We start from the raw sequence: 50,014 nt of genomic DNA, 5'->3' as shown, positions 1-50,014 counted from the left end.
TCAATATGCTCCGGAATTTACCCGAGGGGTCAACATGCTCCGGAATATTTAGTGCCTTATACTGCTATCAGAGGGGTCAGCATCCGCCGGAATGTCAGAGGTTGCTTTCGTCAGCAACAGCTAATCCGGCCTTAATGTACTACCGGAAGGTGGGGTCAACATGGTCCGGATTATCCACGAGGTGAGGAATTACGGAAATGATTGTGAGGACAAGCAAAATCCGTAAAATAGTTACGGAGAGCGTTGTGAGGAGTGTTTTTTACAGAAATATTGAGAAATCTACGGAAACTATAAGTTGAGGATTTTACGGAATAGTACGGAGTAATAATTTACGGAGGGTTGATTTGAGATTGATTTAAAGTTGCTAATCGTTGCGGAGGAAGATGAGGACGAGGTTGCTTTAAGGTTGCCGGGAGGTGAGGTAATAACTGACTCCCTTAACAGTATAAGTTCTACCAGCAGCACACGGTGTGCTGCCTGGACAGAACCTAAATCAACTTCATCATGCGTATCAACTTTAGAACAATCGCTTTCCTTAGAACCGCCTTTACCAACGACTTAAAAGAATTCGGTCAAAGCCTGGACAACTTTGCAGGCCGTAACGAATCGTACCTGCAGTGGAAGCTCAGCTACATGGATGATCTGAGCCTGTGCCAGACGCTCCTGGATCTGGAAGAAGAAATGCAGGAGTATGAGGAGCAACATCAGTGCAAGCTGAACATGCCGATCGAATACCGCCTGATGCGGAAAGAATATAAAAGAAGAACAGACCGTAACTGGGATGAGGACAGCTACGACATCTCTTGCGAGTACGACTGGCTGCTGGAGCGCTGTCTAACTATACAGAAGGGTACCGGCCACCTTACATGTGTGTTTGCGCTTATACGGCCAAAGAAGACTGGGCGTGGGAAAATGCGAACCTAGAGGCGTAAATAAATAGCCGGATTCATGTTAGGAACCGGCTATTTATTTATACTTCGTACTCCTTGTAAGCAACTAGAAGCATATGCGCTAACCGTTGGGGCTCCTCTGAGATGGAAATGCTATTAGCCCATTCTGTAGGTTGCAGCTGACCAACTAATATTGTGTTCCAGGTTAGTAGGTGATCTCCTTCAGCCTGGACATTCTGGAACTGTACGCGACCGTTAGTTAGATCACAGGCCCAGTGGTTGAGCTCTTGCAGAGCATTTGCTGGGTACGGGGTAATCCGTTGTGGTTCGTCCATGTAGGTTAGGTTTAGTTACCTAAAGTTACCACCTACAGAACAAAGTTTTTTACATTTCTCGAGCACCGGCAGTGCCCCTGAAAAGCGATTAGTAATCATAAGGCCAGTATCGGTTGAATAGGAGCTGTTCCCATTTCTTCTCTGCTCGAACAGAAGCTAAGTTAGGATTTAGAGCACCTATGCCTATAAGCCCTTGCTGCTGCTACTTACACACATCATAAATGTCCCACCATTCGATTATCTCATCCCGGTGGCAAGTCAGGTTATATTCTTCACTGGATGGCGCATAATCAAACACATATTGTTCGATCGTTTTAAGATCAGGTTCTTGAGCTATAAAATCATCCAAGCTCAGGTATCGATCTTCCAAGTTAAATTCAAAAACCATTTTATAGATGCTTACTAATTCTGCTTCTCCTTATTGCTTCCAAATTACACTTTTCTCAGAAATTTGCTCTATTTATCTTAACATTAGTAACCGGCTTTTAATGTCTTGTACTTATACAGGCTGCTCAAAATTCCACTGGTTATTACTTACAGTTTTCGCACCAGTAAATGATCCTCTTGCACTTACTATAGCTGTAATACTATAATCAAACTGACTTTGGAAATGAAAACCCATTTTTAGGTTGGCATTGTTATCCTTTGACTTCTTATTTAGTCAAAGTTGAATTAATAGTTTCACTTTTAATTAAGATTTCGTTTTTCATCATACCACCTGTTTAAAATATGATATGAAATCCAACCCACTTTTTCAGCTACATCGTCTTTATGGTCTGTGTGATAATACCCAACTATGTGCATATACTCATGACAAATGTGATATGCATATATATATGAGAATGGGAGTTTCTTATCATCTTTTCTTAGTTTCTTATAGCATGATTGAATATAATTCTTACCCTCCTCTGAATGCCCATATTCGGTTATACAATTCTTCATTAAAAGGTCTAATTCAAAAGTCGAATTTCTATAAATGCTGTCAAGAATAACACTCCCCTTTATTCTGTCACTTGAACAAGCCTCACCATAATTTTCACATTTAAAGTCGTATTTCCCAATTGAATCTCTAAACTCTTGTGAGTTCAATACTAGGTTAGCTAGTTTAATGGCATTTAATGCCATGAGAGAATCTACATTATTATTTTTTGACTTGAAGGTTCTTAATTTAAGTTCAACACTTTTTTGTTGAGCCAAAGCAAAATGACAACTAATTATTAATAGTAAGGTAAATATGTTCTTCATAAACCAATTAAAAGTTTACTATTTTAATTTTTTGTTTTTTAATAAATCAACCACCTCAACACCAATACCAACAACATAGAAAGGCTCCCTATTGTATGTTTCGTTATTTGTCAAATTTGCATACCAATTATACCCAATATGTATATAATCGCTAATATCTAAAATGGGTCCATGAGAAAATGAATTAAATGAATATGAATTAGCTGGATCATCTGCTTTAGTAATTGTATAATCAAGTGAGTATGAGAGACCAATATAAAAATCATTATATAAATTGATTTTAGTGCCTAGCGCCACGCCTATAGGAATTGTATTAAAGATGATACCTTGAGGTGTTTTTTGGAAGTTTGTACCGAATTGACCTACAGGAAACCAAAATCCAACTGGAGATTTTTTAATAATGTTTCCATAGGAAGAGAAGCGGCTTAAATACCTAAAATAAAAATTCTTTGGACTGGTAACTCCATTATATAATATGCTCACATTGTTTATAGAGTATGCTTGAGGAAAGCCTGTAACATTTGACAATTCAATCCTTAAATAATTTCCATTCAGATTGGATAAAGATTGAGTGTAGATTACTTCATTGCTTTCGGTTTTTATTTCAACAGAGTTAAGATTCCCATTAGAAATAGGAACAATTTGATTTGTTGAAATATCCCTGAATACTATCACCAAAAAGTCATTATTTAAACCTGTTATGTTGTACTTGGCTTTATTAGACATTTCAACTTTAATTTTATCAGGGTAGTCAACTAACTTGGAGCATGCAGCACTATCTTCCTTTGTCAATATTTGATTATTTACAAACTTTGTCATACTTAAGGTCTCATCCTTAGTGAACAAGTAAACTTCAGGTTGTAAGTTTTGACTGAAAAGTTCGAAAGGGATTAAAAAGATGATAAATAATAATATTGTTTTCATTTTATTAATTGTTTATATCGTTCTAATAAATCACTTTTATTATTTTTTATGAATTTGTTGTTGAAAATTTAATCGTTTACTAATTAATTTAAGCAATTCTTTATATGAATATGAGAAGTTGGCGCTTTCTCTAAGATTAATAGATCAATAAAAGTATCAAATACATTACCTGTAGCCATAAACTCCTTTACCCCATGTGCTCTTTTATACCCTGCCTTTTCTAATGGACCAGTAAAATCTACTAACTTAGAATATGTACCAACACTATCAAGGCGAGGAAAGACTTCTTTGCAATACTCCTCTGAATTAACCCCTAGAGTTGTCGCTCCTGCAATACTTGATGGTAAAATTGACTTGCCAGTTGCTGCATCTTTCCTATTATGACCAAAAATTATTCTATCATAGTTATTGCTTTGAAGAATATTCCCTGTCCTTTTTGTAAATTCATTAAAGTGAGAGGAGGGCATTGCAGGAGCTATAAAGGCTACTCTAATAGATTTATGTATTGGAGTAGTATATTCATGCTCTACAGAAAGATCTTTATAAGAATTTCCCCAGATAGTTAAATCATTTCCACTTAGTGCAGACTCCGAGTTCCACAGTGCAATGCAAGATAATGGTGCTCCAGTACTATGAGCAATGATACGTATTGGTAAATCTTTATTATTAATGTTAGATATTATATTCCTTAAGGTTAAGCCAACAGGGTACATAGAATGTTGTGCATATCCCCAAATACCTAGTGCAGATGTACTAGTACCACCATCCCATCTTACTTCAAGGAACTGAACTGCTTTTCCTTTAAATTGATTATTTAATAAGTATTGTTCAAGTTGCTCATACCATTTCGCTTTATCAACATCATTATTATAACCATGTACTAAAATAATTAAAGCTTCAGGCTTATTAGTCTCGATTTGATGATTTAGTTTATTAATATAACTGCTTCGGATTTTGGATTGTAAGGCTATCCAATTTTTGTAGTTTTCTGAAGCAAGTGTAGATGAAGGATTTGGCGAAACGTCATATTTCTTTTGAATACTTTTATATTCTTCTTGTTGTATCGTCTCCCATTTCTTTTTTGTATGATACTGGTAATAAGTTCTAAGAAAACCTTTATGATATAGAAGTCTTTCATTATCCACTGGAGATTGAGTAGATGCTTCAGGGTATAGACTACCTTCTCTATCAATGTAGATTTTCATTTTATTATCTATTGCCCTTCCTGAATCGTTGCTGGCAGAAACTCCATATAAAACAGGTCTACCACAACCAGATAGTAATATAACTGATAATAAGAATGGAAGTACTAGTTTCATATATATTACGTTTAGATAGTTAAATATAAATATTCATAAATAATAATAATAAAATATAAATTATATGAATTTATACTATTCTTATTAATATTTTGTTATAAATAAGTTGAAGGATCAGCAGTCAACATTTGGATATAAGCCCTAAACAGGAATAATACCTGAATTTCACTTGACACGCCATGGAAATGGTAGGCATTGTGCATTAGAGGTTATACTAGATCGTTATTGGTCAAGAGCTGGCAAACATCACAATAACTAGTACAAGGAGCAGCTGATCTAAGAGATTGTTTACTGGCTGCGCCGAAAATGCTGCCTGCTATAATAGCTTTGCTTGGAAGGTATGACCAGGCACAGACGGGAAGTACTGGAGCAGAATGGCTTTGACTTTATCTCCTTTTCCGACCAGAACTTAAGCTTAAAAGCAACACCCACTATTTCTGCTATGACTATGGCTACCTGTCGCGAAAAGATGAGAAGGTATTAATCGTAAATTAGCAGCCATACATGGAGCGGTCATAGGCTATAAGAACAGCAATTCGAGACGATGGTGCTAGAGTCTAAATAATCTAGAAAGTGCTAATTGGGAAAGAGCTAAAACAAGAGCAGAAAAGGGGAGTAGCGACCTGTAAAAACAATTTTGTTACTTTTCTGTTACTCTGGAAACAAAAAACCCACTTATTTGATGAAATAAGCGGGTTTTTAAGCTTTACTGTGTAGTCCGTAGGGGAATCGAACCCCTGTTGCCAGAATGAAAATCTGGAGTCCTAACCCCTAGACGAACGGACCATCTTGTCGTTTGGTGGTGCAAATATAAGGCAAAGTGCTTACAAGGCAAATGTTTTTTTGATTTTTTAGCCTGATTTCACGTAAAACATTAAGAGACAGGCAGGAAAAAATATGTTGGTTTTCCTTGTCTGTAATCGTAACTTCGCACCATCAAATTTAAAAACAAATCAATCCCAAATACCATGTCTAAAATTAAAGTTGCAATTAACGGTTTTGGCCGTATCGGCAGACTTACTTTTAAGGCCCTTCTGGAGAAGGACAACGTAGAGGTAGTGGCTATCAACGACCTGACCAACACCAAAACACTGGCACACTTGCTAAAGTATGACTCAGTGCACGGCCGTTTCAACGGTACAGTAGAGGCCTCTGACAACGGTATTATCGTGAATGGCAGAGAAATCCAGATCACTGCTGAGCGCGAGCCGAAGAACTTGCCTTGGGGCAAACTGGGCGTAGACGTAGTATTGGAATCTACCGGCCGTTTCGTGGACCAGCAGGGCGCTGGTGGTCACCTGGAGGCAGGTGCCCGCAAAGTAGTTATCTCAGCTCCAGCCAAAGGCGATATCCCGACAGTAGTACTGGGTGTTAACGAAGATGTGCTGACAGGCGAAGAAACTATCGTATCGAATGCTTCGTGCACTACAAACTGCCTTGCACCAATGGCGAAAGTACTGGACGATACTTTCGGTATCGAAAAAGGATATATTACAACTGTTCACGCATACACAGCAGACCAGAGCCTGCAGGATTCACCGCACAGCGACCTGAGAAGAGCGCGTGCAGCAGCTTATTCTATCATCCCAACCTCTACAGGTGCTGCTAAGGCTGTTGGCCTGGTAATGCCGCATCTGAAAGGCAAACTGGATGGCGTGGCGATGCGCGTTCCTATTCCGGATGGTTCTTTGACTGACCTTACTTGTGTACTGAAGAGACCAGCTACAAAAGAAGAGATCAATGCTGCGATGAAGAAAGCTGCTGAAGGCGAAATGAAAGGCATTCTGGAGTATACCGAAGATCCGATCGTTTCAATTGACATCATTGGCAACACGCATTCCTGCATCTTCGACGCAGAGATGACATCAGCTAACGAAACACTGGTGAAAGTAGTAGGCTGGTACGACAACGAGGCTGGCTACTCTAACAGAGCTGCTGACCTGATCGCCAAGCTTGGCTAATCACTAGGTTTATACCTTAACATATGCAAAAGCCCGCCTTTCCGGTGGGCTTTTGTGTTTTATAGCGTATATAAAAGAAAATTACTATATTTCATCAGGAATGACAATTGTCATAGCACAGGCATCTACAATCCTGTATTTTTACAACTGAAATCAAACAGAAAGACTAAACCGCACAAAATTATGAGAAGAATTCTTGTACCTACCGACTTTTCTGACCAGGCCCGTAATGCCTTTGAAGTGGCTGTAGTCATTGCACGACAGACCGGGGCTGCCATCAAGCTACTGCATGTGGTAGAGATGCCATATTCCTACTCTTTCAGTGTAACCGGCGACCTGGTGGGCGGAAACGGTATGGAGCAGGTATACATGATGAAACTTCTCGAAAATACTAAGTACCGCATGGCCGAGCTGGAACGCACTGTGGAGCATGCTGGAGTGGAAGTGGTGCAGGAGGTAGACGCCGACAACGTGATCCGCAAGATCCGCCGTGTGATCAGCGATGACAAGGTAGACCTGGTGGTGATGGGCTCGAAAGGTGCCAGCGGCATGGATGAATTCCTGATCGGTTCGAACACCGAGAAGGTGGTACGCACAGCCGAATGCCCGGTTCTGACTGTAAAAGGCCCTATCTCCAATTTCAAGATTCGTAATATCGTGCTGCCTTCTGATTTCAAACGGGAGATTGGTACAGCCGTGGAGAAATTTAAGTACTTCCAGCAGATGTTCGGTGCGAAGCTACACTTGGTATACATCAACACTCCGGGCGCATTTGAGTCGAGTACCATCCTGCGCACGCGCATGCAGGAAGCAGCAGAGCGTTACGGACTGCAGAACTATACCAGCAATGTATACAATGATGTTATTGAAGAAAACGGCATCCTGAACTTTGCAGAGGAAGTTGGAGCTGACCTTGTGATGATGGCCACGCACGGTCGTACTGGTCTGGCACACCTGCTTAGTGGCAGTATTGCCGAAGACCTGGTTAATCATTCCAATATACCTGTGCTGACTTTTCATCTGAAATAAGAAACCTATACCTACAAAACAGAAGCCCGGCTAAAACCGGGCTTTTTTTATTCTCCGGCGGAATGGGTTAATTTGCGGAGAATTAATCCTGTTAGCAGCGCCTTTGGCCGATTCTAGCTTATATGAGCAAACGTCCCCATTACCGGTTTATCATCAACCCAAAGTCCGGACCCAGTAGCAAGGTCGATGTGGCTGCCCGCATCAAGTTGCACCTGGACCACAAGCAGTTTGACCACGACATCGTATATACTGCCTATGCCGGTCATGCGCCGGAGCTGGCCAGGCAGGCTGCGGCAGAGGGCTGCAGTGTAGTGGTAGCCGTCGGGGGCGACGGCACCGTAAACGAAGTATCACAGGGGCTGCTGCATACCGAAACTGCGCTGGGCATTATACCAAGGGGCTCCGGCAACGGACTGGCCCGCCACCTGCAGGTACCCCTGACAGTTGACGGGGCCATCCGCTTCCTGAACGACGGACACCGGTCCAAAATAGACAGCGGAACTATCAACGGGCGCCCTTTCTTTACGACGGCAGGTATAGGTTTTGATGCCTACATCAGTTCGGTGTTTGCAGGGAGTAAAAAGCGCGGTTTGCAAACCTATGTGGAGCTGATCCTGAAAGAAGTACGCAACTACCGCCATCTTCCGGTGAAGGCCGTTATCAATGGCAAGACCATCGAAACGGAGTTGTTTGTAATGGCCTTTGCCAATGCTGCACAGTATGGTAACAATGCCTATATCGCCCCGATGGCCGACATCAGGGATGGCATGCTGGACGTGTGTCTGGTGCGTAAGCTAGACATGTTTAAAGCGTTGCAGCTGAGCTACGCGATGCTGGCTAACAAACCGGCTGGTGCAGACAGTGCCGAGTATTTTAAGACCGAAGGTGTAACAGTGCAGACCGACCACGAAATGATGCACCACGCTGATGGGGAGTATCTGGGCAAGGCAACGGAGTTTGAAGTGCGCATGGTGCCACAATCGTTGCATGTGGTAGCACGCTAAAAATTGAAAAGTCAAGACTATGAGTGATAAGAATAAAAAAGGAAGACAGGGAGTGGTATACTCCACCAATTCTGATTTCAATTACGATTATGAGCACGAACACGAAGCTGAGACACTGCCACCGCAGCAGCAGAACCTCAAAGTCATGCTCGACAAGAAAGCCCGTGGCGGCAAGCAGGTAACACTGGTAACAGGTTTTGTGGGTACGGAAGACGATCTGAAAGAGCTGGGCAAACTGCTGAAAAACAAATGTGGCGTAGGTGGTTCTGTTAAAGACGGCGAGATCCTGATTCAGGGCGATTTCCGCGACAAGGTGCTGCAGGTACTGCTAGCGGCCGGGTATAAGGCCAAAAAGGCGGGAGGATGATTCTAGTTTAGGAGTTTATGAGTTAGAAAGTTAAAAAGCTTGAATTTACGGGATGAATAGAATTGTGAATAGCTAAACGTTTTGGGCCCAATACAGACAACTCGCCTCTCAATGCCAAGTCACTCTCAAAATTCTTATTTCCTAACTCTCAAACGTCTAATCGCCCAAACTCTTCAACTTACTCACTGGCCCTTGCAGGTGGTAGAAGTTAGCTGACTTTTGCACGAAAAGACGGCCGGCCAGGGCAGGGGCTTTGGGTGGTCGGGGCTTGTATACCTGCACAGCCCCTTTGTCCTTGCCGGGTATACGTTCATAGCCAATCTCGTCCAGCTTCTGATCCAGCGCCTTTGGAGAGATACTTTTCACTGGAATTCTGATTTCTGTTCTCCTATACCATAGCAAGAGCGCAATCGTAAACAGCAGCGAGAAGATAGCTGCATTCACCAGTATCTCGCTAATTGCTCCTCTAGTCGAGTCCTCTCCAAACCGTCCAGTAAAACCGTACCAAGCCGCAGTCAGCAGCCCATACATTCCAAAGAAGTACAGGTTCAGTTTCACGAATCGCTGTAGGGTGTAATGCTTCAAGATATAGTTGATTGCTTGGGTGTTAAATTATTGATTGCTAGAAGATATGAGTAAAATTAACAGGTTGGATAACCGTTAGCCCGAGATTTGTGCGCTGGGCTTGTACCTGACAACTCTTCAAGCTCCTTAACTTCCAAGTTCTCTTACTTTCTCCAGGTCTTCCGGGGTATCGATGCCGAAGGTTTCAAACTCGGTGATAGCTGTGGTGATGCGGTATCCATTTTCTAGCCAGCGCAGTTGTTCCAGCGACTCGGCCAGTTCCAGGCTGGAAGGTGGCAGCTGCGTGATCTGCTCCAGTATGTCGGTGCGGTAGCCGTAAATGCCGATGTGTTTGTAATAGGTATGCTGTTTGTGCCAGATATCGTTCGGCACGTTGCGGCAATAAGGGATGGGCTGGCGGCTGAAATACAGCGCCTCCCCATGGTGACTCACTACTACCTTAGGCGCGTTCACATTGAAAAGCTCCTCCGGTGTGATGATCTTTTTGATCAAAGTTGCCAGTTGCGTCTGCGGATTATTGAAACAGGTGGCCAACAGCTCGATCTGCTCAGGTTTGATGAAGGGCTCATCTCCCTGAATGTTGATCACGTACTCAAAAGGCTTGTCGTGCAGCTGGTAGGCTTCGAAGCAGCGGTCGGTGCCGCTTTGGTGGTGTGCCGCTGTCATGACTGCCTTCCCGCCAAACGCATGCACGTGGTCCAGAATGCGCTGATCATCAGTAGCTACGATCACTTCTGTTAAACCTGATGATGAAGCTTGTTCGTATACCCGCCGGATCATGCTTTTGCCATTGATGTCGGCAAGTGGCTTTCCGGGGAAACGGGTGGAGGCGTAGCGGGCAGGTATAATACCGAGTATTAGCATAGGACAGACGGTTTTCAGTGGCCAGCCGTGCAATGGCAGGCACCCGCAAGTTACGCAAGAGATGGGAGTAATGCAGCAGGCAGGTATAAAAAGCCCTGCAGCAGGTTAGGTCCGTTTCTTCACAGATATCACCCGGATGGCGTCCATGGCTCTGCTTTGGGTTGAGAGTCCGCACCGGATGTCGAGCTGGCGACCTAATTTTTCGTAGGTGATCATCACAGGAGTTTCGCCTTCCATCTTGAATGCCTCGTCTATCTCGTTTTCGTTATCCGGCTTAAAGCGCTTTCCATTTATCTCTACTTCAAATCCGCAGCCGTCCACCATGTACTCTCCTGACCAGAACAGAATGGCATCATCGGTTTCAGCGTTCCCTTCAGTATTGTTCTGGCAAGCAGTAAAGGCCAATGTCGTCATCAGGACTAGAATCGCCGATAAGAGTAAGTTTTTCATCAGGTATAGTTTACAGGTTGCTGTACAGTTATAAGACTACGCTTTTTTGATGGAAAGCAGCCGTATAGTGCTTTTTTTATGCACCCCCCAGCCGCAGTTATACTCCCGGGGTTTGGCTGGCAAGGTATACTTAATACGAACAGTATGCGAATCCTGCTGCTTGAATAAATTGTCTATTTCCTGTTCATTCTCAGGCTTATAATGCTGATCACCTAAATGAATAATGAAACCACATCCGTCTACTGCATAGTCACCTGACCAAACCAGGGTAGCGGTTGCTTCCATCACCTGCAGGTCGTCATCTTTGTCACAGGAAATGGCGGTCAGCATCAGGGCCAGCGGAGCCACCAGGTATAGCTTGAATTTTTTCATTTGAGGTTTTAGCGGAAGTATACTCTCAAGACCCTGATCACCCCGCCCGGGTTGCACCAAAGCAAATACTTATTCCAATTCCCTAAATTCCCAGATTCCTAAACTTTCTTCACCCGCAGTGCAAAGGTACTTTGGTCGATCACCTGCACCACATCGCCCTTGTCGATGAAGCCGTCTCGGGCCTGCGCGTCGTACACGTTGTCCTCTATCATCACCCGTCCGCTAGGTGCCATGCGGGTATAGGCTATACCTGTTTTGCCGATCAGGTGCTCAACCGAATTGCTGGAGCGGTAGCCCTCTTTGCTGTCGAAGGTGTTGACGAGTGTAATGCGGCGCATGGCGCGGCTACCTAGCACACGATTCCAGGTCAGCACTACAATGATCACGGCACTGATCATACCCAGCAGCACAGAAACCAGGCTTTCCATCAGGCGCTCAGACGAAACGAATGTAAAGTCAAAGGCCTGGTTATTGATCATGATCAGCAGCAGCGACAAAAACACCAGCGAGATGCCACTTATACCTGTCACCCCAAATCCTGGCACCACAAACACTTCCAGCGCAATGAGCACCAGCCCGACAATGAACAGCAGGATCTCCCAATGCTCGGCCAGGCCATTGAGGTAGAAAGGAGTCAGGTATAGCACGCCTGCGATGATAGCTGCCATGAGCGGAAAACCTACGCCCGGAGTCTGCAGTTCGAACCAGAGTCCGCCAATGATGATCAGGATCAGAATACCGCTGATAACGGGATTCAGAAAGAATGAAATGACTTTGTTGGTTGAGCTGAGTTCGTAGCGGATGATCTCGGCGTCCTGCAAGTTGAGCTTTTGCAACACTTCGTCGATGCTGTTGGCCTGTCCTTCGCTGAAGCCGTGCTGGATGGCTTCTGAAGTGGTGAGGGTCAGTACCTGATCTGCCGACAAGGTGCTGTCCACAGCAGCGTCTACCATGGCTTCGGCTAGTCTGGGGTTACGGCCGTTGGCTTCGGCAGTGGAGCGCATAATGGAGCGCATGTAGCTCTGGTACTTGCCCGGCGCGGCCTGCCCGTCGGCACCGACCACTGTGGCCGCCCCGATGTTGGCCCCCGGCGCCATGTAAATGCTGTCGCAGGCAATGGAAATGAGTGCTCCGGCTGATGCTGCGTTTTTGTCGATAAACACATAAACCGGCTTCGGGTACTCAAGCAGGCGCAGGCGGATAGCATCAGCATCGTTCACGGCACCGCCGTAAGTATTCAGCTTGAGCAAAATGTGGTCGGCCTCTACGCGGGTCGCCTCGTCCAGTGCCAGCTGGGTGTAGCGGTTGGTGCGCGGATCGATTTCAGACCCGATCTCCATGATGAACACCTTCTGGCGCTCCTGCGCCCAGGCGGACGTGAAAGAAAAAAGAAGAGCCAGCAGGAGGAGTGACGGCCATTGCCATATTTTTGCGTTAGATTTCATACATTTGAGCTTAATCGGAAATAAGATACTAAAAAAATCCCGCTTATTCTTTCCCTACTTTTTAAATACGAATTTGAAGCGCCCGTGTGGCGTATCCGTCTGGATGTACCTGGAGGCTGGATGGCGCTGGAGGTGCGTGATGCTGACCTGCTGCAGACCCGTTTCTATACCTTGCACCTGACTGGTTCGCCACTGCTGGAACTGAAATTGCCTGATCTTAACACCTGGTGGCTGGGCCTGGAGGATGTGCACAAGCAGGTGCTATACCTGCACGGTTACGGCGACCGCAAACTGGGGCAGCACAAAGGTATACGGGCTTTTGCAACTGACTCAGGTATAGCGCTGTGGCAGCAGTCGGAGCTGGCTTTCTACGGAATAGAGGAGCGTGGGCTGCTGGCCTACGAAGTTACCCAAACGGGTAAGGAACTGCTTTTGCTGGAAAGCGGTTACGGTAAAACCATACGAAGCGATATCAGTCAAAAAGAGGCGGCCGATGGGGTGCAGCGCTGCCATAAGCTCCGTTTTGAGGCTGTGCGATACCCGCACCTGTACCGGGAAGGCGAAATATACTACGAACAGGTACGCGATTTTTTGGTGCAGGAACTTGACTGTGAGCCAGTAACCGCCCTGGAGTACGCCGAAACAGATACCTGCCTGGTGGTAAGCTACTACTGCAGGACCAATGAAAATAAGTTAGATAATTTTCTGGCTGTTTTTGATTTAAATGGTTTTTCGCACTTAAATGAGTTACTTGCAGGTGCAATTGATGGCGTAGGTTCAGATACTTTTTTTATCTTTATGCGCAGTTTGTATTTCGTGCAAAACAAGACCTCCTTGAAGGCATATTCTCTTTAAATTTTATAGTTCGACTTTTAGCTATGATCCGAATTTTACTTATCGCCCTTGTAGCATTGCCGTTGCTTCCTTTTTCGGCTTCAGCCTTCGGCATGGTTGCCCCGCGCGACTCTGTAGGTGTGGAGCGTAAGAACGGTAAGGTATACGTGCAGCACCGCGTAGAGCCTAAGGAAACTCTTTACGCCCTCTCCAGAAAGTATGGTGTTTCCGTCTCCCAGATCGTGGATTCCAACCCAACGGTACAAACCACCATCAACGTGGGCCAGGTTGTGCTGATCCCGCGTAAGTATGCCGCAGCGCCAGCCGCTGTTAAGCAGTCGCCTGTAGCGGGCACGGCCAGCAACCGCACCTTTACGGTAAACAGCCGTGGTGAGAAACTGCACCAGGTAGAGCCGCAGCAGACGCTTTACTCGATCTCGCGCATGCACGCTGTGAAAGTGGATGATATCAAGCGCTGGAATAACCTGCCTGATAACACGATCAGTGTAGGAGCTTTGCTGATCGTAGGCAAAGGTCAGCCGGTAGCGTCCAAGAATCCGATCTACGTGAGCGAGACGGATGACGAAATCGCAAAAGATAGTGTAACAGAAACAGCAGTGGCTTCCACCGAGACTGCAGCTGCCACCACGACCCCGGCCAACACACACGTTGTCCTGACGCCACAGCCTGCTACGCCAGTGCCTGCAACTGCCGTTGAGGACGATGATGATGAAGAGATGGTAGATTCTGTGTCCGGTGCCAAGAAGATCCTTGAAACAGGTATGGCCGAAATGATCGACCCGAAAGCAGATACAAATAAATACCTGGCACTGCACAAATCAGCTCCGGTAGGCACCATTATGCAGGTGAAAAACGCCATGAACGACCAGGTGGTATACGTGCGTGTGATCGGCAAACTGCCTAGCACAGGCGAGAACAACAACGTAGTAGTACGTCTGTCCAAGAAAGCCTGCCAGAAGCTGGGTGCCATCGACCAGAAGTTCAGAGTAGAATTGTCTTACATGCCCTAGGCAGGTATAGCGATAAAGAAAAAGCCCGGGCAGACTTGTCCGGGCTTTTTTGTTGCCGTTTTTGTACCTGCTACGGCAGCAGGAAGCTGCCTGCCTGCTACAGATTACTTAACTTGCGTAGCGCCATTTCTCGTACCAAGCACATGAAACAGGATATCGCCCAGATCAAAGCCCTGCTCGACGACCGGGTAGCCCGCTACAACCAACCCAACTTTATTCCGAACGACCCGGTCTCCATTCCGCACCGTTTCACCAAAAAACAGGACATCGAGATCAGTGGATTTTTTGCGTCCATCCTGGCCTGGGGGCAGCGCAAAACGATCATTAACAACTGTCTCAAGCTGATGGACCTGATGGACAATGCCCCGCATGAGTTCATCCTGCAGCACCAGGAACAGGACCTGCCGCGGTTTCTGGGTTTCAGGCACCGGACCTTCAACGATACCGACCTGCTATACCTGATCCACTGGTTCCGGTGGTACTACCAGCAGCACGAGAGTCTGGAGACGGCTTTTACAGGAGAGCGGAACGAGATCAGGACACAGAAGGAGCGGCTGGAGCATTTTCATAACCTGGTGTTTAGTCTGGAGGATGCCCCGCACCGTACCCGCAAGCATATTTCCACCCCCGCCCGTAAGTCGGCCTGCAAACGCCTGAACATGTACCTGCGCTGGATGGTGCGACCCGCTGACGGTGGCGTGGACTTCGGTATCTGGCACACAATGCAGCCTGCAGATCTGGTTTGTCCCTGCGATGTGCATGTGGAGCGGGTGGCCCGCCGCCTAGGCCTGATCACCCGCAAAGGCATGGACTGGCAAACGGCGGAGGAACTGACGGACCATCTGCGTACTTTCGATCCGCAAGATCCGGTAAAATACGACTACGCCCTGTTCGGACTCGGGGTGGAAGAGAAATTTTAAGGTATCCCTAATCAAATTCCTATGCTACAGTACTTAAAAAAAGCTTTAGACGAACACCTGAGCAGTTGTTATACCTCCGATGGACCAGGCGCAGCCTTGCTAGTGTCAGTGGCCGGAGAGGAACTGTATGCTGGCGGGATAGGTATAGCTGATCTTTCTACCGGCGAACCAATTACGCCGGACATCACTTTCCGGTTAGCTTCGGTGAGCAAGCAGTTCACGGCCATGTGCGTCCAATTGTTGGAGCAGGAGGGGCAATTGACTTATGATGATACGTTGCAGCAGTTTTTTCCTGACTTCCAGCCAGGTATAGGAGTGCAGGTAACGCTACGGCATTTGCTCTGCCACACCTCCGGTTTGCTGGATTATGAGGAATTTGTTAAGGAGCGGCCTGATTGGCAGATCAGTGATACGGAAGTACTGGACATAGCTGCTGCACAAACTACGACCTACTTTGCACCCGCTACCCAATACAGGTATAGCAACACCGGCTACGTGCTGCTGGCGCTGGTGGTGGAGCAGGTGGCAGATATAGCCTACGCCGATTTTCTGCAACAGCGGATTTTTGAGCCACTCGGTATGGACCACACCATGCTTTTCGAAAAGGGCGAGGCTATACCTAACCGCGCGATGGGTTATGCCCGAAACGAGGCGGGCGATATCGTGCTGGCTGACCAGGGCACCTGCACCGCTACCCAAGGCGATGGCTGCATCTATACCTCCGTGCGCGACTACGAGCGTTGGCACCGGGCGCTTAATCAGCAGCCAGGTATGGCACCTGCGCTGGAACAGGTATATGCGCCTATACCTGACTATACGAATGGCTTTTATGGTATGGGCTGGTTCTTTAGCCGACGCAAATCAGGAGGACTGGAAATGTACCACACCGGCAACACCAGCGGCTTCAGTAATCTCGTCATCCGTATACCTGAAAACGATGTGCTAATCGCCTACTTCACAAATATAGCCGACAATCCGCATCTGTTGACTGGCTTTCTGGACGTACTAGACCAATTTTCTATACTTTATACAGCGTCGGATCTGATTAGAGACTTGCTGAAACTGACCCGTTAACGACTATACCTTCTTCTGACATCGTCTTCGGTGAAGATTGCGCCAAAGCCGATGTTGATCGAAAAGTAAAACTTATACCTGGTACCTGGCGCAGCACTCAGGTGCAGGTCGTCGTTGATGGTCCAGCGTGATTTTTCGAGTGGAACGAGATAGCCTACCCGGGCATTGATCAGATAAAAAGACTGCCTGGCAAAGCCGAAACCCAAGTCCAGGTGTGCTCTCGAGTTGTGGATTTCCCTATACTGCAGGTCTGTTTCCAGGTAATCCTCTAGATCAATTGTCTCCTCTGATTTCTCGCGGTACAGGTAGTTAAGTCCATTGCCTTTGAATCCCAGGTATGGGTATAGCGCATACCGATGGCCTTTGGTCAGATCGTAGCCGAAGTTGAAGGAGAAAGATCGGTATTCCATTTCCGTCAGATAGGTATCTTTCTCTTTTTTGCGGGTACCCGTGGCAAAAGAAATCGTGCTGATGCCGCGGTTCGCATAAAATTGGAACCCAATACCTAAGGTAGCAGTCGGGTACCTGGCCTCCGGTAATCCGGCTACAGCCACCGCATTCTCAAACCCTTTGCTGTCGATGATCGGGAATTCGATCGGAATGAAAATATAACTCCCAAACGCGCGGTTTTTGAGAGAATCAGGCTGTGATTGTGCGCTAGCTGCGGTAGCCAGACAGAGCAAAGTTAGCAAAGAGGCTAGCTTTTTCATGCCTCCACAGGGCCTTCCGGCTTCACGGCAATCTTCAGCACCACCTTGCGCACATTCTTTTCCGTGATCATGGCGGCGTGGGCATCGTTAGGGTAGAAGATGGTGAAGGAACCTGCCGGCACATCAAACCAGAAAGCAGGCTTGTCCGAAAAGAAAGCAGCATCACGCTCGTCGGTATACGGGTCGTTGGGCTCGCTGCACAGCGCCAGGTCTCTCCAGCCCATGTGGTCGGTGCCTTCAATCACATACTGGATGTCGATGTAGCGGCGGTGCACCTCTATTTTGGCGTCTGACTCAGGTATACCGCTGCCTTCGGAGATGATCGCAAAGAGGTTTTTGCCCACAATCGCTTTTTGCCCAAGCGGGAGCGTCATTAGGTCAGCTTCCTGCAAAAACTGAAAAGCCTGCGCAAAAAGCGGGTGCATGCAGGTATAGCGGTCGGCGTTGGTGAGTTTGTCGAGAACCATATGAGTTTGGGAGTTAAAAAGTTGAAGAGTTAAAAAGTTTGATTGTAGCGACGTTACATCGTAAAATCTTGGTGCTACGAAGTAGCATTGTTTCATCGTAGGGACAGGTCGTGGCCTGTCCGCATCGTGCACTAAGTATTGTCTGAATTGTGTTTCGGTAAACCTGCCCGAATCGTGCGCTGGCAATCGTCCACAAAATTATGCCCGAAACCTATACCCTAACAATCAACAACCCACAATCCAAACAATGAATAATTTATAAAAACCTGGCGAACGAAAGCAGCACCTTTACTTGTTATATTGTGTTAAATTTGCCCTAAATCTAAGAGATAACAATTGATCTATCCAGATAACTTTGAAATAAAAATTGGCTTTGCGCAGGTACGCGAAATGCTTTCGGAACTTTGCCTGAGTCCACTTGGCCGACAGTTCGTCAGCCGCATGACTTTCCTCAACCGCCATGACCTGGTGCAGCGCCTGTTGGAGCAAACGAACGAGTTTAAACAACTGCTCGAGTCCGACGCCGAGATTCCGCTCCAGCACTATTTTGACGTAACTGCCTACCTCGATCGGGCCGCTATACCTGGTACTTTCCTGGAAGTACAGGCTTTCTTCGAGATCAAAATGTCTTTGCGCACTATCCGCGATTCGCAGCGCTTTATTTCCAGCACCGAAGAGGGTAAGTTTGAAGCTCTGAAAGCCTTGGGTGCCCATGTAATGGTCGAGCGCTCCCTGATCGCTGCCCTCGACAAAGTGGTAGATGATGCCGGTGCCGTGCGCGACGATGCCTCGCCCGAGCTGCAGCGCTACAAGCGCGACCTGATCGCGCAGCAAGGGCAATTGCGTAAAACGATCAGCTCGATCATGCGCCACGCCAAAAACGAAGGCTGGACACCCGGCGATGCTGAGCCAACCATTCGTGGTGGCCGTTTGGTTATACCTGTGATTGCCGAGCACAAGCGCCGCATTAAAGGCCTGATCCACGATGAATCGAACACAGGGCAGACGGTATACATTGAGCCGGAGTCTATTTTCGAGCTCAACAACGACATCAAAGACCTGGAAAATGCCTATCACCGCGAGTTGATCCGCATTCTGGTGGGGCTGACCAATACGCTGCGCAATTTTATACCTGAGCTGCGCAAAGCTTACCAGTACCTGGGCCTGTTGGACTTTATACGGGCCAAGGCGGCTTTTGCCAGACGCATAGAGGCAACGATGCCGAAGCTGCACAAGTACCCGCACATCGCCTGGAAAGAAGCCATTCACCCGCTGCTATACCTGTCGCATAAGCAAATGGGCAAGCCAACGGTGCCGATGGATCTGGAACTGACACGTGAGCAGCGTATCCTGCTGATTTCTGGTCCGAACGCTGGTGGTAAGTCAGTGAGTTTAAAAACGGTGGGCCTGGTACAGTATATGCTGCAGACGGGTATGCTTATACCTGTGACTGATAATTCGGAAGCGGGTATCTTCCACGACATCTTCATCGACATCGGAGACGAACAGTCCATCGAAAACGATCTGAGTACCTATAGTTCGCACCTCACCAACATGAAAAAGTTTGTGACGGTGGCCGATCACAAGAGTTTGGTGCTGATAGACGAATTTGGTACGGGCACAGAACCCGTGTTGGGTGGTGCCATTGCCGAGGCGGTGTTGCAGAATCTGAACGACAGCAAGGTGTTTGGCGTGATCACGACGCACTATACCAACCTGAAGAACTTTGCCGAGCGCACGCCAGGCATTGTGAACGGGGCCATGCGCTACGACCACAAAAACCTGCAGCCGCTTTACCAACTGGAAATAGGCAAACCGGGTTCTTCATTTGCAATTGAGATTGCCCGAAAGATTGGCTTGCCAAGACACATTGTAGACAAGGCTAGCAGTCTGGTGGGCAAGGACAAGATTCGCTATGATCGCCTGTTGGAAGAACTGGAGACGGAGAAGCAGGAACTGGAGAAGAAGCTGAAAGAAGCCACTGCGCTGGAGCTGAAACTGAAGCGCAATGTGAAGGAGTATACTGATCTGAAGAACTTCCTGGAGGAGAGCAAACAGGATGTGATGCGCGAAGCCAAAGGCAAGGCCAAACTCCTGCTGAAAGATGCCAACCAGAAGATCGAAGCTACCATCCAGCAGATCAAGCAGAGTCAGGCTGAGAAGGAGCAAACCAAACTGGCCCGCCGCGAACTCGAAGAATTTGCCACCGAAAAGGTACGCAAAGAAGAGCCCCGCCCTGCCCACAAACGGATTGCCAGCAACGGCGGACCGCTCAAAGCCGGTGATACAGTGGCGCTGATCGGACAGGACTCGGTTGGAGAGATCGTAGGTATAAAAGGCAAAACTGCGGAGGTATTGTTCGGTGGTTTGAAAACGATTGTGAAGGTGGATAACCTGGAGCGAGCCGAGGCGCAGACCAAAAAACAAAAGAAAGCCGAAACAGCAGAAGGTTATACCCGCGGCATGAACATCACGCAACGTATGGCCGATTTTGGGTCTTCGATTGATATCCGGGGCGAGTATGCCGAAGACGCTTTAAACAAAGTAATGAACTTCACCGACGAAGCAATTATGCTGGGTATACCTGAAATTAAGATCGTGCACGGACGTGGCAATGGCGTGCTGCGGCAAGTCGTGCGCGACTATCTGTACTCGGTACCAGAAGTGGTCAGTCTGGCCAGCGAGGCCGAGGAAAGGGGAGGCGATGGGGCCACCCTGGCTGTACTGAAATAAAAAAAGGCTCCTGCAAGGGAGCCTTTTTTGTTTATCGGGTAAATCGAACCTCCAGTGTTAAAGGCCCTTCCTCAGTCTCTACCGTCTGATCCATCCGGAGTTCTTTATCTGTGAGCAACAGTACGGTGGCGGTGTATTCATCTTCGGTTCCTTTATCGAATATGATGGATTTGTCGTCATTCGCAAATTCCCATGTGCCGCTTATTGAAGTCCTTTCATAGGAATCCACGTACGTACCCGCTTTGTCAAACTTGACCGTGTTCTTTTTGATGTCATAGTTAAGTTGCTCTAAAAAAAGATCTGAAATATCATTGCCAAATGCCCAGAAGGAATGCCCGGTCCATTTTTCGGCTGTCAGTAAGTCTCTGTTTGATGGCTCTTTGTCTTTATCTTTATCGCACGAGGTCATGCTGGTTACAAGGAGCAGGGCAAACAGGAAAGTGAGTAATTTTTGGAATTTCATGTAATGATGTTTGAGTGAATGTATAAATTACCTGGATCCTGACCTGCGTTGGATAAGGGGCCTTTGAGAGGCACGTAGGGCAATAGCCGGTTCTAACTTACTGAATTTAGTCTTTTTTCACAAACTGGACTTTCGCATCGAAGCTTGTGTTGTTGCGGTTCACGGTGGTGATCAGGTCCATGTTGGTGGTGGTGAGATTTTCTATCTGCAGGTCGCCGAGCAGGTCAAAGTAAATGATGGTTTCATTTTCCTTGAATTCCCAAGTACCAGTGGTAGTTTGTGAGGTACCAGCCTGGTCGTATACTGCGGTATAAGTGCCGTCGCGGCGAAGTGTCAGGCGAGTGCTTTTAATGTCGAGCAGCATGTCCTTGATCTCGGGTCTGTCCGACACGTCGAAGTCATTAACCAGCACGCGTTCTCCTTGCCATTCGTGCGCTACAACGAGGTCAGTTTTGGTAGGTTCAGGATCGTCTTTGTCACAGGATGCCAGCACAAGGGGAAGCGCCAGAAATAATAGTAGGTAGCGGTATAAGTAAATTTTCATAGGGTAATAAGCGATTAAAGTATACCCTATATATCGCAGCCTATTTAAATAAGTTAGGGAAGTTTAGTTAAAAATTTTATTACTTCCAGGAGAAAATAGAGATCATATGATATTGACCTCTGGCTGCAGCGCAATGCCGAATTTTTCCTCCACTGACTGAATAATATCGTGTGCCAGTTGCAGCAGGTTTTTGCCCTTCGCGCCGCCGTAATTCACCAGCACCAGCGCCTGGTTTTTGTGCACGCCGTAGTTGTCAATCACTTTGCCTTTCCAGCCACATTGCTCAATCAGCCAGCCAGCAGGTACCTTTACGCTGGTCTCAGATACAGGGTAGGCCGGCATACCAGGGTGTTTTTCCTTGAGCACATCAAAGAGGAGCAGCGGAATTTCGGGGTTTTTGAAAAAGCTTCCTGCGTTTCCAATCTGGGCCGGGTCGGGTAGTTTACTGCGGCGGATGTGGCAAACGGCGGCGCTTACATCGTGTATGGTAGGTTGCAGCACCTGCATCTCCTGCAATGTGGTCTGGATGGCACCATAAGTGGTATTCAGTTCCGGATTACTACGAAGGCGCAAAGTCACGGCTGTGACCACATACTGCCCCTTCAGGCTGTGTTTGAAGACACTTTCACGATACCCAAACTGGCAGGCCTCTTTGTCGAAGGTATGGACCTGGCCGGTCTCGAGCTGCACGGCTTCCAGTTCCACAAATACATCCTTTAGCTCTACACCATAGGCCCCGATATTCTGCAGGGGAGCAGCCCCTACCGTGCCAGGTATAAGCGACATATTCTCAATACCGCCCAGGTCATGCCCGAGGCAGAAGAGCACCAGGTCGTGCCACTTCTCACCGCCACCGGCCCGCACGTAGGTATAGCCGCCGTCTTCGCGCAGCACTTCCATACCTTTTATACCATTGAGCAGTACAATGCCCTCAAAATCTTTGGTGAACAGTAGGTTGCTGCCTCCGCCTAATATGAGCTTCGGCTCTTCCTTTACCTCCGCCCGCTGCAGCAGCTCCTGCAATTCCTGCACACTGTCGAAGCGCGCAAAATGCCTGGCCCTGGCATCGATGCCAAACGTATTGTAAGGTTTAAGGGAAAAGTCTTTCTCGAATTTCATAAGCGGGTATTTGAGGGCAAAAATAGTTTTTATTTAGATAAGAGTTAAAAGTTATGCGCTAAGAGTTAAGTGGAGGCAATGCAGGTGTAGGTATAGGGTTTTATGATGGCTAGCTCAAGGTAAAAGCTAAATCTGAGCTGCTGACCACGATGCCAGCAGGTATAGCAACTTTTTGTTTACACTTTGCTTCCTATAGAAACCACCACAAGGGACCTCAAACTCTTAAATTGACTATAACTCCTTACTCTTAACTAAATTACCATTATTTTTGCGGTTTAAACAGGTATAGCAAATGGCGAAGCAAAAGCAGAGCGATAATTTCAATATAGTTGCCACAACGCTCAGTGGACTGGAGGAAGTGCTGGCAGAAGAGCTGCGGGCGCTTGAAGTAGAGTATATCAAAGTAGGCAACCGGGCAGTTTCTTTTTCGGGTAACCTGCGCCAACTTTACGAAGCCAACCTCTGGTGCCGCACCGCCATCCGCATTCTCAGGCCTCTCCGTAATTTCAAAGCCCGCAATGAGCGCGACCTGTACGAACAGGTACAGAAAACCAACTGGGCCGAGGTATTTGACCTGAACCAGACCTTTGCGATCGATGCCGTTGTAAGCCATTCTACGTTTGAACACTCGCTGTTCGTGGCTCAGCTGACCAAAGACGCCATCGTCGACCAGTTCCGAAAAGCCACCGGCGAGCGGCCTTCTGTGGACCGCATCCGACCGGATGTGCGCCTGAACCTGCACATGCACGAGAACATGGTCACGCTTTCACTCGACTCTTCCGGCGACTCGCTGCACCGTCGTGGGTACCGTCTGCAGACCAACGTGGCGCCGCTGAACGAGGTGCTGGCCGCCGGCATCATTTCCCTGTCAGGCTGGGACAAGAAATCCACCTTTATTGATCCAATGGCCGGTTCCGGTACTTTCCTGATCGAAGCAGCCCTGATGGCGCAGAATATCGCACCGGGCATCTTCCGCCGCGACCCTTACGGCTTTGAAAGCTGGAAAGACCATAACGCCGAGCTTTTTGAGATGGTATGGAAAACGGCCGAAGCCAAAGAAAAGCGTGAGCCACAAGCCCGGATCATCGGCTACGACATTGACCCGGACTATGTAATGGCTGCCCGCAAGAACATCGAGAATGCCGGTCTGGAGCATGTGATCAAAATCGAAATGGCCGACTTTTTTGAGACAAAAGCTACATCCGAAGAGGGTGTTTTGATCATGAATCCGCCTTATAACGAACGTATCCAATCAGATGACATTCACCAACTCTACAAGCAGATCGGGGACACGCTCAAGAACAACTACCAAGGCTTCGATGCCTTCGTTTTCACCGGCAACCTGGATGCCGCCAAGAGTATTGGCTTACGTGCTTCACGTCGTACACCTCTTTACAATGGCGCCATTGATTGTCGTTTACTTAAGTATGAGCTATACCAGGGAAGCAGGAGAGGGGAGGGCAAGGAAGAAGCACAGCAAGACTAAAATTACAGATACAAGCTACCCTTAGTCACTAATACAAGAAGAGCATCCTCAGCAGGTGCTCTTCTTGTTTTTTAGGTATTGCAAGCGCCAAATGATCAGGACGGGTCACAAGAATTCGCCCATCATGGCCACCTGTTTAGCTACATTCTCCTAATCTGCGCACCCAAGGCATTCAGACGGCCGTCAATGTTCTGGTAGCCGCGGTCGATCTGCTCCACGTTGTCAATGATGCTGGTACCTTCGGCAGAGAGGGCAGCGATGAGCAGGGCCACACCGGCACGAATGTCAGGGGAGGTCATACGGATGCCACGAAGCGGGATCTGCTTATTCTGACCAATCACAGTAGCACGATGTGGGTCGCACAGAATGATCTGAGCACCCATGTCGATGAGCTTGTCTACGAAGAACAGGCGGCTCTCAAACATTTTCTGGTGCACCAGTACCGTTCCCTTCGCTTGCGTAGCCACTACAAGGGCCACACTCAGTAGGTCAGGGGTGAGGCCAGGCCAGGTATGGTCCGCAATGTTCAGGATGCTGCCGTCGATGTAGGTGTCTACTTCGTAGCGGTCCTGCTCAGGTATAAAGATGTCATCGCCACGGAACTCCATCTTGATACCCAGTCGCTGGAAAGTGTCAGGTATAAGTCCTAACTCCGGTATCTGGCAATCTTTGATGGTGATCTCTGATCCGGTCATGGCAGCAAGTCCGATGAAAGAACCGATTTCAATCATGTCAGGAAGCATGCGGTGCTCGGTTCCTCCCAACTGTTCCACGCCTTCTATTACAAGCAGGTTAGAACCAATGCCACTTATTTTCGCACCCATGCGGTTGAGCATACGGCAAAGCTGCTGCACATAAGGCTCACAGGCCGCATTGTAGATCGTGGTTATACCTTTGGCCAGCACAGCAGCCATCAGGATGTTGGCTGTACCTGTCACAGATGCTTCATCGAGCAGCATGTAGGCGCCTTTCAAAGCTGGCGAAGTGACGGTATAAAAATTATCTTCGGCGCTGTACTCAAAGGAAGCGCCCAGTTTCTCGAATCCTGTAAAGTGCGTGTCTAGTCTGCGACGACCAATCTTATCGCCACCTGGCTTTGGCATCTTCGCTTTGCCGAAACGGGCCAGCATCGGACCCACGATCATCACGGAGCCTCTGATGGCACGCCCTAGCTCCACAAAACGCTGGGAATCCAGAAAGTCGATGTCGATGTCGTCTGCCTGAAAGGTATAGGTGTCCGGCGACAAGCGTTCTGTTTTTACGCCCAGCGAACGCAACAGTTCAATCAGTAGGTTAACGTCCCGGATATCGGGGATATTCGAGATCGTTACTTTCTCGGGGGTAAGGAGCACGGCACACAAAATCTGCAATGCCTCGTTTTTGGCACCCTGCGGAATGATTTCTCCGTGCAGCTTTGCACCGCCTTTTACTTCGAATGAAGCCATTTAGTACTATTTGTTTCGTTGGTTGGAAGTTGGTCTGGTGTTTTTGCGGCCACGGTTGTCTCCGCCACGGTTCTGTTGTTGCTGAGAGCGGTTGCTGCCAGTGTCCTGTGACTTGCTGCTCACAGATTCAAACAGGTTGTTGCTCTCGATCATTGCAAGGTCCAGATTCAGTTTTCCTTTAGAGATCTGCTGGATATCGTTCAGGATCACATCATCTGTAATGCTGTCTTTGTTATAAGAGCGGTAGAGTGTCTTCATCAGCTTGCCGATAGAGATGGTCGCGGCTTCACGCTCTTTTTCATCCTCAATCTCGGTAGCCCTTTTAATAAGTAGTTCTACGTTCTGGCCATAATGCTTAAAGCGCGGCGTCGACAGCGGATACTCCATGGGCTGTGGCTTGTCATTGAGGTACTCCATGGCACTGAGCGGGTAAGGAGCATCCACATCCAGTTTTGAACCGGACATCACAAAGAGGTGGTTCCAGAGCTTTTGCTGAAAATCCTGGGTGTCGCGCAGTTGCGGGTTCAGTTTAGCCATCAGATTGATCAACAGGTAGGACAGGCGGGTACGCTCTGCTTTGTCGTCAATGCTCAGTATGTGATTGACAAGATCCTGTACGTTTCTGCCGTATTCACGCAGCAACAGGTCTTGCTTAAAGGTAGTACTTGCTTCCATTATATCAATTTAAAGAATTCAAAATTAGAAATTAGTAACTAGAAATTTCAGGTAAGTGGAAATTAGAAGTTAAGAGAGATTGTAATCCTGTGATCATCAGGCCTTAAAATAGGCGAAGGGATTCTGACCAGCCAATGCTCAAGTGAACAAATCTCAATTTCTAATTTTTAATTCATAATTTCTAATTACTACTCATGTATTCGCAGCTTGGCAAAGCTCAGCAACAGGGTTTTTTCGCCCACTTCGTCGAAGTTGATGATGGCCTTGGTGCTGTTGCCCTGCGTATCCATTTTGCTTACTACGCCAAACCCGAATTTAGGGTGCTCTACTTTCATACCCGCAGTCAGATTAGACGTGTCGCTCGGCTTAAAGTCGGCAGGGGCGGTATAAGCTGTGGCGGCCTGCTTGCGTGCCGGCTGCTGCACCAGGCTGCTGATGCTGCTCTTGCGCTGCAACACGCGGTCAAACACATTGCCTCCGCTGGCCGTGGTCTGCTCACCATACTTAAAGTTGAGGTACTTTGGATCGATCTCGTCGAGGAAGCGGCTCTTCTCACAGGCCCGCAGGTTGCCCCACTGGTAGCGGCTGGTAGCGTAGGTCAGGTATAGCTTTTTCTCGGCGCGGGTGATGGCCACGTAGAATAAGCGTCTTTCTTCTTCCAGATCAGCACGGGAGTTCAGCATCATCTGGCTCGGGAAAAGGTTCTCCTCCATACCTACAATGAACACGTTTTTGAACTCCAGACCTTTAGCCGAGTGAATTGTCATCAACGTGACAAACTCACCGTCCATATCCGCTTTGGTATCGGCGTCGGTGATAAGGGCAATGTCTTGCAGGAAGGCTGAGAGGCTCTTATCTTCCTTCTCCGGATCATCCACATACTCTTTTATACCGTTGAGCAACTCCTGTATGTTCTCGTAACGGGCCAGGCCCTCTACGGTTTTGTCCTGATACAGATCATCGACTATACCTGAATGCTTGGCTACGTGCTTGGCTACTTCAAAGGCGTCGGTATTATCGGCAATGCGGGCAAAGTCCTTGATCATGATCGAGAAGTTCTCGATAGCTGTGCCCACCCGGTTGCCCAGGAACTGCCCGGCATTCTGGATCACTTCCCATACGCTGTGGTTGGTTTCATCAGCTGTCACAAACAGTTTCTGCTCAGTCGTCTCGCCTATACCTCTTTTCGGGTAATTGATCACCCGGCGCAGGGCCTGCTCATCATTAGGGTTCACGACCAAACGCAGGTATGCGATCAGGTCCTTGATCTCCTTGCGCTGGTAGAACGACAGACCACCCACAATTTTATACCGGATGTTCATGCGGCGCAGGGCTTCTTCCATGGCTCTGGATTGCGCATTGGTACGGTACAGAATAGCAAAGTCGTCGTAGGAGAAGTGGTTGTTCATCTTCTCCTCAAAGATGGAGGTAGCCACCAGTTTGCCTTCTTCGTTATCGGAATTGGCTTTGATCACCTCAATCAGCGGTCCCTGCTCGTTGTCGGTAAAGACATCTTTTTTGAGCTGCGCCGAGTTGTTTTTGATCACCGAGTTGGCCGCATTCACGATGTTCTTGGTGGAGCGGTAGTTCTGCTCCAGCTTGAACACCTCCAGCTCCGGATAGTCACGCTCAAAGTTGAGAATGTTCTGAATATCAGCCCCACGGAAAGCGTAGATGGACTGGGCATCGTCACCCACCACCACAATGTTGCGGTTCTGGGCGGCCAGTTTGCGCGTGATCAGGTACTGCGAGTAGTTCGTATCCTGATACTCGTCCACCATCACAAACTTAAAGATGTTCTGGTACTTGTTGAGCGCATCCGGATGGTCGCGGAACAGCACGTTGGTCTGGAACAGCAGGTCGTCGAAGTCCATGGCACCGGCCTTGAAGCAGCGGTTGGCATACTGTTCGTAGATCTTACCGATCTTCGGGCGCATGGCAGCCTCGTCGTCGGCCTGAATTACGGCATCGTTGAGGTATTGCTTGACCGAGATCAGCTTATTTTTAGCAGACGAGATACGCCCCAGCACAATGTTCGGCTTATAGAGCTTGTCATCCAGGTTCATCTCCTTCACAATGTTGCGAATGAGGGTTTTGGAGTCGTCGGTATCGTAAATCGTAAAGCTTTTCGGATAGCCGATCTTATCTGCCTCGGCACGCAAAATGCGTGAAAAAACGGAGTGGAACGTGCCCATCCAGATGTTTTTGGCCTCGTTACCGATCACTTTCTCGATACGATGGCGCATTTCCTTGGCTGCCTTGTTGGTAAAGGTCAGAGCCAGTATGTTGAATGGATCCACTCCCTGGCTGATCAGGTAAGCGATCCGGTATGTAAGTACTCTTGTTTTGCCTGAGCCGGCACCCGCAATGATCATAGCTGGCCCCTCGGTGTGGAGGACTGCCTTGCGTTGCGACTCGTTCAGTAAACTAATATAATCCATTTCGTCTCTTCCGCGTGCTTCTTTGTTAATCCATGCAATTTACACATTCCTATCCGTTTTAGGAACGGCACTTGCACATTTAGAGAACCAGATCACCCTTGCTTTTGGTTTCTTATAAAGGAATGCGTTTTTGGCCTCTGATTTGCGTGTCTTCGGGCAGGGCTTTTTAGAGAAACGCCGCATTATCTGTATCTTTGTAAAATTAAGAGGGTTGCTGCGGATTTTTCTGTCCGCTTATACCTGAAAAATATATGATCCCATTACTAGGCATGAAAAAACTACTCCTGCTACTTGCGCTGCTCCCCGCCGGATATCTGGCTGTGGCGCAATCCGATACCAGCCAGGTTGTTAAGATTATACCTGATTCCCTGAGAGAGGTGAAGGTTCCCCGCTCTGCCAAACAGGTATGGCGCACACCGGAAATGCAGCAAGGCGTGGACCTTTACATCGGCTTAAAGTACAACGAGGCTTACGCCAAGTTCCGCCAGGCCGCAGCACGTGACGAAGCCGCGGCTTATTACTTTATGGGGCGCATGCACCAGTACGGCGAATTGCTGGAAGACGGAGCACCTATTGACGAGATCATCACATCGGACTCAGTAGCCTATGTGCGCAACCCTGAAAAGTTCTACAAAGCTGACCCCGACACTGCCCGCATCCTGTTTGAGAAGGCACTGGAAGGCAGCAGTCTGTTTGGCAACTTGGGTTTAGCTGAGCTGATGACCCTGCGCAACGATGAGGACAAACAACGCTTTACACGCCTGATGCGCAGTGCCGCCCTCGATATCCGGGACATGGCCATAGCAGGCGATGCCTTCAGCAACCGCATTCTGGGTAGTATGTACTATACCGGCTACGGCGAAATGGAGGATAAAGGGTATGCCTATACCTACATTAAACGTGCAGCTGAGCTGAACGATGTGGTGGCCTATACCTCACTGGCAAACCTATACCTGAGAGGGGAGGGCGTGAAAGAAGATGTAGCGCAGGCCAAGTACTGGCTCGAGAAAGGTGCCGCTGCCGGCGAAAAGGAAGCCCTCTATACCTTGGGTTTGCTTTATGAAGAAGGCAACATAGGAGAACCTGAGCCTGAGAAGGCACGCAAACTCTACCACGAAGCCATTTCGCAGGGTAGTTCCAATGCCTTTGAACAGCTTAAGTACCTTAACCAATCCACAGATCAGAAACTGGTGCTGGCGGCCATAGAGCGAATCCCCGAAATCGTGGGACGGACGCTCACCAATGGGGCAAATGTGAATACACTGGCTATTCCAAACGGCTATGATTTTGACTTTAGACTACGCACACCACTCATGCACGGTATTTTTATTCCACTGCTGCTCGAGGACTATGGTGTGATTTATCAACCTGATGTTCGTCTGGAAGTAGCTAGTCTGTTGCTGCGTGGTGGCGCCGACGTGAACGCGACCGATCAGGATGGCAAGACGGCCCTGCATTATGCCATGTCAGGTGCCCGCATTAACACGGAGGAGTTTGAGATCGAACAAGCTCAGCTGTTGGATACCCTGTTTAAGTATAAGGCTGACCCGAACATCGTAGATAACAAAGGTAATACGGCTCTGTATTATGCCGTACGTTTTGCCAACGGTACGCACATGATGGAGATGAACCGCTTGCTGAAAGGCGGTGCCAATCCGAACATACAGAACCTGGAAGGCCTTACGCCACTTATGCTGGCCTGTCAGCTGGATGGGGGCAACGAGGTGATTGTGATGCTGATCAATGCCGGCGCTGACCCAAGCCTGCGCGACTATGCAGGAAAAACAGCCATGGACTATGCCAAGCGGGAAAGTGTGCAGAATATACTTGTAGCAGCAGGAGCAAGGGCCCCAAAACGCTAGTCTAAACTTATTTAACTTAAATTTTGTCTCTTTTTTGCCGGTTAGTCCGGTATGAGATTACTCTCTTATCCTTATTAATCATGATCGTTCTTCAGAATACTGTTATCAGCGATGACATTCGCGATAATTTCTTTGTGTGCAACCTTGAAAAGTGCAAAGGAGCCTGCTGTGTAGAGGGCGACCTGGGCGCTCCGCTTGATGAAGACGAACTGATCATACTGGAGGAAAGCTACGAGCATATCAAACCCTACATGACCGGAGCCGGAAAGTTGGCTGTGGAAGAGCAGGGACTATACATTCAGGATTTTGAAGGAGATTACTCGACCCCGACCATCGAAAACAGAGAGTGTGCCTATGCTTTGTATGATACCCAGGGTATACTGAAATGCGCTATTGAGCAGGCGTATTACGATGGCAAGATCAGCTGGAAAAAACCCATCTCCTGCCACCTATACCCGATCCGTATCACAAAATATGATGATTTTGAAGCACTGAATTACGACCGCTGGAGCATTTGTGCGGCCGCTTGTAATTTCGGCGCTGATTTGGGAGTAAAGGTATACCAGTTTCTGAAAGAGCCACTCATCCGAAAATACGGAGAGGCATGGTACAGTGAGCTAACAGAGCTGATCGATAAAGGAGAGCAAGCCACCACTACCTCCACTACTTTATAAGGTATAGGTATAGAATAAAGGTATACAACATCAAAGCCCGGCCATCTTGACCGGGCTTTGATGTTGCAGGGAACATATTTTATTTAGTCAGGCCGGCATTGGCCCATAGTTCGAGCAATTTAGCAGCCATTTTATCGCCTTTGCTTTCTGCCTGGCGGGCCCAATAGGTCGCTTGCTCATAATTTCCTGCCGCTTCATAGGCAATAGCCAGGTTGTGGGCCGCCCTTATACCTGTTTTCGAAGACAGGTCCTGCGCCAGCGGTTGTAGCGTGGTGATGGCCTGTTCAAACTGGCCCATTAGCATTAAGATGTGTGCTTGCTGGTATGCGCTGCCTGTGTATACCTGTCGCACCAGCAGCATCGGCTGTGGGTAGAAACGATCCCAGTAGCTGTAACCCGTTTCCACTGCCAGGCGGTTGACCACAGGTCCTGCTTTGCCCATGGCCGGACCGATGGCCAGCAAGCCACTTACGACTGTTCGCGAATCATAAAATTCCTGCTGCTCAACTGTGGCCTGGTCTATCACCGTGCCTGTGCTGTCATATAGCGACCAGGTGCTCGCCACAACCAGGTCAAAATTGGCAACTTTGGTCCTGTCGCCATCCTCATCCTCGTAACTGTCTACCTCTTTCCCAAACCCCGTTTCAAACTTGTCGAGCGTTAGGATCAGGTGCGGGCGGTATTGGCTATATAATTTCTCTACTTCAGTTGCACTCAGTTTGGAAGAAGTGGGGGAAAGCTCCACAGCCTGATCCGGGTTAACCAGCACGAAAGTTGAATCGTTGAAGATAGCACCCATAACACCTCCGGCAGCCTGATAGGCGCCATCGCGCAGCACAGCTGATACATTCTCGTTCTTGTTAGGAGCCAGCGTTGCTGCGTCGTAGCGGTTCACGACGAGTACTTTCCACTGTTCAGGGCTCACACGCACTACAGGTGGGCGCACCGTTTCCATCGTGATCATGGTCGCGCAGCCGCTGAGTTGCAAGGCTAGTACAGTCCATAGAAGAGTTGCAAAATGCTTGCGTGGTTTCATTTCTGTATCTTGTGAGGTGGATAGCTAAGTTAACGCAAATGTAGTAATCGTACTATATTTTAAACCCACATATATCAGGCCAAATAAAAAAAACCGGCCCATTGCTGAGCCGGTTTTTTTAAAGAACACATCTTATTTAGAGCGAACTGAAATCAAAGTTATCCAGGTATGCTGTCGTGAAGTTACCTTCCTTAAAGCCAGGATCATCCATCAGCTTCAGGTGGAAAGGCACTGTGGTTTTCACTCCCTCGATCACAAACTCGCTCAAAGCGCGCTTCATTTTCACAAGCGCCTCCTCACGTGTCTGCGCGCTCACGATCAGCTTGGCGATCATCGAGTCGTAGTTTGACGGGATGGTATAGCCAGAGTATACGTGCGAGTCTACACGCACACCATGACCGCCTGGAACATGCAGGTTGGTGATTTTACCCGGAGAAGGGCGGAAGTTGTTCTTCGGATCCTCTGCGTTGATGCGGCACTCAATGGCGTGCATCTTCGGATAGTAGTTTTTGCCTGTGATCTTCTCTCCAGCCGCTACTTTGATCTGTTCTTTGATCAGGTCGTAATCAATTACCTCTTCCGTGATCGGGTGCTCTACCTGAATACGGGTGTTCATCTCCATAAAGTAGAACTCGCGGTGCTTGTCTACCAGGAACTCGATCGTGCCTACCCCTTCATAATTGATAGCTTTGGCGCCTTTAATAGCCGCCTTGCCCATACGGTCACGCAGGTCGTCGTTGATAAATGGAGAAGGCGTTTCCTCCACCAGTTTCTGGTGACGACGCTGGATGGAGCAGTCACGCTCCGAAAGATGCGCTACCTGGCCGTGCTGGTCACCAATCAGTTGTATTTCGATGTGACGCGGCTCCTCAATAAACTTCTCCAAATAGATGCCATCGTTGCCGAAAGCAGCTTTAGACTCAGTACGGGCATCGTTCCATGCCTTATCGAACTCTTCTTCGCTCTTGATGATACGCATACCACGTCCACCACCACCGGCAGTTGCCTTGATGATAACCGGGTACTTGATCTTCTTAGCCAGTTTCTTGCCTTCTTCTGCAGACTTAAGCAAGCCATCAGAGCCAGGTATAGTAGGCACCCCGGCCTTCTTCATGGTGTCCTTGGCAGAGGCCTTGTCACCCATGGAGTTGATCATCTCCGGAGAAGCACCAATAAATTTGATGTTGTGCTCGGCACAAATGCGCGAGAACTCAGCATTCTCTGAAAGGAAACCGTAACCTGGGTGAATCGCATCGGCGTTGGTGATCTCGGCAGCCGAGATCAGGTTGGGCATGTTCAGGTAGGACTGCGCACTTGGAGGAGGGCCGATACATACGGCTTCATCAGCAAAACGCACGTGCAGGCTTTCCTTATCAGCGGTAGAATATACGGCTACCGTCTTGATGCCCATCTCTTTACAGGTACGGATGATGCGCAGGGCAATCTCGCCTCGGTTAGCGATTAATATTTTTTTAAACATATTGTCAGATTTGGAGATTTGGAAATGTAGCGATCGTAGTGAAATCGATATAAAAATGGAGAGGGTATTCGCCTTCTCCATTTTCAAATCTTCACATTTTCAAATCAATTAATTAGCTAGGATCTACCAGGAACAACGGCTGATCGTACTCAACCGGGTTGGCGTTGTCTACCAGCACCTTCACGATCTTGCCCGATACCTCTGACTCGATCTCATTGAAGAGCTTCATTGCTTCGATAATACAGATCACCTGGCCTTTTTTAATTTCATCGCCTACATTAACAAACGCTGGCTTGTCCGGACTGGAAGAACGGTAGAAAGTGCCGATCATAGGTGCTTTGATAGCGATGTATTTGCTATCGTCGCTGGCCGGTGCAGCAGGGGCTGCCGGAGCGGCTGGTGCAGCAGAACCCTGAGGTGCGGCAGCTGGAGCTGCTGCAGGAGCTGCAACGTGATGCGAAGCGGATGGCGACTCCTTCACATAGCTCACCTTCTGGTCTGGATCACGTTTCACCGAGATTTTGAATTCTTCTGTCTCAATGTTTACTTTATTCAAACCAGACTTGGCGATAAAGTCAATAAGGTCCTGGATTTCTTTAGCTTTCATGTTATTATTTTACTCGTTCTGCGTAAGAATAAGTTCTAGTGTCTACTTTTATTTTTTCGTCCTGGCCAATGAATAGCGGCACCTGGATAGTGGCACCAGTTTCTACAATGGCTGGTTTCGATGCATTGGTGGCTGTATCACCTTTAAGACCCGGCTCGGTATAAGTAATTGTGAGCTCCACAAAAGGAGGGATTTCGCAAGTGAGCGGGGTTTCAGTTTCAGCATGGAAAAGGATAGTTACTTCCTGACCTTCTTTCATCAGATCGGCAAAAGGAACCATTTTCTCATCAAGCGCAACCTGCTCAAAAGTACTCATGTCCATAAAGTTATAGCCCATGTCGTCCTTGTAAATGTACTGGTGGGGACGTTGCTCTACACGTGCAGTAGTGATCTTATGACCAGCTGAGAAAGTGTTATCTAATAATTTCCCGGTTTTGATGTTACGAAGCTTCGTTCTCACGAAAGCGGGGCCCTTGCCTGGTTTAACGTGTTGAAATTCAACTACTACATAGAGGTCGTTGTTAAATTCCATGCACAGACCATTTCTGATGTCAGCTGTGGTTGCCATAGTGTGGTGTTGTTACGCTTGATATTAAATGAAACGATAAAAGTATAGCGCAATTCGCTGTCTTGCAAACAAAGTTAGCTATTATACTCAAATATTGATCAAAAAGCTTAGGGCTTTTCGCTTGTGTGCTCCTATAAAACCACAGTGAAAGCGAGGCGTGACAAGTCATTTATTTTATATAATTTAGCCATTATTTTAAATAAGAGCCCGTACTAATGTATGTGCTTTTTGCCTGCTTCCGTATGGTTGTATGCCCACAACTCCCAATTTGCAGGCTTTTTTAATATAAATTTCTTTTTTCATGGATTACAAGCTCATTTTTTATAACACACCTGAAGCCATGGTACTGCTTGACCCGGACCAGAAAATCGTAGGGGCCAACAAGCGCTATCTGGAAGTTACAATGCGACAGCTGGATAATATTCTGGGCAAACATTTTTTGCTCGAAGCTTTTCCGGAACCCAATGTTCCTTTTGAAGTGAATCCGGTGCGACTTTCTATTGAGGAGGCCATACGCAAACGCCAGAAGGTATACCTTGACGTGATACGCTACGCAATTGCCAGACCTGATGGGAGCGGTTACGATGAGCGTTACTGGGAAGCCTCTCATACACCAATCATGGACGATCAGGGCAACCTGTTGTATGTACTGCAGGAAACAAAAGACGTGACTGAGCGGGAAGAAACTAAAATGGCCTTGCAGGATATCGGGCAGAAATTCCGGTTTATGGCTGACTCAATGCCTCAGTTGATTGATGCCGATGATGCTGCAGGAAATTCTACTTATTTTAATAAGCAATGGGAAACCTACACAGGTGTACCGGTTGAGCAGTTGATGGCCGGTGGATGGAAAGAAACGATCCACCCGCAAGATTTGCCAGGGGCATTGAAATCCTGGCAGCAATCTCTCGAGAAAGGGGAGGCCAGCCAGGTAGAGATCCGCATCCGTGACAAAGAGGGCGATTATCGCTGGCACCTGAGTCGCTATTTACCCATGCTGCATGATGATGGAACGATTCGGATGTGGCTAGGGAGCTGTAGTGACATTCATGATATGAAGAAGTTGGTGCAGGAACTGTTGGCCAGCAACGAGCAGATGTCGGAATTGGCGGATCAGGTACAGATCGCTTACCGCAAAGTCGAAAACGAACGCATGACACTGGAGCGCCTGATCATGCAGTCTCCCACTTTTTTCAGTATTTTGAGAGGTCCGGAACATCGCTATGAACTGGTTAATCCAAAGTATCAGGAATTGTTCCCACACATAAAACTGATAGGTAAAACCGTAGCCGAAGCTTTGCCTGAGGTAGCCGATCAGGGCTATATTGAAATACTTGATAATGTATACCAGACGGGTAAAACTTTTGAGGCCAAAGAAATTGTGGTGAAGCTCGCCAATGCGCAGGGTAAATTGGAAGACAATTACCTTACCTTTATTTTCCAGCCGCTATTTGATGAGCATAAGCAGATAGTAGGTATACTGGTCGCTGGTTTTAATGTGACCGACAAATACCAGATGAAGAAAAAACTACAGGGTTTAGGTATAGCAGTAGATGAATTGTAGCAATATCATTCAGGAACGAAACAAGTGAATTCAGCACAGGTAGATTTTCAGCAGATCCGGATTAAACATATTCTGTTTAAGTCCAAGGTACGCTCTGTGCTGTACGGTGGTGCGTTCGATAGCGTGTTCTTTTCAGATGCAGGTCCGATCAGCCATTGGTTTTCGCAGGTAGGGAAGGTGAAGTACGGGAACGAGCCGGAGCTTTACAGTCTTCAGAAAACACATGGTGACTTACTTGCAAATGCCAATCAGCTGTTCAGTCTTTACCGAAAAGGCAACATCGACCAGGCGCATGCAGGGATGAAAGATATAGAGAAGTTGTCTGACCGGTTTCAGGAACTGCTCTCGCAAATGGAAAAAAGACTGGCATTACGGACCGATATGGTATAAGCTATCCGGCAAATAACCTATAAACAGGAAAAGCGGCTGAAGTGCCGCTTTTCCTGTTTATGAAAAGAGTATTTATTTCGGATCGTAAGCCCATTTCACATAGATAGCTCCCCAGGTAAAGCCGCCTCCAAAGGCTGCCAGAATCAGGTTGTCTCCTTTTTTTAGCTGCTTTTCATATTCCCAGAGGCAAAGTGGAATGGTGCCGCTTGTGGTATTACCGTAACGTTCGATGTTAAGCATTACCTTGTCGCTGCCCACGCCCATGCGGTTAGCCGTCGCATCGATAATACGCTTATTTGCCTGGTGTGGAACCAGCCAGGCGACATCTTCCGCTGTGAGGTCGTTTCGCTCCATCACTTCGGCGGACACATCTGCCATACCTTTTACCGCAAACTTAAATACCTGCTGTCCTTCCTGGTAGGCGTAGTGCTCACGTGCCTGCACCGTTTCAACGGTAGCTGGTTTGCGGCTGCCGCCTGCTTTCATGTGCAGGTACTGTGCACCTGTGCCATCTGACTTCAATACTGAGTCCAGAATACCGTAACCTTCTGTGTTAGGCTCCAGCATCACAGCACCGCCACCATCACCAAAAATGATACAGGTAGCGCGGTCGGTATAATCAATTATAGAAGACATCTTATCGGCACCTACTACCACTATTTTCTTGTACTGCCCTGTTTCAATGAATTTGGAGGCAGTGGCCAATGCGTAGAGGAAACCGGAGCAGGCTGCCTGCAGATCGTAACCAAAGGCATTTACAGCGCCTACCTCAGCCGTGATCAGGTTGGCCGTAGCCGGAAATACCATATCAGGAGTGGTGGTGGCGCAAATGAGCAGCTCTATTTCTTCTGGTTTTGTATTCGTTTTTTTAAGAAGCTCCAGTACTGCCGGTACTGCAATATGCGAAGTGCCTTTACCTTCGCCCTTCAGGATGCGCCTTTCTTTGATGCCCGTGCGCGAAAGGATCCATTCATCGTTTGTCTCCACCATGGTCTCCAGTTCCTTGTTCGTCAGCACGTAATCCGGAACATAGCCAGCCACACCTGTGATCGCGGCAGTAATTTTACTCATAATGTGAAAGGTATAAGTGTTGGAAGTTTAAGACGGCAATATAATAAAAAAAACTTGGCACAAACCGTCGTTACGCAAAAAGAGTAGAGAGACAGTTTGTGCCAAGAAAATTGTTTGGCCGAAGCCAGCGCCTTTTATTGGACGCCTGTATGCTTTATGAATCGCTGAGACAGATTGGTGGCTACCATTTTCTGGGCCTGCAGCACCATGTTGCAGACAGCCAGAGGGGAAGATACACCATGTCCGATAACGGCGTTGCCATTTATACCCAGGATTGGGCTACCGCCTACGGCCTCGTAGTTGAACTTGTCGAAAAACGGATCGTGCATGTTCTTCTCGCTCAGGATATCGTAGACAGACTCTGCCATTTTCAGGATGATGTTGCCGGTATACCCGTCACAAACAATCACATCGGCTCTGTCGTTGAACATGTCGCGTCCTTCGATGTTGCCAATGAAATTGATGTTTGGGTTAACTTTGAGGCGCTGGTACGCTGCCTGTGTATTGACAGTGCCCTTGCCTTCCTCTTCTCCCAGGTTCATCAGCCCGACTTTCGGATTTTCGATCTCCAGCACGTACTTGGCGTAGATAGAACCAATTTCGCCGAACTGCTCCAGTACTTCAGGCTTGCAGTCAGCGTTTGCTCCCACATCCAGTATAATACCGAAGCCACCATTGAGCTTTGGTACCAAACCGCCGATAGATGGTCTTAAAATGCCTTCTACAGCTTTTACGCTGAACATGGCACCTACCAGCATTGCTCCGGTATTGCCTGTGCTGCAAAAAGCATGTGCTTTTTCAGCCTTAAGCATACCAAAACCCACAGCGATACTGGAGTCTGGCTTCTGAGTAAGTGCTTTTGTGGGATGCTCTCCCATTTCAATCACTTGAGTGGCGTTGACCACCTTTATAACAGAGCCAGTATAACCATATTCTTTCAGCAGCTGATTCAGAATATCTTCCTTGCCAATGAGCAGGATTTCATAATCTTCTTCGAGCTGTTCTGCGGCTAGCATAGCACCTTTCACGTTTGCTTCAGGTGCATAGTCGCCGCCCATAGCGTCCAGGGCGATTCTCATGTACTGGATGAAGTTAAATTATACAGAACTGAAACGGAGTACAGGATTCGATTACTGAGCGTTGGTCGTATAATTTTTGATCGCCAGTTTGCCTTTGTGATACAGGTCGCCTTCTACCACATAAGCATGGTGGAACAGGTGAGGAGTGTCTGTAGTAGGGCAGATTGCAATCGCTTTCTCAGAGAGCTTCTGATGAGTTCTTCTCTTATCTCTTCTGGTCTTCGAAATCTTGCGTTTAGGATGTGCCATTTTTAGTTATAAATTTACTTGCTGTTATTTAATACTTTATTATTCTACTGCTTGTTAGTTCAGGTTTTTCAAGGCATCCCAACGTGGGTCAATGTCATCATCGTCATCTCCGTCGTTGTCATTACCTTCACTGTCGTCTGCCTTTCGTGAAGAATAGATCAGGATATCCCTTTCATCATCTTCGTCCAGCTCTTCCACAAAACGTGGGTGAAGCTTTTTCATAGGCAGCGATAATCCTATGTAATCATACAGGTGCTGTGCTACATTGAGCGTCTGCGTCTCGGGCGTAATCTGCCACAAATCTTCATCCAGCTCGGCATTTTCCTCTCCGTACTTGATTAACAGCGTCTCTTCGATGTCCACTGGCTGGTCAAATTCCTCCAGACTGCGGTCACAGGTGAGGCGCACGTGCCCTTTTATGTCAAAATGCAGCGTCAGCAGCGACTCGGTTTTATCGAGTTCTACTTTTGCCAGTAGCTTTCCCCCCAGTATGATCTCCTGCTCAAACAAAGCAAAGAATGAATCGTCCATCTCAAACTCGTAATCATGCTTCTTATTACTGAGTTTGGCTATGCCGATTTCGTAGTCTCTTAGCTTTTTCACTACCGTGTTTTTATTGCAAGACGCAAAATTAGAACATTAATTTGACAAATAAAATAGCAGCCCGATTTATAAAACAGCCTTTTGCTCTGTCTGGCGCTTTTTTATGATGTCGCAGGCAAGGAACAACGCTTCTCTGAAAGAGGTTTCATCGGCTGTGTGCTTACCGGCTATGTCGTATGCTGTGCCGTGATCCGGGGAGGTACGTACGATCGGCAGGCCAGCCGTATAGTTCACCCCGGTCTCCATGGCCAGTGTCTTAAAAGGAATAAGTCCCTGGTCGTGGTACATACTCAGCACCGCGTCAAACTGCTTGTACAGGCGCATGCCAAAGAAGCCGTCGGCCGGGTAGGGGCCGAACACCAAATGGCCTTTGTCTTTCAGGTGCATCACAGCGGGGCGGATTATCTCCAGTTCTTCAGTTCCCAGCAAACCTTTTTCACCGGCGTGCGGATTGAAGCCTAACACGGCGATGCGCGGTTTCAGGATACCAAAATCTTTTCGCAACGACTCCTGCAGGATGGTGATCTTACGGATGATCAGGTCAAAGCTGAGCTTGCTGGCTACATCCTTCACAGGTATATGGCCCGTGACGGTTGCTACACGCAGGTCGTCGCTCACAAGCAGCATCAGGCTGTCGGCTGCATCAAAGTAGGAGGTCAGGAACTCGGTGTGACCCGGGAAACGGAACTCTTCGGACTGGATGTTGTCTTTGTCAATCGGGGCGGTCACCAATCCATCCAGCAAACCATCTTTCAGGTCGCGAGCAGCAGCCAGCAACGAGTCAAGCGAGGCCTTGCCAGATTCCGGCTTTGGTGTACCCGGCTCTACCGCGATATCTTCTTCCCAGCAGTTAATCAGGTTGATCTTCTTAGGTATAAGCTCCTGTGCAGAATCAACCTGCTGGTAGTGGAAATGCTCGGCACTTAAAGCCTTGCGCACCTTGTTCATAACTGCGGCAGAACCGTAGATTACGGGGGTGCAGAAGTTGAGGATTCGCTGGTCTGATAGTGTTTTGACGATGACTTCCGGGCCAATGCCGTTTGTGTCGCCGATGCTGATTCCTATTTTTGCTTTGTATCTGTTGTCCATTTTTTTCTTAGTTAGCCAGAGAGCTAAGGTAGTTGTAAACCAGGCGCACGCCCGATCCGGTGGCCAGTTTGCCACGGTAAGAGTCTTCGCCCAGCAGATAAGCCGTACCGGCAATATCGAAGTGTACCCACGGGTAGTCGGTGAAATACTCCAGGAACACACCCGCCGAAATAGCGCCTGCTTCGGCACCGCCCAGGTTTTTGATATCGGCTATGTCCGACTCGATGTGCTTCTTATACTCATCCCATAGCGGAAACTCCACAATACGCTCGTGCTCTGCTTCACCGGCTTTTTTCAAGGCTGTCATCACCTCGTCGCCTGCATTACTCATCGCCACAAGACCTTCTTTGCCAATGGCACGGGCCGCGGCACCGGTCAGGGTAGCCATGTCAATCACCAGTTCCGGCTTATACTTTTGTGCAAAGCTCAAGGCGTCGGCCAGGATCAGGCGGCCTTCGGCGTCAGTGTTGAGCACTTCTACCGTCATGCCGTTGTGCATAGTCAGCACATCTCCCGGAGAATAGGCCTTGCCGCCAGGACGGTTGTCGGTAGCAGGTATAAGCGCGATGACGTGCAGCTGCACATTATTCTTGGCTAAGGCGTACATTACTCCACTCACGGCAGCGGCACCGGCCATATCGGACTTCATGAAGTCCATGGACTGTGGCGTCGGCTTCAGGCTGAGGCCACCGGTATCGTATACCACGCCTTTGCCTACCAGCACGTATGGTTTGGTGTTGGTGGCGCCTTCCGGCTTCCACTCTAATATATTAAAGGTCGGAGGCTCTTCACTGCCTTGGTTCACGGCCAGCAGACCACCCATTTTCAAGGACTGAATCTGCAGCTCATCGAATACCTGGGTTGTAAAACCAGCTTCCTTGCCGAGCTCAACCAATTGCTCACTGAACTGGGTAGCGCTTTGATGGCTGTTTGGTTCGTTCACCAGATCGCGGGTAATGGTTACGGCGTCGAGTACGTTTTGCAGCTCCATCACGTCAAACTCCGACAGATTTTCGTCGGTCAGCACAATAGTCTGTAGTGGGCTCGGCTTACTGTTTCGGGTCTTATACTTCTGAAACTGGTAGTTGCTCAGGTATAGGCCCTCGGCCAGGTATGGACTCGCGTCTGATTTAGTAAGGTCCTGAATGGCGATCTCTTCTACCTTATCGGCTTTGAGTTGCTTGAGCAGGGCATAGCCTGCCTGGCGTAGTGTCTCCCTGGTGGCATGCTGGGTTTTGCCCTCGTTGTATACCACCACGTATACCCGCTGGGTATAGCGGTTCATAGAAACGATCTTCGCTTCAGCTTCCAGCTGGCGTTTCAGGTATGCGGCTTCGTCCGGGGTGAGCTCCGTGAGTGAATCCGTCTGGTCAGCCCGCACAATCAGGGCTACGTCTGTATTTTTACCTACCGATGTATTGTATTTGAGTTGTGTTGGCATTTGTCATTCGTATCTTTGGAGCTGCAATATAGTAAGTATATAGTGTAATGCGAAAAGCCCGGGCGCAGGTATAGCCGGCATCGGTATCGCATCTAAATAAGGTATAACGGGTTTCCGGCGAAATTGTCTTAAGCAGTCGGGAACATAACGTATAGCACGTGAGCAAAGTAAGTCCGAAGAAGCACCTGGGCCAGCACTTTCTGGTCGACCAGAACATCGCCCGCAAAATAGTGGAGCAACTGACGCTGCCCGGCGGGGTGACTGATGTGCTGGAGATCGGCCCGGGTATGGGGGTGCTCACGCAGTATATGCTCGAGCACAAGGAGTACCGCACCACCGTACTGGACATTGACCGGGAGTCCATTGTCTATCTGCAACAGCATTTTCCGGCTTTGGGTGATCGCATTATTTCGGCGGATTTCCTGAAAACCGACTTGAGTAAGCTGTTTCCGGGCAAGTTCGCCATTATCGGCAATTTTCCTTACAATATCTCAAGCCAGATTTTTTTTAAAGTGCTCGAGCATCGGGATGTGGTACCGGAAGTGGTGTGCATGATTCAGAAAGAAGTTGCCGAGCGACTGGCTTCGCCCCCGGGCTCCAAAGCCTATGGCATTTTGAGTGTGCTCCTGCAGGCTTTCTATACCATAGAGTATAAGTTTACCGTGCACGAAAACGTGTTCCACCCGCCACCCAAGGTTAAGTCTGGCGTTATCAGTGTGGTGCGCAACGATCGGCAGAGTTTGCCTTGCGATGAGAAGCTGTTTTTCTCTGTTGTGAAGAACAGTTTTGGAACAAGGCGCAAAACGCTGCGTAACTGCCTCAAAACATTTAACCTTCCCCCTGAAGTTACAACGCTCCCTGTCTTCGACCAGCGGGCAGAGCAGTTGTCAGTAGAGGATTTTATAGCATTGACCCAGCTCGTAGAGCAGAACATATAATACCATGCAGGTAGAGATCACACGTGAATACATTGAACAGGTTGAAGAGGCAATAGCACGCGACGACAAGGGTTTCCTGCTCGAAACCATGTCCGATATGTATCCGGCCGACATCACGACAGTGCTGTACGAACTGGATACCAATGAGTCGAAGTTCGTGCTGGATCTGTTGCCTCCCGAGGTCGGTTCCCAGATTCTCAGTGATCTTGATTACGACATCCGCTCCGATTTCTTGGCCTATTTCACCAGTCAGGAGATAGCGCGCTACGTCAACCTGATGGATTCGGATGACGCCGTGGACATTCTGAACGAGATGAACGTGCAGCGTCGCGAGGAAGTGATCGCCCTGATCGAAAACGAAGAGAAGGCAGACGACATTCTGGACCTGTTGCACTACGAAGAAGACTGCGCCGGCGGTCTGATGGCGAAAGAGCTGATCAAAGTGAACATCAACTGGCGTGTGCGCCAATGCATTGAAGAGATTCGTCGGCAGGCGGAGGACGTGGAGCGTATCTATACCGTGTATGTGGTCGATAACCGCGATGTTCTGCTGGGTCGCCTCAGTATCAAAGCGCTCCTGTTATCTAAGGATGACAAACTGGTGAAGGACATTTACAGCGAAGACGTCATCTCGATCGAGTCTTTCCGGGACGAAAATGAGGTGGTGAGCGTGATGCAGAAGTACGACCTTGAGGCTATACCTGTGGTCAATATACAGGGCAAACTGCTCGGGCGCATTACGATCGACGACGTGATCGACGTGATGCAGGAGCAGGCCGAACTCAGCCGCCAGCTCATGACGGGTATTTCCGAAAATGTGGAGGAAGACGATAGCGTGTTCCGTATCTCGCGCTCCCGTATACCCTGGCTCGTGATCGGGATGGTGGGTGGTTTGCTGGCTGCCCATTTCATGGGCTTTTTTGAAGCCGATATTGCCATGCTGCCAGCGCTTGCACTCTTTGTGCCGCTGATTACCGCTACCGGAGGGAATGTAGGTATACAGTCTTCGTCCATCATCATCCAGACGCTCTCATCCAACGCCGTAATCTTTGAGAACTTCACCCAACGCCTTCTAAAGCTCATTATGGTGGCATTCCTGAATGCGCTCATTATTTCGGCACTGGTTTTCGGTTTCACGTATCTTTTCCGGCAGGATCTGAAGCTCTCCACAGTGGTTTCAGTAGCCCTGTTTTCAGTCGTCATGTTGGCCTCGCTGATGGGAACGCTGACCCCGATGCTGCTCGATAAAATGGGCGTGAACCCTGCTGTTGCCGCCGGACCGTTCATTACGACCGCGAATGACTTGTTAGGCCTAGCGATTTACTTTGGTATAGCGCATGCATTGTATGAATTATAACAGCATGGCAAATCCTCGAGTCCTGATCATTGATGAAGTACACCCTAGTCTCTTTCCGATGCTGGAAGGTATAGGTATAGCCTATGACTATCGTCCGGATATCAACCCATTGGAGGTATGCGAGGCACTGGCGGGTTTTGAGGGACTGATTGTTCGAAGCAAAATGCGGATTACAGCCGATACCATCAAGCTGGCCGATAAGCTCAGGTTCGTGGCCAGAGCAGGGGCCGGGCTGGATAACATTGATGCAGAGGTGCTGCAGGAGCGAGGTATAGCACTGGTCGGCGCCAACGAAGGAAACCGGCAGGCGGTGGGGGAACATGCTTTGGGAATGCTGCTCAGTTTGATGCGCAACATCACGCGTGGCGACCGGCAAGTGCGCGACAAGGTATGGCTGCGCGAAGAGAACAGAGGGGAGGAGATCAGCGGAAAAACAGTGGGCATCATCGGCTACGGGAATATGGGGCAAAGCTTTGCCCGCTTGCTGAGTGGCTTCGGTTGTCGTATCCTGGCCTATGATCGTTTCGTCCCTGAAAAGATTTCAGCGCCTGCGGAGTCTGCCTCGCTTGTGGAGTTGCAGGCGGAAGCGGATATTGTGAGCCTGCATATACCTTATATACCTGAGAACTGGGCTTTTGCGGATGATGCCTTTTTCCAAGGCTTTCGCAAGCAGATCTGGTTCATGAACACCTCCCGCGGCGAAGTTGTGGATCAGACCGCGTTGGTTCATCACCTGCAGACCGGCACGCTGAAAGGGGCTGCCCTGGACGTACTCGAAAATGAGAAACTACACAGTCTGACGGAGGAGCAAAGACGGAATTTCGACTACCTTAAGACATCTGACCAGGTGGTGCTAACGCCCCATATTGCAGGCTGGACTCATGAGTCTTACATCAATATAAACGAGGTGCTGGTACATAAGATAAAGGCCCTGTAGGAAGCGGGTAAACTTTCTTAATAATACTGGCTCCTGTCTCATACCAGGCTGCCGCGTTTGCGTATAGAACGTATACTGCCGCTTGCAATATGTGTTTTTGGTGCCGCTAAATAAGTATCACCGAAAAATTTTGTATTAAAATAAATTTGTATATTTGCTCAACACAGTGCCACCGGGGGATGCCCGTGCGCATGTAGCTTGCCCAGCATCGCCGGCTTGTATCGATGCAGCCAGGCTGAAGTAGAAAAAATTAATCAATTACATATTTGGCAAAAAGAACGGTTATGTTTGACATAGCCGTTCTTTTTGTTTTTATGTTTTAAAACATGAAGTCAGTATTATGAGCAACATTTCTTATTACACCGCCGAAGGTTTACAGAAGCTAAAAGAAGAGCTGCACGACCTGAAGACAAAAGGCCGCTCTGAAGTAGCCCGTCAGTTGGCAGAAGCACGCGATAAGGGCGACCTGAGCGAGAACGCTGAGTATGACGCCGCCAAGGACGCGCAGGGTCACCTGGAGCTGAAAATTGCTAAGCTTGAGGAAGTGGTAGGTAACGCCCGTCTGATAGACGAGTCGAACCTGGACATGAGCAAGGCGCTGATCCTCTCCAAGGTGAAAATCAAGAACCTGAAGAACAATATGGTGATGGATTATACCCTGGTGGCGGAAGAAGAAGCAGACCTGGCCTCCGGCAAAATCTCTGTAAAGTCTCCGATCGGGAAGGGTTTGCTGGGTAAGTCGGTTGGCGAAAAGGCAGAGATAACTGTGCCAGCCGGCAAGATCGAGTTCGAAATTCTGGAAATTAGCCGCTAAACTTATGGAGCCATCCATCTTCACTAAAATCGTAAATGGCGAAATTCCCGCTTACAAAATAGCCGAGGATGATCGCTACCTGGCCTTTCTGGACGTATTTCCGACGACTAAAGGTCATACCCTTGTTATACCTAAGCAGCAGATCGACTACCTGTTTGACCTGGAAGATGCGCTATACCTGGGCCTGATGGCTTTTGCCAAAAGAGTGGCGGCTGCCGTAGAGAAGGCCGTTCCTTGCAAGCGCATAGGTATAGCAGTGGTTGGCCTGGAAGTGCCCCATGCGCACGTGCACCTGATCCCGCTTAATAAAATGGCGGACATGAACTTTGCCAACAAGCAGCAGTTCAGCAAAGAAGAATTTGAGGAAGTTGCCGAAAATATCCGGAAGGAGTATGCGGCCTCTTAAGGTATAGCTATACCTTCAAGTCCAATAAAAAAGGGGCGAATCTTTCGGAGATTCGCCCCTTTTTTTGTGCTTAATTCTCTATCAGTTTGGAAGGCTTAAACTCCAGCTGTGTTGTGTCTTTTGGTTGTACCTGCTGCGGTGCCGACTGACTTTGCTGTTGCTCCTTCTGCTTGGCTTGTTCCTTTGCCTGTCGTCTGAAGAAGCCTCTGAACAAGAAGTTGCTTTGCAGGGCCTCCATGTTCTGATCCAGCTTTTCGGTGCCGGTTTCCAGGTTCTGCATGGTGCTTTGCAACTTTCGGGCAAAATCCTGATCGTTGAGGAGCACACCCACAGCATTGTTGTTGTTATTGAGTCGGCTGCTAGCTGTGCGCAGATTCTCGGTTATTTCAGAGGTCGAAGCGGTGGCCTCTTCCAGCTGTGTCATCGAGTTTTTCAGCTGCTGGAACACCTCTTTGTCGGTTACCAGTTGGTTTGCCAGGCCGTCAGGGGAGTTGAGTTTGTGAGTAAAGGCAGTGAGTGAACGTGAGGCATTGGCGGTGCTTTCTGAGGTGCGCTGGAGGTTATCCACCATGCCACGGAAATTTTGGGCCATGGTGGTGTCGGTCAGCAGGGCACCTACGGTTCCTTCGCCTTTTACCAAGCGGGAGGTTAGTTGCTTGAAGTCGCCGGTGATCGCTACCAGGTTCTCGTTGTTCTGCTGCAGCTTTTCCATCAGGTCATCGGTGTTGAGCGGACTTACGGCCGTTATTCTGTCGCCATCCTGTATCGGAGCGGCACGCTGCGTACCGCCGTCGATTACGATGTTCTTGTTACCGATAAAGCTTTCGGAGCTGATGCGGGCCGAGGCGTTCTTGCGGATATACTGCTGTACCTTCTCCTCAATGTTCATCACCACCTCTACCTGCGAATCGCCATACAGATTAATGGATTTGATGGTACCGATCTTCACACCCGAAAACCAGACATTGTTACCGGTACGCAGACCGGCCACATCATCAAAAATGGCTGTAACAGATATGGTGCTGATCAGGCGCTTCTGCTGGCCAGCCAGGGTAAATATACCTGCTACCAGAATCACGATCGCCAGGAAAGTGAAAATACCAACTATAACCGTGCGTTTATTATCTGCAGAACTCATCTAGTCTATAAAATTGTAGTTATAAAAAGATTGAACGCGTTCGTCGTTGCTGTCGAACACTTCTTCAAAAGTACCTTCGCGCTGGAACTGACCGTCGAGCAGCATCACTACTCTGTCTCCTACGGCGCGGGCGCAGGTTAGGTCGTGGGTAATAATGATGGAGGAGGTATTGAACCTGCGCTGTACTTCATTAATCAGATTATTGATCTCGATACAGGTAATAGGGTCAAGACCGGCTGTGGGCTCATCATAGAGCATAATATCGGGCTTCAGGATCAGGGTGCGGGCAATGCCGATGCGCTTGCGCTGGCCACCCGACAGTTCAGAAGGCATCTGGTTGATCGCCTGCGAAAGTCCCACGGCCTCCAGCACATAAAGGATGAGATCTTCACGCTCCTGTTCACCCATGTTTTTGGCGTGCCGCACCAGCGGAAAAGCCAGGTTCTCGCGCACGGTCATACTGTCGTACAGGGCACTGTTCTGAAACGAAAAGCCGATCTTGAGCCGAAGCGCATCCAGATCCCGCGGTTTGAGTTCGCCTACATCCTGGCCCAATACATTAACTGAACCTTCGTCGCCATACAACAGGCCGGATATAATTTTGATCAACACGGACTTGCCCGTACCGGATCGACCAAGCACGACCAGGTTTTCACCTTTATACAGATCCAGGTCCACACCTTTGAGTACCTCAAAATCGTCGAATGCTTTTTTGAGGCCCCGGATAGAAATCACTTTCTCGTTTCTATCGATGTTAGGGTTTATTTCTTTTGCCTCCATTAAAAAGCTCTGATTGCGTTAATAACCTGCATGATAAGCAGTTCCTCTATAAAAATAAGGAACATGGCCGTTACCACCGACGAGTTGGCCGCCTTGCCCACGCCTTCTGTACCCTTCGAAGAATTATACCCTTTGTAGCACCCCACCATACCGATAGTAAAACCAAAGATCACGGACTTAACCGACGAGGCAACTATGTCCAGAAATGTGATGGCATCAAATACCTGGTAGAAAAAGACGCTCAGGGAAGTCAGTTCGTTCTGGTGCACGTTCAGGTAGCCACCCAGCAGGGACACGAGCGTGGTAAACATTGTTAGGGCTGGAATCATCAGGGTCGATGCCAGTACCCGGCTTACTACCAGAAATTTGAAAGGGTTGGTAGCCGACACTTCCATGGCATCGATCTGCTCCGTTACCCGCATGGAGCCCAGTTCAGCACCGATGGCAGAACCGACCCTTCCGGCAGCGATAAGAGCCGTCACCAGCGGACCAATGGCCCGGATGATGGCCACGGAAATAAGAGCGGGGAGAAGTGAGGTGGCGCCAAAATCGGCCAGGGAGGGGCGCGATTGGTTGGTAAACACGATACCGATGATAAAGCCTGTGAGCGATATCAGGGGCAAAGAGCGCACCCCGATTTCATAACACTGCTTGATAATTTCTTTGAACTCGTAAGGCGGAAACCACACTTCCCTGAAAAACCGCGCATTGAAACGGTACACTTTCGCTAACTCAACAAATATTCTGTCGAGCCTGCGTGTTGTTACGTACCTGCGCCGGGCTGGAGCGGTTCCCGGTTTATTTTTGTCTAAATCCATTTATGCTGTTTAGGATTCCCCTATACACTAACCTTTGATAAGGTAGCGGCAAAATTAACTCAAAATTTAATAATAAGCCTGATGCTATGTTTAACCGCAGCTACAATAACATGTTTAAACTTTGTTTTATTGTAAAACTCATACTCTGCAGCCGGTTAACCTTATGCAACTTTCGGAAGAAAATCAGGCAAGCTTATAAGCCTTACGAAAGATAGAAGCGATTTTTTACAAAACTGCGAAATATTTTCAAAAGCTAAGAGGCTGTTTTGATTTGAATGAATAAAAAAGCAGGTGCCGGTTGTTTGAGTAAGAAAAGTTAGCAGACTTATGACTTACCCAAGCAGTTTAACCGACACCCAATGGCTTTTAATAGCGGAGATA

Annotated in this window: 49 protein-coding genes and 1 tRNA gene; 20 read left to right on the top strand and 30 right to left on the bottom strand. The window is 48.3% G+C overall.

Annotation, left to right across the window (positions count from 1 at the left end):
* The first annotated feature begins 504 nt into the window (after positions 1-504).
* Positions 505-924: a hypothetical protein gene (locus K3G39_RS18950; protein WP_220627746.1), complete on the top strand. Its 420-nt coding sequence runs from the start codon at positions 505-507 to the stop codon at positions 922-924.
* Between the two features lie 988 nt (positions 925-1,912).
* Here K3G39_RS18950 and K3G39_RS18945 read toward each other — a convergent pair.
* The 4 genes from K3G39_RS18945 to K3G39_RS18930 form a co-directional block, all read right to left on the bottom strand.
* Positions 1,913-2,470 carry a hypothetical protein gene (locus tag K3G39_RS18945; RefSeq protein ID WP_220627745.1) on the bottom strand — a complete coding sequence of 186 codons (558 nt, stop codon included), beginning with the start codon at positions 2,468-2,470 and terminating at the stop codon, positions 1,913-1,915.
* A gap of 18 nt (positions 2,471-2,488) precedes the next feature.
* Positions 2,489-3,394, bottom strand: a complete 906-nt coding sequence (locus tag K3G39_RS18940; protein WP_220627744.1) for a hypothetical protein — start codon at positions 3,392-3,394, stop codon at positions 2,489-2,491.
* An 83-nt stretch (positions 3,395-3,477) separates the two neighbouring features.
* A complete protein-coding gene (locus K3G39_RS18935) occupies positions 3,478-4,713 on the bottom strand; it encodes an alpha/beta hydrolase (RefSeq protein ID WP_220627743.1) in 1,236 nt (411 codons plus the stop codon).
* Positions 4,714-5,427: 714 nt separating this feature from the next.
* Positions 5,428-5,499, bottom strand: a tRNA-Glu gene (locus K3G39_RS18930).
* A gap of 182 nt (positions 5,500-5,681) precedes the next feature.
* On the opposite strand from K3G39_RS18930, the gene gap reads away from it, so the two are divergent.
* The 4 genes from gap to K3G39_RS18910 all read left to right on the top strand — a co-directional run bounded on the left by gap (position 5,682) and on the right by K3G39_RS18910 (position 9,074).
* Positions 5,682-6,674, top strand: a complete 993-nt coding sequence (gene gap / locus K3G39_RS18925; protein ID WP_220627742.1) for a type I glyceraldehyde-3-phosphate dehydrogenase — start codon at positions 5,682-5,684, stop codon at positions 6,672-6,674.
* Between the two features lie 183 nt (positions 6,675-6,857).
* Positions 6,858-7,703 (top strand): universal stress protein, encoded by an 846-nt coding sequence (locus tag K3G39_RS18920; RefSeq protein WP_220627741.1) that lies wholly within the window; start codon positions 6,858-6,860, stop codon positions 7,701-7,703.
* Between the two features lie 122 nt (positions 7,704-7,825).
* Positions 7,826-8,707: a diacylglycerol kinase family protein gene (locus K3G39_RS18915; protein ID WP_220627740.1), complete on the top strand. Its 882-nt coding sequence runs from the start codon at positions 7,826-7,828 to the stop codon at positions 8,705-8,707.
* 19 nt (positions 8,708-8,726) lie between these two features.
* Complete coding sequence (locus tag K3G39_RS18910) at positions 8,727-9,074, top strand: translation initiation factor (RefSeq protein WP_220627739.1); 348 nt, start codon at positions 8,727-8,729, stop codon at positions 9,072-9,074.
* Between the two features lie 156 nt (positions 9,075-9,230).
* Here the strand turns inward: K3G39_RS18910 and K3G39_RS18905 are convergent, their stop codons facing one another.
* The 5 genes from K3G39_RS18905 to K3G39_RS18885 all read right to left on the bottom strand — a co-directional run bounded on the left by K3G39_RS18905 (position 9,231) and on the right by K3G39_RS18885 (position 12,790).
* The gene (locus K3G39_RS18905; protein WP_220627738.1) at positions 9,231-9,659 is read right to left on the bottom strand and encodes a hypothetical protein; all 429 of its coding nucleotides are present in this window, start codon (positions 9,657-9,659) and stop codon (positions 9,231-9,233) included.
* Positions 9,660-9,785: 126 nt separating this feature from the next.
* Positions 9,786-10,523: a 3-deoxy-manno-octulosonate cytidylyltransferase gene (kdsB, locus tag K3G39_RS18900; protein ID WP_220627737.1), complete on the bottom strand. Its 738-nt coding sequence runs from the start codon at positions 10,521-10,523 to the stop codon at positions 9,786-9,788.
* Positions 10,524-10,628: 105 nt separating this feature from the next.
* Complete coding sequence (locus tag K3G39_RS18895) at positions 10,629-10,973, bottom strand: hypothetical protein (protein WP_220627736.1); 345 nt, start codon at positions 10,971-10,973, stop codon at positions 10,629-10,631.
* A 36-nt stretch (positions 10,974-11,009) separates the two neighbouring features.
* Positions 11,010-11,345 (bottom strand): hypothetical protein, encoded by a 336-nt coding sequence (locus K3G39_RS18890; RefSeq protein ID WP_220627735.1) that lies wholly within the window; start codon positions 11,343-11,345, stop codon positions 11,010-11,012.
* Positions 11,346-11,443: 98 nt separating this feature from the next.
* Positions 11,444-12,790, bottom strand: a complete 1,347-nt coding sequence (locus K3G39_RS18885; protein ID WP_220627734.1) for a nodulation protein NfeD — start codon at positions 12,788-12,790, stop codon at positions 11,444-11,446.
* Between the two features lie 84 nt (positions 12,791-12,874).
* Between K3G39_RS18885 and K3G39_RS18880 the strand changes: the two genes are divergently transcribed.
* The 4 genes from K3G39_RS18880 (at position 12,875) to K3G39_RS18865 (ending at position 16,649) form a co-directional block, all read left to right on the top strand.
* Positions 12,875-13,645 carry a DUF4905 domain-containing protein gene (locus K3G39_RS18880; protein ID WP_220627733.1) on the top strand — a complete coding sequence of 257 codons (771 nt, stop codon included), beginning with the start codon at positions 12,875-12,877 and terminating at the stop codon, positions 13,643-13,645.
* A 23-nt stretch (positions 13,646-13,668) separates the two neighbouring features.
* A complete protein-coding gene (locus tag K3G39_RS18875) occupies positions 13,669-14,655 on the top strand; it encodes a LysM peptidoglycan-binding domain-containing protein (RefSeq protein ID WP_255594509.1) in 987 nt (328 codons plus the stop codon).
* Between the two features lie 143 nt (positions 14,656-14,798).
* The gene (locus tag K3G39_RS18870) at positions 14,799-15,575 is read left to right on the top strand and encodes a TIGR02757 family protein (RefSeq protein ID WP_220627732.1); all 777 of its coding nucleotides are present in this window, start codon (positions 14,799-14,801) and stop codon (positions 15,573-15,575) included.
* A 21-nt stretch (positions 15,576-15,596) separates the two neighbouring features.
* Entirely contained in the window at positions 15,597-16,649 is a 1,053-nt protein-coding gene (locus K3G39_RS18865; protein WP_220627731.1) for a serine hydrolase, read from the top strand.
* Here the strand turns inward: K3G39_RS18865 and K3G39_RS18860 are convergent.
* Both K3G39_RS18860 and K3G39_RS18855 read right to left on the bottom strand, forming a co-directional pair.
* Entirely contained in the window at positions 16,646-17,359 is a 714-nt protein-coding gene (locus K3G39_RS18860) for a hypothetical protein (RefSeq protein ID WP_220627730.1), read from the bottom strand. The two genes, K3G39_RS18865 and K3G39_RS18860, sit on opposite strands and share 4 nt — an antisense overlap.
* The gene (locus K3G39_RS18855) at positions 17,356-17,826 is read right to left on the bottom strand and encodes a YhcH/YjgK/YiaL family protein (protein WP_220627729.1); all 471 of its coding nucleotides are present in this window, start codon (positions 17,824-17,826) and stop codon (positions 17,356-17,358) included. Before K3G39_RS18855 ends, K3G39_RS18860 begins: the two co-directional genes overlap by 4 nt.
* Positions 17,827-18,162: 336 nt before the next feature.
* Between K3G39_RS18855 and K3G39_RS18850 the strand changes: the two genes are divergently transcribed.
* Entirely contained in the window at positions 18,163-20,559 is a 2,397-nt protein-coding gene (locus tag K3G39_RS18850; RefSeq protein WP_220627728.1) for an endonuclease MutS2, read from the top strand.
* Between the two features lie 31 nt (positions 20,560-20,590).
* On the opposite strand, the gene K3G39_RS18845 is transcribed toward K3G39_RS18850, so the two are convergent.
* The 3 genes from K3G39_RS18845 to murB all read right to left on the bottom strand — a co-directional run bounded on the left by K3G39_RS18845 (position 20,591) and on the right by murB (position 22,685).
* Positions 20,591-21,022 carry a hypothetical protein gene (locus K3G39_RS18845; RefSeq protein WP_220627727.1) on the bottom strand — a complete coding sequence of 144 codons (432 nt, stop codon included), beginning with the start codon at positions 21,020-21,022 and terminating at the stop codon, positions 20,591-20,593.
* Between the two features lie 106 nt (positions 21,023-21,128).
* Positions 21,129-21,566 (bottom strand): hypothetical protein, encoded by a 438-nt coding sequence (locus K3G39_RS18840; protein WP_220627726.1) that lies wholly within the window; start codon positions 21,564-21,566, stop codon positions 21,129-21,131.
* A 102-nt stretch (positions 21,567-21,668) separates the two neighbouring features.
* The gene (gene murB, locus K3G39_RS18835) at positions 21,669-22,685 is read right to left on the bottom strand and encodes a UDP-N-acetylmuramate dehydrogenase (protein ID WP_220627725.1); all 1,017 of its coding nucleotides are present in this window, start codon (positions 22,683-22,685) and stop codon (positions 21,669-21,671) included.
* A 292-nt stretch (positions 22,686-22,977) separates the two neighbouring features.
* Here murB and K3G39_RS18830 point away from each other — a divergent pair, with 292 nt between their 5' ends.
* Positions 22,978-24,171, top strand: coding sequence for a class I SAM-dependent RNA methyltransferase (locus tag K3G39_RS18830; protein WP_220627724.1), 1,194 nt, complete (start codon positions 22,978-22,980; stop codon positions 24,169-24,171).
* Positions 24,172-24,311: 140 nt separating this feature from the next.
* On the opposite strand, the gene murA is transcribed toward K3G39_RS18830, so the two are convergent.
* The 3 genes from murA to K3G39_RS18815 all read right to left on the bottom strand — a co-directional run bounded on the left by murA (position 24,312) and on the right by K3G39_RS18815 (position 28,732).
* Entirely contained in the window at positions 24,312-25,616 is a 1,305-nt protein-coding gene (murA, locus tag K3G39_RS18825; RefSeq protein WP_220627723.1) for a UDP-N-acetylglucosamine 1-carboxyvinyltransferase, read from the bottom strand.
* Positions 25,617-25,622: 6 nt separating this feature from the next.
* Positions 25,623-26,291, bottom strand: coding sequence for a DUF4290 domain-containing protein (locus K3G39_RS18820; protein ID WP_220627722.1), 669 nt, complete (start codon positions 26,289-26,291; stop codon positions 25,623-25,625).
* Between the two features lie 188 nt (positions 26,292-26,479).
* Positions 26,480-28,732 carry an ATP-dependent helicase gene (locus K3G39_RS18815; RefSeq protein ID WP_220627721.1) on the bottom strand — a complete coding sequence of 751 codons (2,253 nt, stop codon included), beginning with the start codon at positions 28,730-28,732 and terminating at the stop codon, positions 26,480-26,482.
* A 251-nt stretch (positions 28,733-28,983) separates the two neighbouring features.
* Here K3G39_RS18815 and K3G39_RS18810 point away from each other — a divergent pair, with 251 nt between their 5' ends.
* Both K3G39_RS18810 and K3G39_RS18805 read left to right on the top strand, forming a co-directional pair.
* A complete protein-coding gene (locus K3G39_RS18810; RefSeq protein ID WP_255594505.1) occupies positions 28,984-30,594 on the top strand; it encodes an ankyrin repeat domain-containing protein in 1,611 nt (536 codons plus the stop codon).
* Positions 30,595-30,674: 80 nt separating this feature from the next.
* Positions 30,675-31,268 (top strand): DUF3109 family protein, encoded by a 594-nt coding sequence (locus tag K3G39_RS18805; RefSeq protein WP_220627720.1) that lies wholly within the window; start codon positions 30,675-30,677, stop codon positions 31,266-31,268.
* Positions 31,269-31,347: 79 nt separating this feature from the next.
* Here K3G39_RS18805 and K3G39_RS18800 read toward each other — a convergent pair whose 3' ends face one another.
* The 4 genes from K3G39_RS18800 to efp all read right to left on the bottom strand — a co-directional run bounded on the left by K3G39_RS18800 (position 31,348) and on the right by efp (position 34,959).
* Entirely contained in the window at positions 31,348-32,304 is a 957-nt protein-coding gene (locus tag K3G39_RS18800; protein ID WP_220627719.1) for a DUF6340 family protein, read from the bottom strand.
* 136 nt (positions 32,305-32,440) lie between these two features.
* The gene (gene accC, locus K3G39_RS18795; RefSeq protein WP_220627718.1) at positions 32,441-33,784 is read right to left on the bottom strand and encodes an acetyl-CoA carboxylase biotin carboxylase subunit; all 1,344 of its coding nucleotides are present in this window, start codon (positions 33,782-33,784) and stop codon (positions 32,441-32,443) included.
* Between the two features lie 112 nt (positions 33,785-33,896).
* The gene (gene accB, locus K3G39_RS18790) at positions 33,897-34,391 is read right to left on the bottom strand and encodes an acetyl-CoA carboxylase biotin carboxyl carrier protein (RefSeq protein WP_220627717.1); all 495 of its coding nucleotides are present in this window, start codon (positions 34,389-34,391) and stop codon (positions 33,897-33,899) included.
* Between the two features lie 4 nt (positions 34,392-34,395).
* A complete protein-coding gene (efp, locus tag K3G39_RS18785; protein WP_220627716.1) occupies positions 34,396-34,959 on the bottom strand; it encodes an elongation factor P in 564 nt (187 codons plus the stop codon).
* 301 nt (positions 34,960-35,260) lie between these two features.
* On the opposite strand from efp, the gene K3G39_RS18780 reads away from it, so the two are divergent.
* On the top strand, positions 35,261-36,523 hold the full coding sequence (locus tag K3G39_RS18780; RefSeq protein WP_220627715.1) for a PAS domain-containing protein: 1,263 nt from the start codon (positions 35,261-35,263) through the stop codon (positions 36,521-36,523).
* 24 nt (positions 36,524-36,547) lie between these two features.
* Positions 36,548-36,913: a histidine kinase gene (locus tag K3G39_RS18775; protein ID WP_370627286.1), complete on the top strand. Its 366-nt coding sequence runs from the start codon at positions 36,548-36,550 to the stop codon at positions 36,911-36,913.
* A 72-nt stretch (positions 36,914-36,985) separates the two neighbouring features.
* Here K3G39_RS18775 and K3G39_RS18770 read toward each other — a convergent pair whose 3' ends face one another.
* The 6 genes from K3G39_RS18770 to K3G39_RS18745 all read right to left on the bottom strand — a co-directional run bounded on the left by K3G39_RS18770 (position 36,986) and on the right by K3G39_RS18745 (position 42,445).
* The gene (locus tag K3G39_RS18770) at positions 36,986-37,984 is read right to left on the bottom strand and encodes a beta-ketoacyl-ACP synthase III (RefSeq protein WP_220627714.1); all 999 of its coding nucleotides are present in this window, start codon (positions 37,982-37,984) and stop codon (positions 36,986-36,988) included.
* Between the two features lie 134 nt (positions 37,985-38,118).
* A complete protein-coding gene (plsX, locus tag K3G39_RS18765; RefSeq protein ID WP_220627713.1) occupies positions 38,119-39,063 on the bottom strand; it encodes a phosphate acyltransferase PlsX in 945 nt (314 codons plus the stop codon).
* A 51-nt stretch (positions 39,064-39,114) separates the two neighbouring features.
* A complete protein-coding gene (gene rpmF, locus K3G39_RS18760; protein WP_007658910.1) occupies positions 39,115-39,312 on the bottom strand; it encodes a 50S ribosomal protein L32 in 198 nt (65 codons plus the stop codon).
* A gap of 54 nt (positions 39,313-39,366) precedes the next feature.
* On the bottom strand, positions 39,367-39,915 hold the full coding sequence (locus K3G39_RS18755) for a DUF177 domain-containing protein (protein ID WP_220627712.1): 549 nt from the start codon (positions 39,913-39,915) through the stop codon (positions 39,367-39,369).
* Positions 39,916-39,981: 66 nt separating this feature from the next.
* Positions 39,982-41,004, bottom strand: coding sequence for a 4-hydroxythreonine-4-phosphate dehydrogenase PdxA (pdxA, locus tag K3G39_RS18750; protein ID WP_220627711.1), 1,023 nt, complete (start codon positions 41,002-41,004; stop codon positions 39,982-39,984).
* Between the two features lie 7 nt (positions 41,005-41,011).
* Positions 41,012-42,445 carry a M17 family metallopeptidase gene (locus tag K3G39_RS18745; RefSeq protein WP_220627710.1) on the bottom strand — a complete coding sequence of 478 codons (1,434 nt, stop codon included), beginning with the start codon at positions 42,443-42,445 and terminating at the stop codon, positions 41,012-41,014.
* A 158-nt stretch (positions 42,446-42,603) separates the two neighbouring features.
* Here K3G39_RS18745 and rsmA point away from each other — a divergent pair, with 158 nt between their 5' ends.
* From rsmA to K3G39_RS18720, 5 genes are all read left to right on the top strand, one after another.
* A complete protein-coding gene (gene rsmA, locus K3G39_RS18740) occupies positions 42,604-43,383 on the top strand; it encodes a 16S rRNA (adenine(1518)-N(6)/adenine(1519)-N(6))-dimethyltransferase RsmA (RefSeq protein WP_220627709.1) in 780 nt (259 codons plus the stop codon).
* 4 nt (positions 43,384-43,387) lie between these two features.
* Complete coding sequence (gene mgtE / locus K3G39_RS18735; protein ID WP_220627708.1) at positions 43,388-44,740, top strand: magnesium transporter; 1,353 nt, start codon at positions 43,388-43,390, stop codon at positions 44,738-44,740.
* A 4-nt stretch (positions 44,741-44,744) separates the two neighbouring features.
* Entirely contained in the window at positions 44,745-45,677 is a 933-nt protein-coding gene (locus K3G39_RS18730; RefSeq protein WP_220627707.1) for an NAD(P)-dependent oxidoreductase, read from the top strand.
* 340 nt (positions 45,678-46,017) lie between these two features.
* The gene (greA, locus tag K3G39_RS18725) at positions 46,018-46,491 is read left to right on the top strand and encodes a transcription elongation factor GreA (RefSeq protein WP_220627706.1); all 474 of its coding nucleotides are present in this window, start codon (positions 46,018-46,020) and stop codon (positions 46,489-46,491) included.
* 4 nt (positions 46,492-46,495) lie between these two features.
* Positions 46,496-46,897, top strand: a complete 402-nt coding sequence (locus K3G39_RS18720) for an HIT family protein (RefSeq protein WP_220627705.1) — start codon at positions 46,496-46,498, stop codon at positions 46,895-46,897.
* A gap of 70 nt (positions 46,898-46,967) precedes the next feature.
* Here the strand turns inward: K3G39_RS18720 and K3G39_RS18715 are convergent, their stop codons facing one another.
* From K3G39_RS18715 to K3G39_RS18705, 3 genes are read right to left on the bottom strand one after another with little or no spacing between them, the layout of a single operon-like run.
* Positions 46,968-48,035, bottom strand: coding sequence for an MlaD family protein (locus tag K3G39_RS18715; RefSeq protein ID WP_220627704.1), 1,068 nt, complete (start codon positions 48,033-48,035; stop codon positions 46,968-46,970).
* Entirely contained in the window at positions 48,036-48,815 is a 780-nt protein-coding gene (locus K3G39_RS18710) for an ABC transporter ATP-binding protein (protein ID WP_220627703.1), read from the bottom strand.
* Positions 48,815-49,633: an ABC transporter permease gene (locus K3G39_RS18705; RefSeq protein WP_220627702.1), complete on the bottom strand. Its 819-nt coding sequence runs from the start codon at positions 49,631-49,633 to the stop codon at positions 48,815-48,817. The genes K3G39_RS18710 and K3G39_RS18705 overlap by 1 nt, the downstream gene beginning before the upstream one ends.
* Positions 49,634-50,014 lie beyond the last annotated feature (381 nt).

Origin of the sequence: Pontibacter sp. HSC-14F20 (assembly GCF_019599265.1) — a bacterium.
GTDB lineage: Bacteria > Bacteroidota > Bacteroidia > Cytophagales > Hymenobacteraceae > Pontibacter.
This window is presented reverse-complemented; position numbering and strand designations above follow the sequence as displayed.

What these genes read in the sequence shown, in the direction of transcription:
- K3G39_RS18815 (WP_220627721.1), bottom strand. Translation starts at nt 28,732, where the DNA reads ATGGATTATATTAGTTTACTGAACGAGTCGCAACGCAAGGCAGTCCTC.
- K3G39_RS18720 (WP_220627705.1), top strand. Translation starts at nt 46,496, where the DNA reads ATGGAGCCATCCATCTTCACTAAAATCGTAAATGGCGAAATTCCCGCT.
- K3G39_RS18805 (WP_220627720.1), top strand. Translation starts at nt 30,675, where the DNA reads ATGATCGTTCTTCAGAATACTGTTATCAGCGATGACATTCGCGATAAT.
- kdsB (WP_220627737.1), bottom strand. Translation starts at nt 10,523, where the DNA reads ATGCTAATACTCGGTATTATACCTGCCCGCTACGCCTCCACCCGTTTC.
- K3G39_RS18895 (WP_220627736.1), bottom strand. Translation starts at nt 10,973, where the DNA reads ATGAAAAACTTACTCTTATCGGCGATTCTAGTCCTGATGACGACATTG.
- K3G39_RS18715 (WP_220627704.1), bottom strand. Translation starts at nt 48,035, where the DNA reads ATGAGTTCTGCAGATAATAAACGCACGGTTATAGTTGGTATTTTCACT.
- K3G39_RS18840 (WP_220627726.1), bottom strand. Translation starts at nt 21,566, where the DNA reads ATGAAAATTTACTTATACCGCTACCTACTATTATTTCTGGCGCTTCCC.
- K3G39_RS18935 (WP_220627743.1), bottom strand. Translation starts at nt 4,713, where the DNA reads ATGAAACTAGTACTTCCATTCTTATTATCAGTTATATTACTATCTGGT.
- K3G39_RS18705 (WP_220627702.1), bottom strand. Translation starts at nt 49,633, where the DNA reads ATGGATTTAGACAAAAATAAACCGGGAACCGCTCCAGCCCGGCGCAGG.
- K3G39_RS18870 (WP_220627732.1), top strand. Translation starts at nt 14,799, where the DNA reads ATGAAACAGGATATCGCCCAGATCAAAGCCCTGCTCGACGACCGGGTA.
- pdxA (WP_220627711.1), bottom strand. Translation starts at nt 41,004, where the DNA reads ATGGACAACAGATACAAAGCAAAAATAGGAATCAGCATCGGCGACACA.
- accB (WP_220627717.1), bottom strand. Translation starts at nt 34,391, where the DNA reads ATGAAAGCTAAAGAAATCCAGGACCTTATTGACTTTATCGCCAAGTCT.
- efp (WP_220627716.1), bottom strand. Translation starts at nt 34,959, where the DNA reads ATGGCAACCACAGCTGACATCAGAAATGGTCTGTGCATGGAATTTAAC.
- K3G39_RS18915 (WP_220627740.1), top strand. Translation starts at nt 7,826, where the DNA reads ATGAGCAAACGTCCCCATTACCGGTTTATCATCAACCCAAAGTCCGGA.
- K3G39_RS18890 (WP_220627735.1), bottom strand. Translation starts at nt 11,345, where the DNA reads ATGAAAAAATTCAAGCTATACCTGGTGGCTCCGCTGGCCCTGATGCTG.
- K3G39_RS18800 (WP_220627719.1), bottom strand. Translation starts at nt 32,304, where the DNA reads ATGAAACCACGCAAGCATTTTGCAACTCTTCTATGGACTGTACTAGCC.
- plsX (WP_220627713.1), bottom strand. Translation starts at nt 39,063, where the DNA reads ATGAGAATCGCCCTGGACGCTATGGGCGGCGACTATGCACCTGAAGCA.
- K3G39_RS18745 (WP_220627710.1), bottom strand. Translation starts at nt 42,445, where the DNA reads ATGCCAACACAACTCAAATACAATACATCGGTAGGTAAAAATACAGAC.
- K3G39_RS18730 (WP_220627707.1), top strand. Translation starts at nt 44,745, where the DNA reads ATGGCAAATCCTCGAGTCCTGATCATTGATGAAGTACACCCTAGTCTC.
- gap (WP_220627742.1), top strand. Translation starts at nt 5,682, where the DNA reads ATGTCTAAAATTAAAGTTGCAATTAACGGTTTTGGCCGTATCGGCAGA.
- K3G39_RS18950 (WP_220627746.1), top strand. Translation starts at nt 505, where the DNA reads ATGCGTATCAACTTTAGAACAATCGCTTTCCTTAGAACCGCCTTTACC.
- K3G39_RS18780 (WP_220627715.1), top strand. Translation starts at nt 35,261, where the DNA reads ATGGATTACAAGCTCATTTTTTATAACACACCTGAAGCCATGGTACTG.
- murA (WP_220627723.1), bottom strand. Translation starts at nt 25,616, where the DNA reads ATGGCTTCATTCGAAGTAAAAGGCGGTGCAAAGCTGCACGGAGAAATC.
- K3G39_RS18710 (WP_220627703.1), bottom strand. Translation starts at nt 48,815, where the DNA reads ATGGAGGCAAAAGAAATAAACCCTAACATCGATAGAAACGAGAAAGTG.
- K3G39_RS18860 (WP_220627730.1), bottom strand. Translation starts at nt 17,359, where the DNA reads ATGAAAAAGCTAGCCTCTTTGCTAACTTTGCTCTGTCTGGCTACCGCA.
- K3G39_RS18875 (WP_255594509.1), top strand. Translation starts at nt 13,669, where the DNA reads ATGATCCGAATTTTACTTATCGCCCTTGTAGCATTGCCGTTGCTTCCT.
- K3G39_RS18845 (WP_220627727.1), bottom strand. Translation starts at nt 21,022, where the DNA reads ATGAAATTCCAAAAATTACTCACTTTCCTGTTTGCCCTGCTCCTTGTA.
- mgtE (WP_220627708.1), top strand. Translation starts at nt 43,388, where the DNA reads ATGCAGGTAGAGATCACACGTGAATACATTGAACAGGTTGAAGAGGCA.
- accC (WP_220627718.1), bottom strand. Translation starts at nt 33,784, where the DNA reads ATGTTTAAAAAAATATTAATCGCTAACCGAGGCGAGATTGCCCTGCGC.
- K3G39_RS18910 (WP_220627739.1), top strand. Translation starts at nt 8,727, where the DNA reads ATGAGTGATAAGAATAAAAAAGGAAGACAGGGAGTGGTATACTCCACC.
- K3G39_RS18855 (WP_220627729.1), bottom strand. Translation starts at nt 17,826, where the DNA reads ATGGTTCTCGACAAACTCACCAACGCCGACCGCTATACCTGCATGCAC.
- K3G39_RS18810 (WP_255594505.1), top strand. Translation starts at nt 28,984, where the DNA reads ATGATCCCATTACTAGGCATGAAAAAACTACTCCTGCTACTTGCGCTG.
- K3G39_RS18820 (WP_220627722.1), bottom strand. Translation starts at nt 26,291, where the DNA reads ATGGAAGCAAGTACTACCTTTAAGCAAGACCTGTTGCTGCGTGAATAC.
- K3G39_RS18885 (WP_220627734.1), bottom strand. Translation starts at nt 12,790, where the DNA reads ATGAAATCTAACGCAAAAATATGGCAATGGCCGTCACTCCTCCTGCTG.
- greA (WP_220627706.1), top strand. Translation starts at nt 46,018, where the DNA reads ATGAGCAACATTTCTTATTACACCGCCGAAGGTTTACAGAAGCTAAAA.
- rpmF (WP_007658910.1), bottom strand. Translation starts at nt 39,312, where the DNA reads ATGGCACATCCTAAACGCAAGATTTCGAAGACCAGAAGAGATAAGAGA.
- K3G39_RS18940 (WP_220627744.1), bottom strand. Translation starts at nt 3,394, where the DNA reads ATGAAAACAATATTATTATTTATCATCTTTTTAATCCCTTTCGAACTT.
- murB (WP_220627725.1), bottom strand. Translation starts at nt 22,685, where the DNA reads ATGAAATTCGAGAAAGACTTTTCCCTTAAACCTTACAATACGTTTGGC.
- K3G39_RS18865 (WP_220627731.1), top strand. Translation starts at nt 15,597, where the DNA reads ATGCTACAGTACTTAAAAAAAGCTTTAGACGAACACCTGAGCAGTTGT.
- K3G39_RS18830 (WP_220627724.1), top strand. Translation starts at nt 22,978, where the DNA reads ATGGCGAAGCAAAAGCAGAGCGATAATTTCAATATAGTTGCCACAACG.
- K3G39_RS18920 (WP_220627741.1), top strand. Translation starts at nt 6,858, where the DNA reads ATGAGAAGAATTCTTGTACCTACCGACTTTTCTGACCAGGCCCGTAAT.
- K3G39_RS18770 (WP_220627714.1), bottom strand. Translation starts at nt 37,984, where the DNA reads ATGAGTAAAATTACTGCCGCGATCACAGGTGTGGCTGGCTATGTTCCG.
- K3G39_RS18945 (WP_220627745.1), bottom strand. Translation starts at nt 2,470, where the DNA reads ATGAAGAACATATTTACCTTACTATTAATAATTAGTTGTCATTTTGCT.